The sequence below is a fragment of the Staphylococcus succinus genome (assembly GCF_029024945.1).
Lineage (GTDB): Bacteria > Bacillota > Bacilli > Staphylococcales > Staphylococcaceae > Staphylococcus > Staphylococcus succinus.
Window position 1 is genome coordinate 1,440,345 of the sequence record NZ_CP118976.1, and the last position, 57,671, is coordinate 1,498,015.

General features: G+C 32.2%; 59 protein-coding genes, 1 pseudogene and 1 riboswitch (2 of these 61 cut by a window edge). Of the genes and pseudogenes, 42 read left to right on the plus strand and 18 right to left on the minus strand.

Annotation, left to right across the window (positions count from 1 at the left end; all coding sequences use genetic code 11):
* On the plus strand, positions 1-2,452 hold the 3' portion of the coding sequence (locus PYW31_RS07080; protein ID WP_046837404.1) for a dynamin family protein. Its footprint begins 989 nt before the window's first position; the window shows 2,452 of its 3,441 coding nt (coding positions 990-3,441); its start codon lies off the left edge, out of view; the stop codon is at positions 2,450-2,452.
* A gap of 23 nt (positions 2,453-2,475) precedes the next feature.
* On the plus strand, positions 2,476-3,357 hold the full coding sequence (locus tag PYW31_RS07085) for a 5'-3' exonuclease (protein ID WP_046837405.1): 882 nt from the start codon (positions 2,476-2,478) through the stop codon (positions 3,355-3,357).
* Positions 3,358-3,407: 50 nt separating this feature from the next.
* On the opposite strand, the gene PYW31_RS07090 is transcribed toward PYW31_RS07085, so the two are convergent.
* Complete coding sequence (locus PYW31_RS07090; protein ID WP_046837406.1) at positions 3,408-3,809, minus strand: ribonuclease HI family protein; 402 nt, start codon at positions 3,807-3,809, stop codon at positions 3,408-3,410.
* Between the two features lie 163 nt (positions 3,810-3,972).
* Here PYW31_RS07090 and PYW31_RS07095 point away from each other — a divergent pair, with 163 nt between their 5' ends.
* Positions 3,973-4,554, plus strand: a complete 582-nt coding sequence (locus PYW31_RS07095; protein WP_046837407.1) for an RBBP9/YdeN family alpha/beta hydrolase — start codon at positions 3,973-3,975, stop codon at positions 4,552-4,554.
* 16 nt (positions 4,555-4,570) lie between these two features.
* Here the strand turns inward: PYW31_RS07095 and PYW31_RS07100 are convergent, their stop codons facing one another.
* On the minus strand, positions 4,571-5,275 hold the full coding sequence (locus PYW31_RS07100) for a queuosine precursor transporter (RefSeq protein WP_046837408.1): 705 nt from the start codon (positions 5,273-5,275) through the stop codon (positions 4,571-4,573).
* Positions 5,276-5,528: 253 nt separating this feature from the next.
* Here PYW31_RS07100 and PYW31_RS07105 point away from each other — a divergent pair, with 253 nt between their 5' ends.
* From PYW31_RS07105 to sucB, 19 genes and pseudogenes are all read left to right on the plus strand, one after another.
* Positions 5,529-5,723, plus strand: a complete 195-nt coding sequence (locus PYW31_RS07105; protein ID WP_046837409.1) for a zinc-finger domain-containing protein — start codon at positions 5,529-5,531, stop codon at positions 5,721-5,723.
* A 13-nt stretch (positions 5,724-5,736) separates the two neighbouring features.
* A pseudogene (locus PYW31_RS07110) lies at positions 5,737-5,985 on the plus strand (NifU N-terminal domain-containing protein); the annotation flags it as partial.
* A 25-nt stretch (positions 5,986-6,010) separates the two neighbouring features.
* Positions 6,011-7,126: a conserved virulence factor C family protein gene (locus PYW31_RS07115; protein ID WP_046837411.1), complete on the plus strand. Its 1,116-nt coding sequence runs from the start codon at positions 6,011-6,013 to the stop codon at positions 7,124-7,126.
* Positions 7,127-7,159: 33 nt separating this feature from the next.
* Complete coding sequence (gene brxA / locus PYW31_RS07120; RefSeq protein WP_046837412.1) at positions 7,160-7,594, plus strand: bacilliredoxin BrxA; 435 nt, start codon at positions 7,160-7,162, stop codon at positions 7,592-7,594.
* 264 nt (positions 7,595-7,858) lie between these two features.
* Positions 7,859-8,815: a thymidylate synthase gene (locus tag PYW31_RS07125; protein ID WP_046837413.1), complete on the plus strand. Its 957-nt coding sequence runs from the start codon at positions 7,859-7,861 to the stop codon at positions 8,813-8,815.
* A 41-nt stretch (positions 8,816-8,856) separates the two neighbouring features.
* Positions 8,857-9,342, plus strand: coding sequence for a dihydrofolate reductase (locus PYW31_RS07130; protein WP_046837414.1), 486 nt, complete (start codon positions 8,857-8,859; stop codon positions 9,340-9,342).
* Positions 9,343-9,352: 10 nt separating this feature from the next.
* Positions 9,353-10,192 (plus strand): DegV family protein, encoded by an 840-nt coding sequence (locus PYW31_RS07135; protein WP_046837415.1) that lies wholly within the window; start codon positions 9,353-9,355, stop codon positions 10,190-10,192.
* Between the two features lie 132 nt (positions 10,193-10,324).
* A complete protein-coding gene (gene msrA, locus PYW31_RS07140) occupies positions 10,325-10,852 on the plus strand; it encodes a peptide-methionine (S)-S-oxide reductase MsrA (RefSeq protein WP_046837416.1) in 528 nt (175 codons plus the stop codon).
* Complete coding sequence (gene msrB / locus PYW31_RS07145; protein WP_046837417.1) at positions 10,845-11,273, plus strand: peptide-methionine (R)-S-oxide reductase MsrB; 429 nt, start codon at positions 10,845-10,847, stop codon at positions 11,271-11,273. Before msrA ends, msrB begins: the two co-directional genes overlap by 8 nt.
* A 14-nt stretch (positions 11,274-11,287) precedes the next feature.
* Positions 11,288-11,788 carry a PTS sugar transporter subunit IIA gene (locus PYW31_RS07150; protein WP_046837418.1) on the plus strand — a complete coding sequence of 167 codons (501 nt, stop codon included), beginning with the start codon at positions 11,288-11,290 and terminating at the stop codon, positions 11,786-11,788.
* Positions 11,788-12,009, plus strand: coding sequence for a YozE family protein (locus PYW31_RS07155; RefSeq protein ID WP_046837419.1), 222 nt, complete (start codon positions 11,788-11,790; stop codon positions 12,007-12,009). Before PYW31_RS07150 ends, PYW31_RS07155 begins: the two co-directional genes overlap by 1 nt.
* A gap of 156 nt (positions 12,010-12,165) precedes the next feature.
* Positions 12,166-13,611: a S41 family peptidase gene (locus PYW31_RS07160; protein WP_046837420.1), complete on the plus strand. Its 1,446-nt coding sequence runs from the start codon at positions 12,166-12,168 to the stop codon at positions 13,609-13,611.
* A gap of 22 nt (positions 13,612-13,633) precedes the next feature.
* The gene (locus tag PYW31_RS07165) at positions 13,634-14,143 is read left to right on the plus strand and encodes a GNAT family N-acetyltransferase (protein WP_046837421.1); all 510 of its coding nucleotides are present in this window, start codon (positions 13,634-13,636) and stop codon (positions 14,141-14,143) included.
* A gap of 10 nt (positions 14,144-14,153) precedes the next feature.
* Positions 14,154-15,227, plus strand: coding sequence for an undecaprenyldiphospho-muramoylpentapeptide beta-N-acetylglucosaminyltransferase (locus PYW31_RS07170; protein ID WP_046837422.1), 1,074 nt, complete (start codon positions 14,154-14,156; stop codon positions 15,225-15,227).
* Between the two features lie 15 nt (positions 15,228-15,242).
* Complete coding sequence (locus tag PYW31_RS07175; protein ID WP_046837423.1) at positions 15,243-15,857, plus strand: phosphatase PAP2 family protein; 615 nt, start codon at positions 15,243-15,245, stop codon at positions 15,855-15,857.
* Between the two features lie 489 nt (positions 15,858-16,346).
* Positions 16,347-17,009, plus strand: a complete 663-nt coding sequence (locus PYW31_RS07180) for a response regulator transcription factor (protein ID WP_046837424.1) — start codon at positions 16,347-16,349, stop codon at positions 17,007-17,009.
* Positions 17,006-18,361 carry a HAMP domain-containing sensor histidine kinase gene (locus tag PYW31_RS07185; RefSeq protein ID WP_046837425.1) on the plus strand — a complete coding sequence of 452 codons (1,356 nt, stop codon included), beginning with the start codon at positions 17,006-17,008 and terminating at the stop codon, positions 18,359-18,361. Before PYW31_RS07180 ends, PYW31_RS07185 begins: the two co-directional genes overlap by 4 nt.
* 175 nt (positions 18,362-18,536) lie before the next feature.
* Complete coding sequence (locus tag PYW31_RS07190; protein WP_046837426.1) at positions 18,537-21,338, plus strand: 2-oxoglutarate dehydrogenase E1 component; 2,802 nt, start codon at positions 18,537-18,539, stop codon at positions 21,336-21,338.
* 13 nt (positions 21,339-21,351) lie between these two features.
* Positions 21,352-22,611, plus strand: a complete 1,260-nt coding sequence (gene sucB, locus PYW31_RS07195) for a dihydrolipoyllysine-residue succinyltransferase (RefSeq protein WP_046837427.1) — start codon at positions 21,352-21,354, stop codon at positions 22,609-22,611.
* Positions 22,612-23,106: 495 nt separating this feature from the next.
* On the opposite strand, the gene PYW31_RS07200 is transcribed toward sucB, so the two are convergent.
* Complete coding sequence (locus PYW31_RS07200; protein ID WP_046837428.1) at positions 23,107-23,979, minus strand: AraC family transcriptional regulator; 873 nt, start codon at positions 23,977-23,979, stop codon at positions 23,107-23,109.
* A 112-nt stretch (positions 23,980-24,091) separates the two neighbouring features.
* On the opposite strand from PYW31_RS07200, the gene PYW31_RS07205 reads away from it, so the two are divergent.
* The 7 genes from PYW31_RS07205 (at position 24,092) to PYW31_RS07235 (ending at position 30,394) form a co-directional block, all read left to right on the plus strand.
* The gene (locus PYW31_RS07205; protein ID WP_046837429.1) at positions 24,092-24,958 is read left to right on the plus strand and encodes a sugar phosphate isomerase/epimerase family protein; all 867 of its coding nucleotides are present in this window, start codon (positions 24,092-24,094) and stop codon (positions 24,956-24,958) included.
* Positions 24,959-25,046: 88 nt separating this feature from the next.
* The gene (locus PYW31_RS07210) at positions 25,047-25,937 is read left to right on the plus strand and encodes a sugar phosphate isomerase/epimerase family protein (RefSeq protein WP_046837430.1); all 891 of its coding nucleotides are present in this window, start codon (positions 25,047-25,049) and stop codon (positions 25,935-25,937) included.
* Complete coding sequence (locus PYW31_RS07215; RefSeq protein ID WP_046837431.1) at positions 25,934-27,076, plus strand: Gfo/Idh/MocA family protein; 1,143 nt, start codon at positions 25,934-25,936, stop codon at positions 27,074-27,076. Before PYW31_RS07210 ends, PYW31_RS07215 begins: the two co-directional genes overlap by 4 nt.
* A 36-nt stretch (positions 27,077-27,112) precedes the next feature.
* On the plus strand, positions 27,113-28,117 hold the full coding sequence (locus PYW31_RS07220) for a Gfo/Idh/MocA family protein (protein WP_046837432.1): 1,005 nt from the start codon (positions 27,113-27,115) through the stop codon (positions 28,115-28,117).
* Between the two features lie 170 nt (positions 28,118-28,287).
* Positions 28,288-28,851, plus strand: coding sequence for a dihydrofolate reductase family protein (locus tag PYW31_RS07225; protein ID WP_046837433.1), 564 nt, complete (start codon positions 28,288-28,290; stop codon positions 28,849-28,851).
* A 27-nt stretch (positions 28,852-28,878) separates the two neighbouring features.
* Positions 28,879-29,688: an ATP-binding cassette domain-containing protein gene (locus tag PYW31_RS07230; RefSeq protein ID WP_046837434.1), complete on the plus strand. Its 810-nt coding sequence runs from the start codon at positions 28,879-28,881 to the stop codon at positions 29,686-29,688.
* Positions 29,689-29,947: 259 nt separating this feature from the next.
* A complete protein-coding gene (locus PYW31_RS07235) occupies positions 29,948-30,394 on the plus strand; it encodes a hypothetical protein (RefSeq protein ID WP_169922582.1) in 447 nt (148 codons plus the stop codon).
* 120 nt (positions 30,395-30,514) lie between these two features.
* On the opposite strand, the gene PYW31_RS07240 is transcribed toward PYW31_RS07235, so the two are convergent.
* Complete coding sequence (locus PYW31_RS07240; RefSeq protein ID WP_046837436.1) at positions 30,515-30,715, minus strand: hypothetical protein; 201 nt, start codon at positions 30,713-30,715, stop codon at positions 30,515-30,517.
* 220 nt (positions 30,716-30,935) lie between these two features.
* On the opposite strand from PYW31_RS07240, the gene PYW31_RS07245 reads away from it, so the two are divergent.
* From PYW31_RS07245 to brnQ3, 5 genes are all read left to right on the plus strand, one after another.
* Positions 30,936-31,748 (plus strand): VOC family protein, encoded by an 813-nt coding sequence (locus PYW31_RS07245; protein ID WP_046837437.1) that lies wholly within the window; start codon positions 30,936-30,938, stop codon positions 31,746-31,748.
* Positions 31,749-31,765: 17 nt separating this feature from the next.
* Entirely contained in the window at positions 31,766-31,969 is a 204-nt protein-coding gene (locus PYW31_RS07250; protein WP_046837438.1) for a DUF6501 family protein, read from the plus strand.
* A 124-nt stretch (positions 31,970-32,093) separates the two neighbouring features.
* On the plus strand, positions 32,094-32,885 hold the full coding sequence (locus PYW31_RS07255; RefSeq protein WP_046837439.1) for an ATP-binding protein: 792 nt from the start codon (positions 32,094-32,096) through the stop codon (positions 32,883-32,885).
* 15 nt (positions 32,886-32,900) lie between these two features.
* Positions 32,901-34,790, plus strand: coding sequence for a vWA domain-containing protein (locus PYW31_RS07260; RefSeq protein ID WP_046837440.1), 1,890 nt, complete (start codon positions 32,901-32,903; stop codon positions 34,788-34,790).
* Positions 34,791-34,913: 123 nt separating this feature from the next.
* A complete protein-coding gene (gene brnQ3, locus PYW31_RS07265; RefSeq protein WP_046837441.1) occupies positions 34,914-36,257 on the plus strand; it encodes a branched-chain amino acid-like transporter carrier protein BrnQ3 in 1,344 nt (447 codons plus the stop codon).
* 296 nt (positions 36,258-36,553) lie between these two features.
* Here the strand turns inward: brnQ3 and PYW31_RS07270 are convergent, their stop codons facing one another.
* Genes PYW31_RS07270 through PYW31_RS07280 form a run of 3 tightly spaced genes read right to left on the minus strand, consistent with a single transcriptional unit; the run spans position 36,554 to position 38,620 of the window.
* The gene (locus tag PYW31_RS07270) at positions 36,554-37,684 is read right to left on the minus strand and encodes a toxic anion resistance protein (protein WP_046837442.1); all 1,131 of its coding nucleotides are present in this window, start codon (positions 37,682-37,684) and stop codon (positions 36,554-36,556) included.
* 33 nt (positions 37,685-37,717) lie between these two features.
* Positions 37,718-38,338, minus strand: coding sequence for a 5-bromo-4-chloroindolyl phosphate hydrolysis family protein (locus PYW31_RS07275; RefSeq protein WP_046837443.1), 621 nt, complete (start codon positions 38,336-38,338; stop codon positions 37,718-37,720).
* A gap of 12 nt (positions 38,339-38,350) precedes the next feature.
* Positions 38,351-38,620, minus strand: coding sequence for an acylphosphatase (locus PYW31_RS07280; RefSeq protein ID WP_046837444.1), 270 nt, complete (start codon positions 38,618-38,620; stop codon positions 38,351-38,353).
* Positions 38,621-38,969: 349 nt separating this feature from the next.
* Between PYW31_RS07280 and msaA the strand changes: the two genes are divergently transcribed.
* Both msaA and cspA read left to right on the plus strand, forming a co-directional pair.
* Complete coding sequence (gene msaA, locus PYW31_RS07285) at positions 38,970-39,278, plus strand: regulatory protein MsaA (RefSeq protein WP_046837445.1); 309 nt, start codon at positions 38,970-38,972, stop codon at positions 39,276-39,278.
* A gap of 181 nt (positions 39,279-39,459) precedes the next feature.
* Positions 39,460-39,660 carry a cold shock protein CspA gene (gene cspA / locus PYW31_RS07290; RefSeq protein WP_002507639.1) on the plus strand — a complete coding sequence of 67 codons (201 nt, stop codon included), beginning with the start codon at positions 39,460-39,462 and terminating at the stop codon, positions 39,658-39,660.
* Between the two features lie 227 nt (positions 39,661-39,887).
* On the opposite strand, the gene lysA is transcribed toward cspA, so the two are convergent.
* From lysA to PYW31_RS07340, 10 genes are all read right to left on the minus strand, one after another.
* Positions 39,888-41,153 carry a diaminopimelate decarboxylase gene (gene lysA, locus PYW31_RS07295; RefSeq protein WP_046837446.1) on the minus strand — a complete coding sequence of 422 codons (1,266 nt, stop codon included), beginning with the start codon at positions 41,151-41,153 and terminating at the stop codon, positions 39,888-39,890.
* 3 nt (positions 41,154-41,156) lie between these two features.
* Positions 41,157-42,230, minus strand: coding sequence for an alanine racemase (locus PYW31_RS07300; RefSeq protein ID WP_046837447.1), 1,074 nt, complete (start codon positions 42,228-42,230; stop codon positions 41,157-41,159).
* Complete coding sequence (locus PYW31_RS07305; RefSeq protein WP_046837448.1) at positions 42,227-43,384, minus strand: amidohydrolase; 1,158 nt, start codon at positions 43,382-43,384, stop codon at positions 42,227-42,229. The genes PYW31_RS07300 and PYW31_RS07305 overlap by 4 nt, the downstream gene beginning before the upstream one ends.
* Before the next feature lie 330 nt (positions 43,385-43,714).
* Positions 43,715-44,434, minus strand: coding sequence for a 2,3,4,5-tetrahydropyridine-2,6-dicarboxylate N-acetyltransferase (gene dapD, locus PYW31_RS07310; protein WP_046837449.1), 720 nt, complete (start codon positions 44,432-44,434; stop codon positions 43,715-43,717).
* A 22-nt stretch (positions 44,435-44,456) separates the two neighbouring features.
* Entirely contained in the window at positions 44,457-45,179 is a 723-nt protein-coding gene (gene dapB, locus PYW31_RS07315; RefSeq protein ID WP_046837450.1) for a 4-hydroxy-tetrahydrodipicolinate reductase, read from the minus strand.
* Complete coding sequence (gene dapA, locus PYW31_RS07320; protein WP_046837451.1) at positions 45,176-46,063, minus strand: 4-hydroxy-tetrahydrodipicolinate synthase; 888 nt, start codon at positions 46,061-46,063, stop codon at positions 45,176-45,178. The genes dapB and dapA overlap by 4 nt, the downstream gene beginning before the upstream one ends.
* 1 nt (position 46,064) lies before the next feature.
* Positions 46,065-47,054 (minus strand): aspartate-semialdehyde dehydrogenase, encoded by a 990-nt coding sequence (locus PYW31_RS07325; protein ID WP_046837452.1) that lies wholly within the window; start codon positions 47,052-47,054, stop codon positions 46,065-46,067.
* A gap of 53 nt (positions 47,055-47,107) precedes the next feature.
* Positions 47,108-48,310 (minus strand): aspartate kinase, encoded by a 1,203-nt coding sequence (locus PYW31_RS07330; RefSeq protein WP_046837453.1) that lies wholly within the window; start codon positions 48,308-48,310, stop codon positions 47,108-47,110.
* Between the two features lie 87 nt (positions 48,311-48,397).
* Positions 48,398-48,576, minus strand: a riboswitch (Lysine riboswitch).
* Positions 48,577-48,755: 179 nt separating this feature from the next.
* Positions 48,756-49,586, minus strand: coding sequence for an aldo/keto reductase (locus tag PYW31_RS07335; protein WP_046837454.1), 831 nt, complete (start codon positions 49,584-49,586; stop codon positions 48,756-48,758).
* Between the two features lie 246 nt (positions 49,587-49,832).
* Positions 49,833-51,440: an ABC-F family ATP-binding cassette domain-containing protein gene (locus PYW31_RS07340; RefSeq protein WP_046837455.1), complete on the minus strand. Its 1,608-nt coding sequence runs from the start codon at positions 51,438-51,440 to the stop codon at positions 49,833-49,835.
* Between the two features lie 143 nt (positions 51,441-51,583).
* On the opposite strand from PYW31_RS07340, the gene cvfB reads away from it, so the two are divergent.
* The 6 genes from cvfB (at position 51,584) to phoU (ending at position 57,485) form a co-directional block, all read left to right on the plus strand.
* On the plus strand, positions 51,584-52,483 hold the full coding sequence (gene cvfB, locus PYW31_RS07345; protein ID WP_046837456.1) for an RNA-binding virulence regulatory protein CvfB: 900 nt from the start codon (positions 51,584-51,586) through the stop codon (positions 52,481-52,483).
* A 356-nt stretch (positions 52,484-52,839) separates the two neighbouring features.
* A complete protein-coding gene (locus tag PYW31_RS07350) occupies positions 52,840-53,811 on the plus strand; it encodes a PstS family phosphate ABC transporter substrate-binding protein (RefSeq protein WP_046837457.1) in 972 nt (323 codons plus the stop codon).
* Positions 53,812-54,016: 205 nt separating this feature from the next.
* Positions 54,017-54,946 (plus strand): phosphate ABC transporter permease subunit PstC, encoded by a 930-nt coding sequence (pstC, locus tag PYW31_RS07355; RefSeq protein WP_046837458.1) that lies wholly within the window; start codon positions 54,017-54,019, stop codon positions 54,944-54,946.
* A 2-nt stretch (positions 54,947-54,948) separates the two neighbouring features.
* On the plus strand, positions 54,949-55,860 hold the full coding sequence (gene pstA / locus PYW31_RS07360; protein WP_046837459.1) for a phosphate ABC transporter permease PstA: 912 nt from the start codon (positions 54,949-54,951) through the stop codon (positions 55,858-55,860).
* An 89-nt stretch (positions 55,861-55,949) separates the two neighbouring features.
* Positions 55,950-56,828 (plus strand): phosphate ABC transporter ATP-binding protein PstB, encoded by an 879-nt coding sequence (gene pstB, locus PYW31_RS07365; RefSeq protein WP_046837460.1) that lies wholly within the window; start codon positions 55,950-55,952, stop codon positions 56,826-56,828.
* Between the two features lie 6 nt (positions 56,829-56,834).
* Positions 56,835-57,485: a phosphate signaling complex protein PhoU gene (gene phoU / locus PYW31_RS07370; RefSeq protein ID WP_046837461.1), complete on the plus strand. Its 651-nt coding sequence runs from the start codon at positions 56,835-56,837 to the stop codon at positions 57,483-57,485.
* A 77-nt stretch (positions 57,486-57,562) separates the two neighbouring features.
* On the opposite strand, the gene pepF is transcribed toward phoU, so the two are convergent.
* Positions 57,563-57,671: the 3' portion of an oligoendopeptidase F gene (pepF, locus tag PYW31_RS07375; protein ID WP_046837462.1), read on the minus strand. It continues 1,703 nt past the right edge of the window; the window shows 109 of its 1,812 coding nt (coding positions 1,704-1,812); its start codon lies beyond the right edge, outside the window; it ends in the stop codon at positions 57,563-57,565.

A 57,671-nucleotide genomic window follows, 5' to 3' on the forward strand; every position in this document is an offset into this window, starting at 1 on the left:
TATCTTAGAAAATGCATATATCATGACTCATGATACAAGGGAGAAAATCAGGTTTTACTTAGAAAGCCGTACAAAAGATTTTAAAGTAGGCGGGTTATTCAATAAAAAAAGTAAAACAATCGAAGAACAACAATCTCGTTTAGATGATTTAGTAGGACATATACAAGAAAAAGTGAATCAAGAAATAAGACAACCACTCAGAGGTGATATGTCATTCTTAACTCGCTTTATTAATTCATCTGAAATCAATGATGAAATATTAAACCAACACTACACCATCCATCCAGAGCTTATTACTGATTTATATCAAATGCAAATTAGTATTAGTAATCAATATGTACTTACTTTTGCAGATGATTTAATGAAATCACTGAAACAACACATCGCTAAAGTATCAGATCCACTTTTTAAAAAGGCTATAAAATATTCAAAAGCAAACGATATAGGTACGGAACAAGAAGACGATTATAATGACTATGTTAAATTTATCGAATTACGTAATCTTAGAGAATCACTTGGGACACAAAATTATATGCACTATTACATTCATATAGATGATTCGTTAGATCGATTGATAGACCGTACTGAAATTAATTATGAAGCAAAAACTCAACCAGATTCAATAAAAGCAACTCATCAAGCTACTACTGAAAAACACTACAGTAATCAAGATAATACAAGAACGATAGAGCAAGCGCTCGACTTGATTAAAGATATCCCACTGTTTGCTCAGACAAAGCAGGATATTAACGACACGTTAGAAAGATTAGAACAAAAAGTAGTGAAAATCGGTGTCTTTGGGACATTTAGTGCTGGTAAAAGTAGTTTAATTAACGCTTTACTCGGTGATAATTATTTAGTAAGTTCTCCTAATCCAACAACTGCAGCTATGACAGAATTATCATATGGTAACGAAAGTCAAATTACATTAAAATCAAGTGAACAATTACTAGAAGAATTAAATCAAGTTTTTGAAATCGAAAATCAAAATTTCGACAGTATAGAAGCATTTTTAAATAAAAACACAAGTAAACTTAAAGCGACTTTGGAAAAAAATAAATTGGCTTTTGTCAATGCAATTGAAAATCACTACAACATGTACGAAGACATGATTTCTCAAGGTCTTACGCATACCATAGAACAAGAAGAAATAAAAAAATGGAGTGCAGAAGACGAATTTGCCACATTCGTTAATACTGTACATCTTAAATTACCACTAGATTGGCTAAAAGATAAAATTATAGTTGATTCATTAGGGTTACATTCTAATAATCAACGACACACGAATGAAACCGAAAAAATATTAACTTCTTCTGATTTAATCTTATATGTAAGTTATTTTAATCATTCATTTACTGAAAATGATAAGCGCTTTATTGAACATATGAAAGAAATGAACCAATTAAACGAAAACCAATCGTTTAAAATGATTATCAACGCTACTGATTTAGCAGAAACTGACGAAGACTTAAACGATGTGATTGAATATGTAGGGGATGCATTAACACAAGTCAATATGGATTCGGACATTTTTGCTGTTTCTAGTAGACAAGCCTTGCAATCTCATAATGAAGGCATTGAAAAGCTTAAAGAAAGCATACAATATTTTTCTCAAGTGGAGTCTAAAGACATACTGCAACAACAAATGTTACAACAACTGATGCATATTTCCGAAGCGTTTGATCAAATGATAGAAGACTCAAAGAACAATCAAGCTCAAATCGAGCAACGTAAAAAACAATTGAAGCGGTACGATCAGTCTAACGTACTAGGTTATGATATATTACAGATTGCAGAACAACGTGCGTCAAATGAAGTCGAAGATCAAATATATCATCTGAATGAACGATTAAAATTACAATTGCTTGATGAAGTCAAATCGATTTATAATGGACAGATGACAAAAAACAGTAATTTTTCTGAAGAAAAACGTCAATCTACCAAGATATACTTAGATCAAATACATCAACGTCTTTATTTAGAACAATCTTTGTTAGTTGAACGTGTTAAGAAATACTTCCATGAACAACTTCATATTGAAATCGCGCCTTTAAAACAAAAATTGGAACAAATTCACATATTTTTCGAACCAGAATTTAATAAAAGTGATATCAATTTAGATGAACCCTATTTAAAATTAGATTTAACTACAATGATTGATTCACTACCAAAATCTTTATCTAAGAAAAATATACTACAAGCTAAAACACAAAATGAAATACAAACGCAAATTACCTATTCAACAGTTAACCTTTTAGCGCCTTGCATTGGAGATTTAAGACAAGCGCTCATAGAAATTGTTGTTAAGATGAACCAAAATGCTGAAGCAAGATTCTATGAATTTGAACAAGATATTCATAAGCAAATTAAACAATTATTATCATTTGAAATTGATCATGCGCTTGTTGAACAATTACAACATACAAATGCCCAATTAAAACCATTATTGTAAAAAAGAAAGAGGTACTTCACAAAATGTCTAACAAAATATTACTGATAGATGGTATGGCATTATTATTTCGCCATTATTATGCTACGAGTCTTCACAATCAATTTATGCGCAATTCTTCGGGGACACCGACAAATGGTATACAAGGATTCGTACGTCACGTTTTCACAGCAATAAATGAAATTAGTCCTTCACATGTTGCTGTATGTTGGGATATGGGGAAATCAACCTTCAGAAATGATATGTTTGATGGATACAAACAAAATAGACCAGCACCTCCTGATGAACTCATTCCACAATTTGATTATGTAAAAGAAGTGTCTAATCAATTTGGATTTGTGAATATTGGTGTACAAAATTATGAAGCCGATGACGTGATTGGAACACTAGCACATCAATACTCAGAGGACAATCAAGTTTATGTCATCACTGGAGATAAAGATATTCTCCAATGTATTAATCCTAATGTAGAAATTTGGTTAACTAAAAAAGGCTTCAATATTTATAATCGCTATACACTTGATAGATTTCAAAGCGAATATGGATTAACTCCTCTACAACTTATTGATGTAAAAGCTTTTATGGGAGATAGCGCAGATGGATATCCAGGTGTTAAGGGAATAGGTGAAAAAACTGCTATAAAATTAATACAAAGTCACGGTTCTGTAGAGTCCGTACTTGATGCTTTAAATGAACTTACACCAGGCCAACAAAAGAAAATTGAAGCAGATATGCAAAACCTCAAATTATCTAAGTCGCTTGCTAAAATTCATACTGAGGTTCCTTTGGACACGCATGAATTATTACAAGATATGAAATTTGGAACAGATATTTCTAAGATTTTAAATGTATGTAATGAACATGAGTTGTATGTATCTGGTAAATACTTATCAACACACTTCAGTTAAGATGAATAAAAATATAGCGCATTGATTATTATGTAATCAATGCGCTATATTTATTTTTTGGATTTAGTAATTTTATATAATGCATTTTTAGCATGATGATTTGCTTCTTTATTTTGATTTCTAGGAATCCATTTAACAAAAAACAAATCAAATCGTGGTTCTAAGTTGAGCACCGTATTAAAATAATACTTAAACTTTTCATTCTTAACTTGTCTTTTAGTCAAACTATCTTCAATTAACTTAGAATCTGTGTAAACTAATGCTGTTGTAATATTATGTTCTAACGCACATTCTAATGCAAAAACTAATGAAGCCCATTCAGCACTATGATTATCCATTATTCCTAAATTTGTATCGTATTGTATCCGCTGTTCATCTGTTATTATCACAACTGCACAAGCACTTTCACCCGGATTACCAGCTGTGGCAGCATCAAAATATATTTTCGCCATATTTTCACCCACATCATTAAAGATATTCTCATCTTATCAAATGCTGCATTGATATACTATATATTTCGATAATCAAATCATTTGGCATTTCTAACTGAATCTTTTATGATATATAAATAATGCATACTCTATTAGTCGGATTTAGAAAATGGAAGGTGATACAATGAATAATATGTTTATCATACATGGGTATCAAGCAAATATAAATAGCCATTGGTTCGATTGGTTAGCCAAAGAAATGGCGTATTATCATTATCAAGTAGAAATTATTTATTTGCCTAATACGCATCACCCACAGACCTCAAATTGGTATGCAGCTTTAGATGATCGTTTAAAAGACAAACTAAATGAAAACACACTTATTGTTGCACATAGTCTCGGGGTGATTACCATACTCAATTACTTATCCCATCAACAATTTACCCCAAAAATTAAAGGGTTGTTTTTAATATCTGGTTTTAATGAAACCCTTGATAACTTACCAGAGTTAGATACCTATATTAAACAAACCAATGTACGATGTGATAAAGTTAATTCCCAAAACGTTGTAACTATTGCTGCTAGTGAAGATCCTATAGTGGATGTAGAAGCTACTAAGCGTTTGTCTAATGAATTAGGAGTATCAACTCAAATTATCACTCATAATGGCCATTTCCTTGATACAGAGGGCTATCACACCTTTGAATTTTTAAAAGATCAAATTATTGCTATACTAAATAAAATAAACACAGAGATTGGTATGTAACCAATCTCTGTGTTTATTAATAACCTTCATCTAATTTTTGTATTTTGCCTTTACGGTGCATTGATTTTGCCCAATAACCGAATGGCACATTGAAAACTGTTGAAATTATTTTTAAGAGATACGTAGTAATAAATATTTCAAATACAGCTGCATTTGGCATAGTACCATAAAAAGCAATCGCCACAAATAATGCCGTATCAATAATGTTACTAAAAATTGTACTACCATATGCCCTAATAATAAAAGTCTTATCTGAACTAAATACGTTCTTGATAAGCGAAAAGATTAAGACATCCAAATGTTGCCCAATAATATATGCTATCACTGAACCAAGCGCAATTCTTGGGACCAGATTAAATATTGCATCTAATGCGCCTTGCGAAGTATCCACTGCTGCAGGTGTGAAATGTAGAGACATTTGCATGACAATAATCATAACTAATGTTGAACTAAAACCAATCCACACAGCACGTTTAGCAATTTTACGTCCATAAATATCATTTAATATATCTGTCGCTAAATAAATAGAAGCGAACATGACGTTTCCTAATGTAGCTGAAATCGTAAAAAGATCTACCGTTTTAATCACTTGAATATTTGCAATAATTGTTCCGATTGCTATCCAAGCAATTAAGCCATGTTTACCAAAGAGACGATACATAGCTATTAATAATAAAAATGTTACAAAGAAAGTTAAAACACCGAATATTTCATTAAACAATTTAAGTTCCTCCTAAATTTTGATAGTGCGGGTGTTTAGAAACCGCAAAATTAACAACTGCATCATTTTACCAGAAAACTATAAAATTGCAAGAAAGCATTCAATTCTATAATATTTGATTTGTATAAATGTTATAAACACAAATTTAATATTAAACAATCGTAGCCACAAATGATATAATACGACCAAGTGTCAAATCATATTATTGTACATTTACGATGTACTTTCACTTCATTTTTAGTAATACAGGAGAGTGACTATTATTCTTACTTACTCTGAGAAGGAAGCTATTGGTGCAATAGATCATTTAATGAACACCTACTGCAATCAATGTCTACTTAAACACCACATTCGAAAGAACGAAGGCAAAGCCCAAGCACATCATTTTTGTATAAATGAATGTTCTATTGGTAAGCAAATTAAACAAATAGGAAACGAATTACAATAAGGAGGTCCTTTAGATGGAAATCATAAATGTTGAACCAACACCAAGCCCAAATACAATGAAAATTGTATTAAGTGAACAAAGAGAAGATAATAAATCAAATACCTATACAGTGGTGAAAGAAGGACAACCTAAATTTATTAACGATATTTTAGAAGTAGAAGGCGTTAAATCTATATTTCATGTCATGGATTTTTTAGCTGTTGATAAATCTCCTGAATTTGATTGGGACGAAGTAATACCTAAAGTTACAGCTACTTTAAGCGAAACATAATAAGGAGGTTCCTTTAATGGAAATAATTCGTGTTGAACCAACACCGAGCCCAAACACAATGAAAATTGTATTGAGTGAGAAAAGGGAAGACAATAAATCAAATACGTATACGTCAGTTAAAGATGAACAACCTAAATTTATTAATGACATATTAGCAATCGAAGGCGTCAAATCTATATTTTATGTTATGGATTTTTTAGCTGTTGATAAGCAACCTAAATTTGATTGGGAGGATGTTTTGCCTAGCGTGACTGCTATGCTTAATGCCGAAGAAGAAACTGCTAGCCAGCCAATACCAGATGAACATTTTGGTGAAGTTAAAGCAGAAGTCTTAACATTCAAAGGTATTCCGTATCAAATCAAGCTTACTACAAGTAATGAAGAAAAACGTAAACAATTACCAGAGATTTTTATTGATAGTATGTTAGCAGCACAAAAAGATTCTGATAATATTGTTTTTCTTCGTAAGTGGGAAGACCTAGGCATACGTTATGGGGAGCTAGATGATATCTTAAATGAAGTTTTTGACGAAATCATAGCACTCTATCCTGACGAAAAATTAAAGTCTCTTGTTGATGAAGCACTAAAAACAGACATCGTAGTACCTCAAAAACAATATCAACATGTGACGTTAGAAGAATATCAAGCAGCAGATAACTGGAAAGAACGTCTTAGAATGTTAAAATCATTTCCGACACCCACAGAACAAGATTTCCCTTTACTAGGTGAGGCGTTAAATGAAGAACAAAAAGTACCGTTAAGACGTGAAGCAGTTGTACTACTTGGTATGATTGAAAATGAATCTGTGTTGCCTTATCTATATAAAGGACTGCAAGACAAAAGTCCTGCAGTAAGACGTACAGCAGGAGATTGTTTAAGCGATTTAGGTTTCAAACAAGCCTTACCAGAAATGGAAAAAGCTTTAGAGGATCCTCAAAAAATTGTACGTTGGAGAGCTGCTATGTTTATATTCGATGAAGGTGGACCTGAACAATTAGCGTCTTTAAAAAAACATATAGATGATCCAGCTTACGATGTAAAACTTCAAATAGAAATGGCTATTTCTAGAATTGAAAATGGTGATGAAGCATTAGGCTCTGTTTGGAAACAAATTGCTAACAGAAATAAGTAATGAAATAATCTTAGAAATATAGGAGTGTTATAAATGAATGCATATGAAGCTTATATGAACGAATTAGCTACACAAATGCGTAGTGAACTGACAGGTCGAGATTTTCAAAGTCTAGAAACACCAGACGATGTTATTAACCATATGAATAATGTAGCAGCAGATGACACTACATTTGTTGTAATAAACTCTACATGTGGTTGTGCAGCTGGTTTAGCTAGACCTGCTGCAGTTACAGTGGTTGAACAAAACGATAAAAAACCAACACATAAAGTTACTGTATTTGCAGGACAGGATAAAGCAGCAACTGAAGAGATGAGATCTTATATCCAACAAATCCCTTCAAGTCCATCATACGCATTATTCAAAGGAAAAGAATTGCAACACTTTATCCCACGTGAACATATTGAAGGTAGAGATATACAAGATATTTGCATGGACATAAAAGATGCTTTTGATGAACATTGCTAATTATACAATCAGTTAATCATTGTTTTTCAAGCTCAAATATCTAAATATTTGAATCAGTTCCCAAATCCTGAAACTAGCGCTAAGGCTTTTGGGGGCTGTTTTTTTATGTTATTCTTTATTTTTCAAACGTTTTCATTAAAAATGTTGTATACTCAATTTAACTTAAGTTATTTTTACACAATTAATAGGTATTTCTTTTAATTACCACCAAATTCAAATAAGATAAATATAAATAACTATGGAATGGAAAGGCGCGTGGCTGTTATGCTAAATACGTTTGATCAATCGTATCATGATTTATGCGAAGAAATTTTAGAAATAGGAAAGCAAAAAAATGATCGTACTAATACAGGCACTATTTCTAAATTTGGGCATCAATTACGATTTGATTTAACAAAAGGATTTCCTTTGTTAACTACAAAAAAAGTGTCCTTTAAATTAATCGCAACTGAATTATTATGGTTTATTAAAGGGGATACTAATATTAAATATCTTCTTCACTATAATAATAATATTTGGAATGAATGGGCTTTTGAAAAATATATTCATTCTTCTGATTATAGTGGCCCTGACATGACTGATTTTGGTCACAGAGCTCAATCAGATGAAGCTTTTAATGTACTATATAAAGAAGAAATGCAAAAATTTAAATATAACATCTTAAACGATGATGATTTTGCAAAAAAATATGGAGATTTAGGTAATGTATATGGTAAACAGTGGAGAGATTGGGTAGATAAAGATGGGAACCGTTTTGATCAACTTAAAACTGTCATCGAACAAATCAAGCATAACCCTAATTCTCGTCGTCATATAGTATCAGCATGGAATCCAACAGAAATTGATACAATGGCCTTACCACCTTGTCATACGATGTTTCAATTTTATGTACAAGATGGGAAGGTGAGTTGTCAATTATATCAAAGAAGTGCTGATATATTTTTAGGGGTTCCTTTTAATATTGCGAGTTATAGTTTATTAACACATTTAATTGCGAAGGAATGTGGCTTAGAAGTTGGAGAGTTTATTCATACTTTTGGTGATGCCCATATTTATTCGAATCATATCAATGCGATTGAAACGCAACTATCTCGTGATAGCTTTGATGCACCTCAATTGAAAATTAATACTGACGCATCCATATTTGATATTAATTACGAAGATTTAGAAATCATTAATTACAAATCGCATCCATCAATTAAAGCACCAATTGCAGTATAATTTTATTAAAATATTAAATTCAAACAACAAGGAGGAAAATTATGACACTTTCAATACTTGTAGCACATGATCAACAACGTGTCATAGGGGTGAACAACCAATTACCTTGGCATTTACCTAATGATCTTAAACATGTCAAGTCCTTAACTACAGGCAACACACTTGTTATGGGGCGTGCTACATTTGATTCCATCGGAAAACCACTTCCGAACAGAAAGAATGTAGTGTTAACAAGAAATAAATCTTTTAAACATGAAGGTGTAGATGTCATTCATTCAATGGATGAAATTATGTCTTTACCCGGGCATGTATTCATATTTGGAGGACAATCCTTATTTGAAGAAATGATTGATAAAGTTGATGACATGTACATTACAGTCATTGAAGATAAATATAATGGAGATACTTTTTTCCCACCTTATACATTTAAAAATTGGGAAATTGAATCATCGGTTAAAGGTGAATTAGATGATAAAAATACGATTCCTCACACTTTTTTACATTTAATACGTAAGGAAACTTCATAGGAGGAAAAATATGAATAAAAAGAAAATTGTAACTGATTCTACTTCAGATTTATCTCAATCGTATTTAAGAGAAAATGATATTCACGTAGTACCACTTAATTTAACTATTGATGGAGAAGCGTTCATTGATCAAATTGATATCTCTTCTGAAGAATATATTCAAAAAATCGAAGACAATGCTGATGTAAAGACGAGTCAACCTGCAATTGGAAAATTTATTGAACTATATGATGAACTAGGGAAAGATGGCTCTGAAATTATTAGTATTCACATGACTTCAGGTCTGAGCGGAACTTATCAAACAGCTTTACAAGCGAGCCAAATGACAGAAAGCAATGTTACCGTAATAGATTCTAAATCTATTTCATATGGTTTAGGATATCAAATACAACACATCGTTGATTGGAATAATGAGGGCTTACCAACAGAGACTATCATTTCTGAGTTAGTCGAACTACAGAAGAATATTAAACTTTATGTCGTTATCGGCCAATTAAACCAGTTAATCAAAGGTGGCCGTATCAGTAAAACCAAAGGTCTTATAGGTAACATGATGAAAATTAAACCTGTCGGTACTTTAGTTGATGGTAAGATTGAGTTAGTTCATAATTCACGTACACAGAACGCTAGTATACAATTTCTAAAAAAAGAAATAAGTACGTTTATTGGCAACAAGAATATTAAATCTATTGGAATTGCGCACGCTAACATTATCGAATTTGTAGATAAAGTTAAAAAGCACTTTTCTGAAGAATTCAATTTCACGCAATTTGATACAAATGTTACAACACCGGTCATTACAACACATACTGGTCAAGGTGCTATTGGTTTAGTTGTGTTAAGATCTTAATATACAATTTTGCTATATAAGTTACATTCTTTTTAATACTTTAGTCTTAAATATTATATATACAATCAATTTTATAGCATATCTCTTAAAATAATGGTAACTTTATGACAAAATAAATATAGGAGGACTAATATGGCATATGCAACATTAGCCGGAGGATGTTTCTGGTGTTTAGTTAAACCATTTACTTCTTATCCAGGTATCGAAAGTGTTGTTTCAGGCTATAGTGGTGGACATGTGGATAATCCCACTTATGAAACTGTAAGTACGAACCAAACTGGACATGTAGAAGCTGTCCAAATCACTTACGACTCTGAAATAACTTCATTTGAAAATATATTAGATGTATACTTTAAAACTTTTGATCCAACTGATAATGGAGGTCAGTTTTTTGACCGTGGCGAACATTATGAACCTGCAATTTTTTATCATGACATTGATCAGAAAAAAGCTGCCGAAGCCAAAATACAGCAATTAAATGAGCAAGATGTATTTAATAGCCCTGTAATAACACCCATAAAACCATATAAAAACTTTTACCCTGCGGAGTCTTATCATCAAGACTACTATAAAAAGAATCCACTACATTATGAACAATATCAACGTGGATCAGGTAGAAAAGGTTTTATCGAAAAACATTGGGGGAAACAAAATGATTAAAAAAAACAAAAACGATTTAAATGAAATGGAATATTTAGTAACACAAGAAAATGGTACTGAACCACCATTTAGAAATGAATATTGGAATCACTTTGATAAAGGTATTTATGTAGATAAGCTTTCAGGTAAGCCTTTATTTACTTCAGAAGAAAAATTTGAATCTGATTGTGGTTGGCCAAGTTTTTCGAAAGCATTAGATGACGACGAAATCGTTGAACTTGTAGATAAAACAATGGGTATGGTGCGTACTGAGGTCCGTTCAGAAGATGCTGATAGTCATTTAGGACATGTCTTTAACGATGGTCCAAAAGAAAGTGGCGGATTAAGATATTGTATAAATTCAGCAGCAGTACAATTTATACCGTTTGAAAAGCTTGATGAATTAGGTTATGGCGAATTAAAAAAACACTTTGAAAAATAAGGAGCGAACACATTATGTTTAAAAAATTATTTGGTAAAGGTAAAGAAATTAATAAAGATAGCTCAATTTATGCACCAATTACAGGTGAATATGTAAAAATCGAAGATATTCCGGATCCAGTTTTCGCACAGAAAATGATGGGCGAAGGTTTCGGAGTTAATCCAACAGAAGGAGAAGTTGTTTCTCCAATTGATGGTAAAGTAGATAACGTATTTCCAACGAAACATGCAATTGGTTTGAAAGCTGAAAACGGTTTAGAATTATTGGTTCATATTGGCTTAGACACTGTACAATTAGATGGTGAAGGTTTTGAAATATTAGTTGAAAGTGGCGATACAGTAAATGTAGGCGATCCAATTTTACGTTTTGATTTAGAGTATATTAAAGAAAATGCTAAATCAGTTATTTCACCAATTATTATTACAAACTCTGACAATACTTCATCTATTTCGGTCTCTGAAGTAAGTTCTGTAGTTAAAGGCGACACAAAAATTGTTGATGTGACAATGAACTAATGAAAGATCATTCATTCTATCAATTTGTGTTAACGGTCAGAGGCCGTAAGGATGAAAAAGGCACGCTTGCAGAAGAAATCTTTGACGATTTATCTTTTCCAAGACATGCAAAAGAATTTCATGTTTTATCTGATTATATTGAAACGCAAAGTAACTACACAATTTCTATGTCCGTATTTGACGATTTATACGAAGAATATACAGAATGGCTAAAATTTTAATCATTTCATGTTTGTAGATATATCTTTAAGTATATTACAATATTAAAGTGTCATATATGGAGCAGGGATTAATCGAATAAGGATCAATCCCTGCTCTTTTATTTTAATTTTAATGCGCCAGCAACTATTTTTACATAAGTATTAGGAAGTGATGAAATGTCCGAAAAAAATGACATAAATGAAGAACCACCAGTTACAAAAAAAGTGAAATTTAAGCGTAGTCATTTTATATTCTTATTATTGGCAACGATTATGATTACTGTGTTAGTAACTATTTTCGCCACTATTGCATTTAGTAATTGGAGTAGTGGTTTAAATAGCCAGCAACGCACTGAAGTTAAGAAAATAGAAAAAGTATATAAAACCCTTAATAACGAATATTATAAAAAAACAGACTCTGAAAAATTGTCTGAAGCTGCAATAAAAGGAATGGTTAAAGATTTAGATGATCCTTATTCTGAGTTTATGACTAAAAAAGAAACGACATCATTTAATGAAGATGTTTCTGGGGATTTTGTTGGTATAGGTGCAGAAATGCAAAAGAAAAATAATAAAATTGAAATCACTAGTCCAATGAAGCATTCTCCAGCTGAAAAAGCAGGACTTCAACCTAAAGATATCGTTACGAAAGTGAATGGAACATCCGTCAAAGGTCAACCCTTAGAAGCTATCGTTAAGAAAGTACGTGGCAAACAAGGTTCAAAAGTAACCTTAACAATAGAACGTTCCAACCAATCTCATGATATTACTATTAAAAGAGATAAAATCCATGTAAAAAGTGTAGAGTATAAAAAACAAAACAACATCGGTGTATTTACAATAAATAAATTTCAAAATAGCACCTCTGGAGAATTAAAATCTGCAATAATTAAAGCCCATAAAGATGGCGTACGTAAAATTGTTCTAGATTTACGAAATAATCCAGGTGGGTTGTTAGATGAAGCCGTTAAAATGGCTAATATATTCATAGAAAAAGGCGATACTGTTGTCCAGCTCGAAAAAGGAAACAGTAAAGAAAAAGTTCAAGCGTCAAATGATGCTTTAAAAGAAGCTAAAGATATGAAAGTATCTATACTTGTAAATAAAGGATCTGCAAGTGCCTCTGAAGTATTTACTGGAGCCATGATGGACTATGATAAAGCAAAAGTATACGGTACTAAGACATTTGGTAAAGGTATCGTACAAACTACCCAAGAATTCGATGATGGTTCATTATTAAAATTCACCAATATGAAGTGGCTTACACCGAAAGCGCACTATATTCACGGTAAAGGTATCGAACCAGATACTAAGATAAGTGAACCTGCTTATCAATCTTTAAATGTTATCCCAAATAACAAAACTTATAAGTTGGGTGATAACAACAAAAATGTTAAAACGATGAAAGTAGGGTTATCTGCACTAGGGTATAACATAGATAATCATTCTAAGACATTTGATAGCAATTTAGAATCTACAATTGAGGCTTTTCAAAAGAAAAACAACTTAGATATTAATGGTACATTTGATAAAAAGACAAATGAACAATTCACGAAACAACTCATTAATAAGGCAAATAAAGAAGATACAGTTCTACAAAAACTTTTAAAAAAACTACAATAATTACCAAGAGGTGCTACCCCTAATGATAAGAATTGGAACAACTAACGATTTACCTAGCATTATGAAAATTGTGGAAGAAGCTAAAGCTATTATGAAACAAGATAATAATAATCAATGGGACGATCATTATCCTTTAGAGGAACATTTTGAAGAAGATATAGCTGCTGAAACTTTATTTATACTAGAAAAAAATTCTCACATAATTGCTTTTATAGTTGTCGACCAACAGCAATCAGCGTGGTATGATAAATTAGAATGGCCAATAGATAGAACTGACGCCTATGTTATACATAGGCTAGCAGTTGCATCAGGATATAAAGGTGCTGCCTCTGAGTTGTTTGATTTTGCAGTAAATCTAGCATTAGATGATCAAATTCATGTTATGTTGACAGATACGTTTGCAATCAACAAACGTGCTCAGGGCCTGTTTAAAAAATTTGGTTTTAATAAGATAGGCGAAGCAGAAATAGATTATCACCCATATAATAAAGGCGAACCTTTTTATGCCTATTATAAAAAATTAGAAGAATAGAGGTTTTAATATGACGAAAACCGCATTTACCGGTGGAGGGACAGTTGGACATGTCTCAGTCAATTTAAGCTTAATACCAACAGCTTTAGAAGAAGGTCACGAAGCTTTCTATATCGGTTCAAAAAAGGGCATAGAGCGTGAAATGATTGAATCTCAATTGCCAAATATTCATTACCATGCAATTTCTAGTGGGAAATTAAGACGGTATATCTCATGGGAGAATATCAAAGATATCTTTAAAGTTCTAAAAGGCATTTTTGATGCTCGAAAGGCACTTAAAAAAGAGAAACCTGATTTATTATTTTCCAAAGGTGGCTTTGTATCAGTTCCAGTTGTAATTGCTGCAAAAACTTTAAAAATACCCACTATCATACATGAATCCGATCTTACGCCTGGATTGGCCAATAAAATATCTCTAAAATTTGCTAAAAAAATATATACAACTTTTGAAGATACTTTACAATATTTACCTAGTGATAAAGCAGATTTTGTGGGTGCGACTGTGCGAGAAGACTTAAAAACAGGTAATAAAAATAGAGGCTACCAACTAACCAAATTTAATGATAATAAAAAAATATTATTAGTTATGGGCGGAAGTCTAGGTAGCAAAAAATTAAATGATATTATTCGTCAAAATTTAGATGCATTATTAGAATCTTACCAAGTAATCCATCTTACAGGTAAAGGTTTATTAGATGAAAAATTGATTGATAAAGAAGGGTATACGCAATTTGAATTTGTTAAAGATGATTTAACAGATTTATTAGCGATTACAGATACTGTCATTAGCCGTGCAGGTTCTAACGCTATATATGAATTTTTAGCACTTAGAATTCCGATGCTATTAATCCCATTAGGTCTTGATCAATCACGTGGAGATCAAATTGACAACGCTAAGAATTTTGAGAGCAAAGGATTTGGCAGAACAATCCCTGAAGATACATTAACTGAACAACAATTAATGGAACAATTAAATGATATTGAGATGAATCGTGATGCAATTGTTGAGCAAATGCAAACATATAAAGAAAGTTATACGCGTCAAGACTTATTTCATAAAATCATTAAAGATTCACAACAATAGTTGGAGGTGTGTGCAATGAGTCGTTGGAAAAGAATATCTTTACTTATCATTTTCACTTTAATATTTGGCATCATTGCATTCTTCCATGAATCGAGATTAGGTAAATGGATAGACAATGAAGTATATGAATTTATATATTCTTCAGAAAGTTTTATTACTACTTCCTTTTTCCTTGGTGTCACAAAGATTGGCGAGGTATGGGCTATGATATGCTTATCTTTATTGCTAATTGCTTATTTAATGTTGAAAAGGCTAAATATAGAAGCTTTATTTTTTGCAATTGCAATGAGTTTATCGAGTACTTTAAACCCTCTATTAAAAAATGTTTTTGATAGAGAAAGGCCAACGCTTTTAAGGTTAATTGATATTTCTGGTTTCAGTTTTCCAAGTGGCCATGCAATGGGATCGGCTGCTTTCTTCGGAAGTACAATGTTTATTGCAAACCGAGTATTGCAAGGTAAATCAAAGGCCTTTATGATAGGTATTTCAGCACTGTTTATAGTCATGATTTCTTCATCTCGTGTCTATTTAGGTGTACATTACCCAACTGATATTATTGCTGGAATTGTTGGGGGCGCTTTTTGCGTAATTTTATCGTCTCTAATATTAAGGCATAAATTGCAAAGTTAAACGCCTATTGAATCATTGATAATATTCATATTAAAAAAGCAGTTGGATGAATTAATCATCTAACTGCTTTTTCGTGTCAAAATTTATTATAAAAGCCGATTTTACAATGTAAAACCGGCTTTTATATTTCACGTTGTCTCGCAACGTTAGTCTTTTACGGGCATATAAAAGGGGATATTTATGAAAATGATCATTCCAATTAAGAACAAAATATGTGTGGGGGGGAATGTCTTAGTTTGGAATTGAGAATCACTTTCAATTACATTATACATCATTGAGAATCATTGTCAATTAGAAAGAGAAAATTTATTTATTTCGTCTTTCTTACCATATAAACACTGGTCTCAAATGATATGTTCTAATCATAAATGATATTCATTCTCATTTCAAGTGATTACAAAATTATAAATCAACAAAATATTTACATTTTCGTCAGATGACTTTCTACATTATACATTTTCCTTTAATATAGAAATTGAGGTGCAGCTAATGACTAAAATATTAATAGTAGAAGATGAGCAAAATCTTGCTCGTTTTATAGAACTTGAATTAGAACATGAAAATTATTCTGTAGATATCGAATATGATGGACGCCCTGGTTTAGAAAAAGCATTATCAAATACTTATGATCTTATACTTTTAGATTTAATGCTTCCCAATATAAATGGCTTAGAAATATGTAGGCAAATCAGGCAAAAGCAAACCACACCCATAATAATTATCACTGCCAAAAGTGACACTTATGATAAAGTAGCAGGATTAGATTATGGAGCTGATGATTATATTGTTAAACCATTTGATATTGAAGAACTATTGGCAAGAATCAGAGCAATGTTACGTCGACAACCGAAAAAAAATGTCATTGATATTAGAGGTATCATTATAGATAAAGATGCATTTAAGGTTACTGTTGATAGTGAATCACTAGATCTAACTAAAACCGAATATGACTTACTATATCTACTAGCTGAGAACAAAAACCATGTCTTGCAAAGAGAACAAATTATTGCAGATGTCTGGGGCTATGATAGTGAGGTAGAGACAAATGTTGTTGATGTATATATCCGTTATTTAAGAAATAAACTAAGACCCTATGGTAAAGAAAAATATATTGAAACAGTTCGTGGGGTTGGGTATGTGATTAGAGAGTGAAACAAAGAAAATTAAGAACTAAATGGATGATGATTACTACAACAATTACGTTTTTAACCATTTTTTTCTTTAGTTTAATCATCATATTTTTTCTAAGTAATTCTTTACGTCACAATGAATTAAACGAAGCAGAACGGACTTCTCAGGATATTGCTAAACTTATAGAAACAAAACGTTTTGAAGAAATCACACCACTAGACTTAAATGCTTCACTTGGTACTTTTCAGAAAGTTATTATATATAATGATCAAGGCAGCAAAATAACTGAAACATCTAATGATCATTCTATTAATTTTTCGCCGGATTTATCCACAAAAGATACAGATCATATTGCCGTAAAAAAGAACCATAATACTAATTATTTGGTATTAACTAGACATATAGATACACCAAAGTTCCAAGGGTATAGTGTAATCATTCATTCTTTAGAAGATTACAACATGCTTGTAAACTCTTTATACTTTATCGCACTCATTTTTGGAATCATTGCAACATTTATTACTGCTATTATTAGTTACTTTTTTTCATCACAAATTACAAAACCGTTATTGTTGATGTCGAATAAAATGCAACAAATTCGTAGAGATGGTTTCCAAGAAAAAGTAGAACTCACTACGAATTATGAAGAAACGGATAATTTAATTGTTACTTTTAATGCAATGATGTTCCAATTAGAAGAATCATTTAACCAACAACGCCAATTTGTAGAAGATGCTTCACATGAATTACGTACACCACTTCAAATCATTCAAGGGCATTTGAATTTGATTCAAAGATGGGGCAAAAAAGATGCTGCTATATTAGAAGAATCATTAGATATTTCTTTAGAGGAAATGGAAAGAATAACTAAATTGGTTGAGGAATTGCTCTTGCTAACTAAAGACAACACAAATAGTACAGCAAGTGAACAGGAAAATGTTGAAATTAATCAAGAAATTGCTTCGCGTATAAAATCGTTAGAACAACTTCACTATGATTACACATTTGACTTTAATGCTTATCCTAAAGCACTTAATATAAATATTGATCGTTACCAATTAGAACAAGTACTGATTATTTTTATAGACAATGCAATGAAGTATGACCAAATCAATAAACACATAGAAATTCAAACCAACCTTAGAAATAAACAAATATCTATTGAAATCACTGATCACGGCGTAGGTATTCCCAAAGAAGACATTGATTTTATATTTGATCGCTTTTATAGGGTGGATAAATCACGTTCTCGTAAACTAGGTGGTAACGGACTAGGTTTATCTATAGCAAAAAAAATCATTGAACTTAACAATGGTACAATCCACGTAGAAAGTGAACTAGGAAAGTATACAACGTTTAAAATTACATTTTAATGCTTATTTTTAAATATTATATCCTACACTATTATATAAAAGATAAAAAAAGCAGTCCTATTTTAAATTAGGGGCTGCTTTTTTCTTATATCTAGGCTATTGGCACTTTAATTTGAGGATATTTAATGATATTATTGATTTGTAAGCGTTTCAACTATTTTGTGGAGGGTGTAATATGAGCAACGAAAAACAGGTTTCCGAGGCACCTGTAAATTTCGGGGCAAATCTTGGATATGTTTTAGATTTATATGATATATATCTAAATGATCCAGCTTCAGTCCCTGAAGATTTACAAGTCCTATTTAGTACAATTAAAAACGGTGAAGCTAACATCGCACCAAAAGCTGATGGTCAAACTACTGTGACTAAAGGTGATAGCACTATCAAACGTGTTATGAGATTGATAGATAATATTCGTCAATACGGGCATTTATTGGCAGATATTTATCCAGTCAATAGACCATCAAGAGAACACGTTCCAAAATTAAATATTGAAGACTTCAATTTAGACCAAGAGACGCTTGAGTCTATCTCAGCTGGCATAGTGTCTGAGCATTTTAAAGATATCTATGACAACGCTTATGAAGCCATTGTTCGTATGGAAAAACGTTATAAAGGGCCAATTGCTTTTGAGTATACACATATCAATAACAACAAAGAACGTGTATGGTTAAAACGTCGAATTGAAACTCCATACAAAGCAATATTAAATGACAAACAAAAAATTGAACTATTTAAAAATTTAGCTCATGTTGAAGGATTTGAAAAATATTTACACAAAAACTTCGTAGGAGCAAAACGTTTCTCTATCGAGGGTGTAGATACATTAGTACCTATGCTACAACAAACATTAAAGCTAGCAAGTGATGAAGGTATACAAAATATTCAAATCGGTATGGCTCACCGTGGTAGATTAAATGTCTTAACACATGTATTAGAGAAGCCATATGAAATGATGATTTCTGAATTTATGCATACTGATCCAATGAAATTCTTACCACAAGATGGAAGTTTAAAATTAACTTCTGGTTGGTCTGGCGATGTTAAATATCATCTTGGCGGCGTGAAAACGACTCAGTCTTACGGCATAGAACAACAGATATCTCTAGCTAATAATCCGAGTCATTTAGAAATTGTTGCACCTGTAGTACTTGGTAAAACACGTGCAACACAAGATAATACGGAGCAGTCTGGTGAGGTTTCTACGGAATTCCAGAAATCTATGCCTATATTAATTCATGGTGATGCTGCTTATCCTGGACAAGGTATTAACTTTGAAGCAATGAATTTAGGTAATCTAGATGGTTATTCTACTGGTGGTTCATTGCATATTATTACAAATAATAGAATTGGTTTTACTACTGAACCCAATGATGGTCGCTCTACAACATACTCATCAGATGTTGCTAAAGGGTATGATGTACCTATCATGCATGTCAATGCAGATAATGTTGAAGCAACTATAGAGGCTATAGAAATTGCAATGGCATTTAGAAAAGAATTCCACAAGGATGTTGTCATTGACCTAGTTGGTTATCGTCGCTATGGACACAATGAAATGGATGAACCATCCATAACAAACCCATTGCAATATCATGAAATACGTGAACATGAATCTGTAGATATTTTATATGGCAAACAACTTGTAAGTGAAAATATTATATCTGAAGACCAAATGAATACTATATTTGATGACGTTCAAAAAACATTACGTACTGCTCATGATAAAATTGATAAAAACGATAAGATGGATAACCCAGACATGCAAAAACCAGAAAGTCTAGCTGAACCTATACAAACTAAAGATACAAACTTAAGTTTTGATAACCTTAAGAAAATAAATGATGCGATGCTTTCATATCCATCAGATTTTAAAGTGTTGAAAAAACTTAACAAAGTATTAGAAAAACGTAATGAACCATTTGAAAGCGAAGAAGGTTTAGTTGATTGGGCACAAGCAGAACAGTTAGCATTTGCTACTATCACACAAAATGGCACACCTATTCGTTTAACTGGTCAAGATAGTGAACGTGGTACTTTCAGTCACCGTCATGCAGTATTACACGATCCTGATACAGGTGATAAATATGTACCTCTCCATCATGTACCAAACCAAAAGGCGACTTTTGAAGTACGCAATTCACCATTATCAGAAGCTGCAGTAGTTGGTTTTGAGTATGGTTATAACGTTCAAAATAAATCCTGTATGACTATATGGGAAGCCCAGTATGGCGATTTTTCAAATATGGCTCAAATGATTTTTGATAACTTCTTATTTAGTTCTAGAGCTAAATGGGGCGAACGCTCAGGTCTTACTTTATTCCTACCACATTCATTTGAAGGACAAGGTCCAGAACATTCATCTGCGCGTTTAGAAAGATTTTTACAACTTGCAGGCGAAAATAATGCGACGATTGTTAATTTATCTAGTTCTAGTAATTATTATCATTTATTACGTGCGCAAGCAGCGAATTTAGGTACTGAGTCAATGAGACCTTTAGTTGTAATGTCACCAAAGAGTTTATTACGTAATAAAACAGTTGCAGATCCAATCAGCAAATTTACTACTGGTAAATTCGAAGCGATTTTACCAGAAAATCATGAAAAAGACACTGTGAAAAAAGTTATTTTAGCTTCCGGTAAAATGTTTATCGATTTAAAAGAATATCTAGCTAAACATCCAAATGATTCTATTCTCATAGTAGCAGTTGAAAGATTGTATCCATTCCCTGTTGCTGAAGTCGAAGCATTATTAAATGAACTGCCTAATGTCGAAAATGTAGCTTGGGTTCAAGAAGAACCTAAAAATCAGGGCGCATGGTCATTCGTTTATCCGTATCTAAAAGAATTAACTACTGACAAATATGACTTAAGTTATCATGGTCGTATTCAACGTTCCGCTCCAGCCGAAGGAGACGGCGAAATTCACAAACTCGTTCAAAATATGATACTAGAGCAAAGTACAAATATTAAATAGGGGGAAGTCAAGCATGCCAGAGGTAAAAGTTCCAGAATTAGCAGAATCTATAACAGAAGGTACCATTGCAGAATGGTTAAAACAAAAAGGTGACAGTGTAGAAAAAGGGGAAGCTATTTTAGAGTTAGAAACTGACAAAGTCAATGTTGAAGTAGTTTCTGAAGAAGCAGGTGTTCTACAAGAATTGCTAGCTAATGAAGGCGATACTGTTGAAGTTGGACAAGCAATCGCAGTAGTTGGCGAAGGTAATGGAAGTAATAGTTCAGAATCATCAGCTAATGATGATTCACAGAAAAATGATTCGTCTTCAAATGATGCCCAATCACAACAAGTAGAAGAGCAAAATCAAAGCAATGATGATGCTAAGCAAGACAATAATCAGCGTATTAATGCTACTCCATCTGCACGTAAATATGCACGTGAGAAAGGCATTGATTTATCAGAAGTTGCTTCTCAATCAAATGATGTAGTTAGAAAAGAACATATTGCTCAAAGCCAACAACAACCTGCTTCACAGCAAGCGCCAGCTAAAGAAGAAGCTAAAAAACCAGCACAACAAAATCCAACTAAACCTGTAATACGTGAGAAAATGTCTCGTCGTAAAAAAACAGCTGCTAAAAAGTTATTAGAAGTATCAAATAACACAGCGATGTTAACGACATTTAATGAAATAGACATGACTAACGTAATGAATTTACGTAAACGTAAAAAAGAACAGTTCATCAAAGATCATGATGGTACTAAACTTGGCTTCATGTCATTCTTTACAAAAGCAGCAGTAGCAGCATTGAAAAAATATCCTGAAGTAAATGCTGAAATTGACGGTGACGACATGATTACAAAACAATATTATGATATTGGTGTCGCTGTTTCTACAGAGGATGGTCTTCTCGTACCTTTCGTTAGAGATTGTGACAAGAAAAACTTTGCTGAAATTGAAAACGAAATTGCTAATTTAGCTAAGAAAGCACGTGATAAAAAACTTGGTTTAGATGACATGGTCAATGGCTCATTTACTATTACTAATGGTGGTATTTTTGGCTCAATGATGTCAACCCCAATTATCAACGGCAGCCAAGCTGCTATACTTGGCATGCATTCAATTATTACACGACCAATTGCAGTAGATGCTGATACAATTGAAAATCGTCCAATGATGTATATTGCATTAAGCTATGATCACAGAATAATTGATGGAAAAGAAGCAGTTGGATTCTTGAAAACAATTAAAGAATTAATTGAAAACCCTGAAGATTTATTATTAGAATCTTAATCCACAACACAAAATAGTTTATTAATCCTAATACAACGGCGTTCAGCGTCGTTGTATTTTTCAATTCAATTACATACACATAATAAGACATGATTTAATAAAAAGTCTTATTAATTAATGCTTTATCACTTGCGTGTATACCTTCAACTAACTTAATATTATATTACTTTTAATAACTAAATCCGTAATAGCTAATAAAAAGCCTTCACTCTACCAGAAGTGAGGGCTTTTTTGATATTGATCATCATCGACTTCCATTGTCTATTGACGCTAATTTATGACATGACTGCTTGAGTAAATAATAGACTGTGTACATTTAACAAATAACAGCTTATTTAGCTCTTAAGACTGCTAAATATATGTCGTGAAATACTATAAATTCCAATAACGCACTTAAAAATTTAAGCAAAACTTTAGCATACGTTTAAAAATCTGAGTTAGAAAAATCAAAACGTTCCTATGTACTGCCTTTAAATTTTATAATGCGCAACAACATTAAATTAAATGTTGTTTATAATAGTCCCGAGGACTGCATCCATATGTTGTTTTAAAGCGTCTATAAAAATTAGAATAATCACTAAAACCACATAGAACTGCAACTTGTTGAGGACTTTCTCCATTTTTCAACATACACTGTGCACTTTGTAACCTCTTCTGTATTAAATAACGATAAGGTGGATATCCTACTAATTTTGAAAAATGCTGGGTGATTTTATGTCTGCTCACATAAAATTTCTTTTCCAGTTCTTCTAACGATATTGGTTCAGCGTAATGTAACTCCATATAATCTAATACTTGTCTCACTAGTTGTGATTCTGGATCATCTATGACAGTTATAGAAGTATTTTCAAGAAACACTCGGTTTAAAATAATAAAAAACTGGGTGAGTAAGGATTGCTCGGCTAATTTTTTCCCGAAACGTTGATGATCTTGTTCATCAATTAATCCTTGTAATAAATAGTATAATTCTCGTTTCTCTGATTCTTTAAATTGTAATTTGCTTTTAAAATCATTATTTTGTGTATTAAAACATGCAGCTAGCTGACAATTTGAATTAGATAAAGACGCTAATAATTTCCTATCAAACCTTAAACCAATACGTTCAGCGTGTCCATCCATTTGTTCATTTAATTGATGAAACTCATAGGGTGCAATTATCAACATTGAACCGACATCTAATTGGTATTGTCTTCCTTCTATTGTGTAAAGCATATTTCCAGATAATGAAAAGAATATTTCATAATGATCATGATAATGTAATTCATTACCAAAATGACCATCACTAATCTTATGCCACGCAATATATTCATTTTCATTAGGTAAAGAAATAGAATCTAATTTAACATTAAAATCCCCTGTGAATGACAATTTAGTTCCTCCTACTCAAAAAACAATCTTTTTCCCCTTAATTACAATGTTCATAATTTTCTAATAATTTATAATGTATATTATATCATTTATTTAGGGAAAGGTGAGTTATATGATGCGACCACAAATAGGTGTACAAATGATGATGCTCAAACAAGAAGTAGCAGAAAAAGGTATTTATAACGTTTTGAGAAGTATTGATACATTAGGTTATCATGCCGTAGAAGTTTCACAAATAGAAATGACAGAACACAATATATCTGAAATGCAAAGAGCAATTAATGACTTTAACATTAATATTGCGGCGATGTCCTGTGGTGTTGAAGATATATCAACAACTCAAAAATACCCAGGCGATACTTTACAACATAACTTTAATAAGATTGTTGCAGATTGTCATGCTGTTGATTGTACAATATTAAGAATAGGCATGTTACCTATTAATTATATGGGATCAAGAGAAAAAACATTACAATTTGCTAGCATTTGCGAAAAGTATGCTAAAAAGTTAAAAAAAGAAGGCATTGATTTATATTATCATGCCCATAACTTAGAATTTGTACGCTACGATGATAAATTTATGCTTGATATTATGCGTGATCATACAGAACAACTTGGTTTTGAATTAGATATTCATTGGCTATGGAGAGCTGGATTAAATCCAATAGATATTATTCCTCATTATAAGAACCGTATTCGCGCGATTCATTTAAAAGATTATCGCATCGGTGAAATTGACATGACGCAATATCCAGGAGAAGGGCAAGAAAAAATATATTATATGTTACATATGATTACACAATTTGCAGAATTGGGCCAAGGCACTTTACCCTTAAAAGATATTATCACATCAGCGTTAAACAACGGAAGCGAATATTTCTTTGTAGAACAAGATGAGCTATACGGATCTGACCCTTATAACTGTTTAACAGTTAGTCGCGATTATTTAATAACATCAGGCTATAAATCATGGTTTTAGCAATATATGCTATACAAGGTATTTATCAGCAATATCATATCTATGCTTAGTTTATGATTATATAAATGCAAAGAAGGGAAAATTATTTATGTTAAAAAATATCGAAATATCTGGATTTTCAGATGAAATATCATCTGATTTTGACGTACAACTAGCTACAGTTCATAAATTAGGGATGCGTTATATCTCTCTTAGAGGTATAGACGGTTACAATATCAGTCAATTTTCGGTAACTAACATTAAAAGCAATGTATTACCCAAATTAAAAAAATTCAATATTGGCGTATCCTCCATTGGATCGCCAATTGGTAAAATTTACATTGATGATGAAGAAGCATTTAAATCTCAATTACACAGCTTAAAAAACTTATGTGAAATAGCAAAAGTATTAGAATGTAACTATATACGCATCTTTAGTTTCTATATTCCAGAGACTGCTAATTTTGATGATTATCAAGCCGAGGTAATTGCCAAACTCAAACAATTTTCAAACATTGCAAAAATGTACGATATTACGCTACTTCACGAAAATGAAAAAGAAATATATGGTGATATCGCAAGGCGTTGCAATACGATACTTACTGAAGTCGGATCGCCACATTTCAAAGCTATTTTTGATTTTGCAAACTTTGTACAATGTGGTGAAAATACTCAAGCTTGTTATGATTTGTTGGCTGACCATATTAAATATATTCATATTAAAGACGCTGTATACGAGAATAATGCCAATGTTGTTTGTGGGAAAGGCAACGGGCAAATTAAATCAATATTACAACAGGCAATAGACCAAGGATATACCGGCTTCTTAACACTTGAGCCACATCTTGTTGTATTTGATTCCATTAAAGATTTAGAAATTAAGCATTCCACTGACACAATACAAAATGTTGTTAACGATGGGGCTGAAGGTTACAAGATGCAATATGATGCACTATTGGAAATTTTAGCTGATATTGAAACAAAGGAGAATGCGGAATGAATAATGTACGGATTGGAATTATAGGCTTTGGCGCACAAGGTAGTACTTATGCTGGGTTTATTAGTGAAGGTAAAGTGAAAAATTTAACTATTGGTGCTATCTGTGATACTGATCCAGAGAAGAAATTAATTTGTAAAGCATCATATCCTGATATACCATTTTATGATGATTATCTAGAGATGTTGGAGAGTGGCAATGTCGATGCTATTGTAACAACTGTACCGCATCTATTGCATACAGAAATAGGTAAAGTTGCGTTATCAAAAAATATTCATACTTTATTGGAAAAACCGGCAGATATCTACGCAAGTAAAGTGAGAGAAATTAATACAATCGCTGATACCAAACCAGATGTAACATTTGCAATTTTCTTTAACCAAAGGACAAACCCTTTATATCAAAAACTTAAATCACTCATTGACTCAGGTGAAATAGGTGAGATAAGACGTACAAACTGGATTATAACAACTTGGTGGCGCCCTCAAGCTTATTATAACCAAAGTTCTTGGCGTGCAACTTGGACAGAAGAAGCAGGTGGCGTATTAGTAAATCAAGCACCTCATCAAATTGACCTTTTACAATGGATATGTGGATTGCCTAAAAAAGTATTTGCTAATATTAAATACGGTTATCAAAGAGATATAGCAGTCGATGACGATGTTACAACAATTTTAGATTATGGTAATGGGGCTACTGGTGTGTTTATTACTTGCACACACGATATTATTGGTACCGATCGCTTAGAAATAACTGGAGATAAAGGGAAAATTTTAGTTGAAGACAGTAAAAAAATGACAATTACACGCTTAAAACAATCTGAAACTTCTATAAATCATACAATGACGTGGGCTGAAGCTTCTGAAATTTTTAAAGGCAATGAACTTCAAGATATTTATGATCAAGAAGTCATCGAATTTGAAAGTGTTTGGGGTGAACAACATATCAATGTGTTAGAAAATTTTGCTGCCAACATCATAGATGGCACTCCTCTAATCGCCTCTGGTAGGGATGGTATTAATGGAGTTAGCCTTGTAAATGCAATCTATCTATCCAGTTGGCTGGGGGAAGAAGTATCATTACCTGTCGACTCAAATTTATTTTATAAATTATTACAAGATAAAATGAATTTAGAAGAATAATATGATTGGTCACTATTTAGCAATGGAGATGATAAAATGTTGAACATTGGTATCATTGGATTAGGAGATATATCCTCGATTCATATTCAAGCGATTAACCAAAATCCTAAAGCACAATTAGTTGCAATATGCGATAACAATCCGTTATTAAATCATTCAGTTAAACATTCTCGTTTTTACACAAATATTGACGATATGCTTGAAGCTGAATCACTAGATTGCGTACATGTTTGCTTACCACATTACCTACACGCTTACGCTACTAAGAAGTGCGTAGAAAAAGGGGTACATGTACTTCAAGAAAAACCACTCGCTCTAAATACCCAAGAAGGACGTGAATTAGTAGCATTGGAACAACGATACCCCAATGTAAAAATTGGTGTTTGTTTTCAAAATCGCTATAATGATACATTGATTGAATTAAAGAAAATAGTTGAAAGTGGTATATATGGACGTCCCATAGGTATAAAGGGCGTAGTAACTTGGTATAGACCTGAATCTTACTATATTAGCAAACCATGGAGAGGCGTTATGAAAACAGCTGGTGGAGGCGTTATGATAAACCAATCTATCCATACACTCGACTTGATGCAGTATCTTTGCGGCGATATCATTTCGATTAAAGGAAGTATTACTCAGCTATTAGATTACAATGTTGAAGTTGAAGACACAGCTTCTGCACAAATCAAATTTGAAAATGGGACCCATGGTTTATATTTTGCAACGAATGCAGGTATTGGTAATTCAAGTGTCGAACTGCAAGTTATATTTAAAAATGAAAAATTTACTATTAAAGATAATATACTTACACGTTTAAATAATCAGGGAGATAAAATACCTATCTTAGAAGATATTAAAGCAACTGGAACTAAATCCTATTATGGTCCAAGCCATGCCAAACTCATAAATCATTTTTACCATTGCATACTGACTGATTCTAGTCATTATATTCATGCAAAGGATGCATTAACTTCTATAGCAATGGTTGATACTATTGCGCAATCATCCCAGTTAGAACAGTCTCTTCCATTTGTTATTTAATAAAAACACTGCATTTAAATTAAATTTTGCAACACACTTCAGTCAATGGTATTGAAGTGTGCTTTTTATTTTTAAATTGATAAAAAACAATGTTATGTTTTATATTTATTGTATTTTTAATTAAGCTTCAATACAATAAATGTAAAGTGATTTAAATAAGGGGGATTTACATGAACTCTACTAACAAAGTAATTTTGGATCTTGCTGTAACGTTAGATGGCTATATTGAAGGACCAAACGGTGAAGTAGATTGGTGTATCATGGAACCAGAGATGGATTTTATAGGTTTTTTAAATCAAGTTGATGCAATTATATATGGCAGAAAAAGCTATGACTTGTGGGGGACATATACACCTGATACTCACGATATTTCAAATGGAGATAGTGTAATGTGGAAACACATTCATAGTAAAGATAAATATGTATTTACACATCAGTCTTTAGCAAATGACAAAAACACACAATTTTTAAATGGAGACATCATCAAGTCAGTAAATAAAATCAAACAGTCTCACGATAAAGATATTTGGTTATATGGTGGATCAAGTATTATTACTGCTTTTATTAATCATAATCTTATTGATGAATATCGCTTATCTATACACCCAACAATCTTAGGTGACGGAAAACCTTTATTCGAAAATATAGATCATCGTTTTAATATCGCTTTACACCATACACATACTTATAAAAGTGGTGTGGTTCAACTCATTTATCGAAAAATGACAGAATAAATCAATGAATAAAAGGAATGATACATTGTGAATGTTGCTGTAGAAACTGAAAATATTTCAAAAAGCCTAGGTACTAACTTAATAATTAATAAACTTTCATTTAACATACCTGAGCATTCAATTACTTTAATAAAGGGAAAAAATGGTGTAGGGAAAAGTTTAACATTGAAAATGATCGCAAACTTAATGGCACCAAATAATGGTAAGATTTCTGTTCATCATTCACTGAGTTATGCCCCTGATATGTTTCCCCAAAACATTAAGCTAACAGTTCAAGCATTTCTCAGTTATATGAATAAATTAAACGCCAATAATAATAATAATAATAATATTGATAAAATGAGTTTTTATTTAGACTTATTAAATTTAACGCATTTCCAAAACAAACCATTACACCAGCTGTCAAAAGGATCATTACAAAAAGTGAATATTATACAATGCTTGTTAACAGATGCTAAGATCATCATTTTAGACGAACCATTTTCTGGGTTAGATTACGATTCTGAAAAACGCTTGATAGATCATTTGAAAGTGTTGTCAAAGACTAAAACAATTATTTTAACAGCACATGATCATAATATTGAAAATTCAACTGTTACACATACACTAAATTTAGATGATCATTCATTTAATAGGATTACAACGACGGAAGCCTTAAAGTTAATAACTATTCCTAATCATAAATCATTGCATCCAGACATACAGAATTTAATACAGAGTGTTAATAGTGATGAAAATAATAGATTAATGATTAAAGTTTATCAATCTCAAAGTAACACTGTAATTCAAAAATTAATAAACGATAATTTTGATATTATCGAAGTAAAGGACATATAATATGCTATATTCTTTCTTAAAATATGAAAATTCAAAGTTTCTAAAATCATATGCTTTTATAGCTCCTGTATTCATATATATTTTATGCCTGGTAGGTATTTATATATATAAAAATATCACTGTTTTATCCAGTTTTGGCTCTACCGCTATTCTTTTATTTTTAGCAATGACTTGGATTTCTATTATCAATTTCAATAGAGATACACTAAATGAGCGACATATATTGTACGTTCACCTGAAAACCAAAACACGATACTTAATGATTAAAATGATTTATCAATTTTTATTTAGTTTCATCTTAATCTGTTTAACATTGTTATATCCCATCATCGTTGGTGTTTTTGATAAACATGTAACAGTTAACTTATTGTTCATTGGTATCGTCATACATATTATATTAAGTGCATTGGGTATTCTATTGGGTGCCTTTGTTACTAACACATCTATTGCTAACAAAAAATATACTTGGTTATTTACAATTTTTATTATTATTATTATTTTAACAAAAGAAATGATTATTGATAAAGTGCCAGTCGCTCAATGGCTATTATGGATATTTCCACCTATTAATAATATAATGAACCTCTTGAACTCAGACACACTATACATGCTCAACGTAAACTTTATATTGTCCTGTTCCTATACAGTCATCTATATTGTTATTGCATTTATAATCATTAACTACTTATTTAAAAAAAGTAGTTAATGATTATAGTTTAGTAATGGCTTTGATATATTATTTATAATAAAAACAAGCGCTATCTACAATGATATTAGTCGTAGACAGCGCTTGTTTTTTAATATTTAAAACTGATGAACCTTAATACTAAGCAATAAATACAAACAGCTCAATAATAGCGATGATTAAAAACACGAGAAAAATAATACCATATATATTATTTTTCTTTTTACTCGCTGAACTCGCTTCATTCTGTTTAGTTTTGCTATTCAGATTTGAAAAAAATGTAATGCCTGAATATACCGTTATTAATACAGTTAGTCCAAATAAGACCCAAGTACTAGACATCATCAAAACCTCCTTCAAAAATTTAAATAAATCTATTTTTATATGTGTATTAAAAATAATAACTTCTCATATATCTTTATTTTAATACATTTGTTTACCATATCCAATGCATATTAGTCATAATTTTGTGAAACTATTATCTATAATAAACTTCATCATACAAATAACTGGGCAAATACGTTATAATAGGTTGAAAAGACAAGATAGAGGGGTTAATATAATGAATGGTCTAAGAAGTGTTACCACAGGGACAAATGATTTAGAAAAAACTAAAAATTTATTTAAAGATGTATTAGGACTCAATGTAGCAAACAAGGGACAAGCGCTACGTTTTGGAGATGCTGACTTAAGCTCTGGTACACGTTTACATTTTGTAGAAATTCCTAACTATACAAATACTAATAACCACATTGAAAATATTGGCTTACGCGTACCAAGTGATGAAGGATTGGATGAGTACAAGTCTATTTTAGATCAACATCAAATTGAGCATGGATCTATAACAGATTTAAATGGCCATAAATATTTTGATTTTACCGATCAAAATGATCAATATTTCAACATTTATTCTAATGAGCATAATATTGGAGCCCCATTAGGTATGCCTTCGCTGGAAAGTACTGTTAACCCACTTCACCAAATTCAAGGTTTAGGTCCAGTTTTACTTAAAGTAAACGAGCTTTTATTAACTCAATCCATATTAAGTAAAGTTTTTGATCTCACACTTTTTGCAGAATATTCGCCAAATGCAGATGCAAACTATAAAGTTCAAGTATTTCGTATAGGCGAGGGTGGACTTGGTGGAGAATTGCATATTTATGCCACTGAAGAACCCATAAAAATGCCGGAACATGGTATTGTTGAACAAATTGAGTTTGCTACTGAATCTAAAGCGCAATTCCAAAACGCAATACAACAACTTGAAGTTATCGGGATTGCTTATCAAACTTTAGACCAAGATGGTGAAAAATCATTACGTATCACTGAACATAGTGGTCTTACATTTATATTAACCTTAGAAAACAATGAGTAAAGAGAGGATTTTCATATATGTTACATGAAACATGGAAGACAAATACACCCGTAAAGAAAGTAGAAGTAGTACACACAGATGCTAAAAAATTCAAAGTATCTGATATGCTAACGGTTGGAAAACAATATGATGTGATTAATGAGACAGAAGAATATTATCAGATTATCGATAATTCTGGCCTTGTTGGTGGCTATTACAAAGAATATTTTAAAGAAGTATAATTTAAATACATCTCTATATAAATAAGACTAGGACATAATATGATATTGTATCGTTGTCCCAGTCTATTTTTAATGGCATCAAAAATAATATACACTATTTAAATTGACTAAGGAGCGAATTATAATGACGCATGCACAATATATTAATAAAGATGAAACTGTTTTTAATGATGCTCGATCACTAATGCAGTTAAATAAGAATATTTTACTCAAAGGACCAACTGGATCCGGAAAAACAAAATTAGCTGAAACGCTAAGCGAAACATTAAAACGTCCAATGCATCAAGTCAATTGTTCAGTTGATTTAGATGCAGAAAGCTTACTTGGTTTTAAAACAATACAAACAAATGCAAATGGTTCGCAAGAAATCGTATTTATTGATGGGCCTGTTATACAAGCAATGAAGGAAGGGCATATTTTGTATATTGATGAAATAAATATGGCTAAACCTGAAACATTGCCAATTTTAAATGGAGTGTTAGATTACCGTAGAAAATTAACAAATCCTTTTACTGGAGAAGTTGTCAATGCAGCGCCAGGATTTAATGTTATCGCAGCAATTAACGAAGGATACATTGGTACATTACCTATGAACGAAGCTTTAAAAAACCGTTTCGTAGTTATTCAAGTTGATTATATCGATGGTGATATTTTAAGTGAAGTTATCAAAAATCAAAGTCAATTACAAGATGAATCACTCATCAAAACAATTATAAAATTCAACGAAGATTTACGTACGATGACTAAGCAAGGTCAAATTTCAGAAGAAGCAGCAAGTATTCGTGCATTAATAGATTTAAGTGATCTAGCAACAATTATGCCGATTGAACGTGCAATTAAGCGTACAATTATTGATAAATTAGAAGATGAACGCGAACAACAAGCCATTTTAAATGCGGTTGAATTAAATTTTTAGTGAGGGATAATTATTATGAGTGATCGTTTTATAAAATTTAATGATGAGCAGTTAGACGCTAAACAGGTAATGATGCTACAAGATCTTGCTCGTCTATTACTAAAAAATGAACAAACACAAGTGAAAATACAAAAATTCCCTTATTACGATCCTATCAATAATACGTTGGTGACAAGTGCATTTTGGTCTCATAGAAACAAATCATTAGAAACTATAGGGTTGAAATCCGATGTGATGCTCGCTGCTTATGGCTACCATATGATGGATGAAAAAGTGGTGAATAAGGTCATCCATAATAATGAATTTAAGCATCCTAAATTCTTCCAACAATTATTTAAATTACTAGAAGATAAACGTGTTTTGAATGCTATTATGACATCTCGACCTTCTACAGCAAATGCTCTAAAATTGAGGAATGAAACTAGGCTTAACTTTACTCAAACTCAGATTAATGTGTATAAAACAAAGGCCACATTTACAGACTTATTATTTTTATACCTTGAAAAATCTTTTCTAAAAGAAGATTTCTATGATGTTCCTCAAATACATCATCAAATTGATGATGTGCTTATTCATATGTATCAATATCTTCCAAACTTTTTCTACAACGAATCTTCTGAAGATAATATGTATTTAGCTGAGCGTATAATGTTCCAAATCGATGACATTTTAAAAGAAGATATGTTGAATGAATATTATCATTTACCGAAGAAAGTTTATGAAGCAATACAGGAACTTAGTTTTGAAGATATCACGAGAACAGATGCAAGTAATTCAGATGGACAATCTGAAGAACAAAAAGATGAAGCAGTGGTAAGCGAAGAAATAGAGTCTAATAATCAAGATAGCGCATCAGAAGGTGGTGCTTACCTAGAAATGGAATTGCATGAAGGAGAAAATAGTGATGTCATGAGTGATAATGACACTGCGCGTGATGGTGATGCGAGTGATGACATGACTGATATGCAAACCAAAAAGGGGAAAGGGTCTACTGATAATGTAGAGAATGATGAAGGTGGTTCTGTCGGTCTTAATCAAGCTTTCGCGCTAAAAGGGATTAACCAAAATGTTGAAATCAAATGGAATATACCAGATATTCAACCAAACTATATCATCGACTACCATAAGGTAGAATCTGAAGTACAATTTGAAATTAAAGATTTAATACAAATCATAAAAAAAACAATAGATAGAGAATACCAAGATGAACGTCGTAACCTTACTAAAGGTAGATTGCAGAAAAACTTACTCAATTGGTTTATTGATGATCAATATAAATTGTTTTATAAAAAACAAGACTTGAGTCAGACCTTTGATGCTACATTTACGTTATTAGTAGATGCTTCAGCAAGTATGCAAGATAAGATGGAAGAAACAATCAAAGGCGTTGTACTTTTCCACGAAACCTTAAAATCATTAAATGTAAAACATGAAATATTAGCTTTCAATGAAGATGCCTTTGATGCCGATGACACCAAGCAGCCTAATGTTATTGATGAAATCATTGCTTATGATCATTCAACATTTGATAAAGATGGACCGCGTATTATGGCATTAGAGCCCCAAGATGATAATCGGGATGGTGTAGCAATTAGAATTGGCAGTGATCGGTTAATGCGTCGTTCACATAACCAACGCTTTTTAATCGTCTTTTCAGATGGAGAACCTTCTGCTTATAACTATAGTCAAGATGGTATCTTAGACACTTATGAAGCTGTAGAAACAGCCAGAAAAATGGGTATAGAAGTATTTAATGTGTTTCTAAGCCAAGAAGCAATCACTGAAGATATTGAACAAACCATTCATAATATTTATGGACAATACTCTATTTTTGTAGAAGGTGTAGAAAATCTCCCGAATCTATTATCTCCTTTATTAAAAAAACTTTTATTAAAATCATTTTAAATAGGCTGTTTTTTATAAACAAACCACCATATATTTAAATATTCTGAAATTTATATAGACTAAATCTAATAAAGCGTGATAGAATAGATGATACTATTTTATAGGTTAGAAGGAGAAAGACAAATGAATAAAAATACATGGATTATAGGTTTTACATTATTCGCGATGTTCTTTGGCGCTGGAAACCTTATATTCCCACCAAATTTAGGTTTAGAGAGTGGTCAATATTTCTGGCCGTCTATCTTAGCTTTTGCACTTACTGGTATAGGATTACCATTATTAGGTGTAGTCGTAGGCGCATTAGATAAACAAGGTTATATTGGGTCGTTAAATAAAATATCACCGAAATTCTCAGTAATATTTTTAATAATTATATATCTTACAATTGGCCCATTGTTTGCAATTCCACGTACTGCTTCAACGTCTTTTGAAATGACAGTCACACCAATTGCACACACTAATAGTAATTTAGCATTATTTATATTTACAGTTATTTACTTTTTGATTGTATTATATTTATGTATCAATCCTAACAAAATGGTTGATCGCATTGGTTCGCTTTTAACACCGTTATTACTTATAACAATATTAGCAATGATTGTTAAAGGATTTGTTGATTTTGGTGGTAATGATCATAGTCAAGCTACTGATGCATTTACTTCTGGGTTTACAGGCTTTTCACAAGGCTTTACAAATGGTTACTTAACAATGGATGCAATTGCAGCTATTGCATTCTCAATGATTGTTGTAAATGCGGTGAAAGCTACTGGAATTACACATGCGAACCAAATTTTCAAACAAACGTTTATTGCAGGAATTATTGCAGCTGTTGCTTTATTATTTATATATGTTTCACTAGGCTATATTGGAAATCATATGGCAGTATCTCAAGACAAGATAGATAGTTTAACAGCAAATGATCAAAATATCGGCACTTACTTATTAACGACTGTAGCAAGTGTAGGATTTGGTACCTTGGGCAAGTATCTACTAGGTATTATTGTTGCGCTTGCATGTTTAACAACTGCATGTGGCTTAGTCGTTTCTGTCGCAGAATACTTCCATAGAATTTTCCCGAAAATCTCTTATAAAGTATATGTAGTCATTTTCACTTTAATCAGCTTTATATTAGCTAACCAAGGATTAAATTCAGTAATTACAATGTCAGTACCAGTACTAAGCATTGTTTATCCTATAGCGATTACTTCGGTATTATTGATATTAATTGCACGTTTTGTACCTACAAAACCAATCGCACAGCAAATACCGGTAGCCGTAGTAACTATCGTATCAATCTTAAGTGTCATTCATACTCAAGGTTGGATTAAAATGAGCTTTATTGATAGCTTGCCTTTAAAACAATATTCTCTTGAATGGTTCCCAATTGCAGTCGTATTCACTATAGTAGGTTATATTGTTGCTGTACTTGTGAAACATCAATCTCCAATTGTGTATGAAAAAGATTAAAAAGAAGTAGTTTATTATTTTATTTGCTGCGGTTCAGTAATATAGGCACATCACTGAAAATAAAAGTACATCTTCATTTAAAATGAGGATGTACTTTTTTCATGTGAATTATTATGAATTTGTGCATATCTGATGATAAATATGAAGGGAAACTTGTAGTTTATTAATTATAAACAAACCTATCTTGAGCCGAGAGTACTTTTATAAAAGCAGTTCAATAAATACAAAGAAAAGGATGCGTCTACTAATAAAAGTAGATGCATCCTTTTCTTTTACTGTTAAACAGTGAGTGTTCCTTATTTTTCTTTCATTTCTAGTAATTGTTGTTGTAATTCAGTTTCTAAATTATTAAGTTCTGATTCAGCTTGTTTACGTTTATTTCTACCTTGCTCTTGTATTCTAAGTGTTTGCTCAATTGTTTCAATAATATCATTTTGCGTTGTTTTTAATGTCTCAATATCTACGACACCACGCTCGTTTTCAGTTGCTGTTTCCAGTGCATTTTGTTTTAATAGCTCTGAGTTTTTTAACAATAAATCATTTGTTGTATCAGTAACTGCTTTTTGAGCTGAAACAGCACTTCTTTGTCTCATTAATGTTAATGCGATAGACATTTGATTTTTCCACAAAGGAATACTCGTTAGTATAGAACTTTGAATTTTTTCGGCTAAGGCTTGATTAACATTCTGTATCATACGAATTTGAGGCGCTGTTTGAATTGCAATTTGTCTTGAAAGTTGTAAATCATATATTCGCTTATCTAAACGATCTATGAATTGTTCCATATCTGAAGCAGCTTGGACATCCATTTGATTTCCAGAAGCTTTAGCTTTTTCTCTTAACTTTGGAATTTCTTCTTTTTGTAACTCAAATTGTTTCTTTTTAGCTGCTTCAATGTATATTGATAATTCATCAAAGTAGTCTTTATTCTTATCATAAAGTTCATCAAGCATTTCAACGTCTTTTGTTAAGTTGTTTTTGTGCTTATCTAATTCAATCGAGATCCGATCGATTTGTGAACCGACAGATTGCATTTTAGAGAACACCTCATTGACAGAAGCTTTTGTTCGTCTAAATATGCGTTTTAATTTTGATTGATTTTCCGGATTAAGTTCTTCTGGATTCACTGATTTTAATTTACTCATTAAACCATTAAGTGATTCCCCGACAGGTCCCACGTCTGTCGTTTTCACTTCGTTTAAAATACGATGTGAGAATTGAGACATACTCGATTGTGCTTGAGTACCATAATTCAATAAACTATCATTATCCATTGGTTTTATCTCTCCACTAATCTGATCAATTTTCTTTTGATCTTCTTGTGAAAATTGTTTTGTCTTGTTGATGATATCAGTTTTGTCGGCTGATGCTTCATCAATATATTTGTCCAATGGGTGAGAATTTATAATGTCTTGTTCTCTACTCATTCAATTCCACTCCATTCCATTCATAATACTTAATTACTTACGTCTTTTTTGCTCCATTTTGTTTAATTCCATCTCAATGTCTAACTTGCTATAATCTTCAGCGTTTATCCTTTTCAAATCAGCAACTAAAGTTCTCTTAACCTCATCTAAAGTAATGCGTGTTTGCTCAAGTTTTTGCTTCTCTTCTTTAGACTTTTTAGGTGATTTAGATAACCTCGTATATGATTCAATTAAATTTAGTGCATTATCAATATGGGAATAGAAGAAACTTTCAACTTTAAAAAACGAAGAAGGGTGTTGTTTTACGGCAAAGTATATTGCACGTGAAATACGGTATATATCATTCACTTGTCTAAAATCTTTAATCGATCTCACCTTAACAAATGACTTCATAATTCTTCTGTTCTTATCTTGGGCACTATTCAATTGATTATTTACAAAATGATAATCTCGGCGCGATAAACCAATTTCATTCAAGTATTTTCTAGAAGTTAGACGTTGGGTAGGGAAGTAAAACACTAAAAATGTTCCTGCCGAAATAGCTAGGTCAAAAAGCATATATATATCTAAAGCATATACACTTACAAACCAAGCAATAACAGCTGCTGGAAAAGCAGTGATTGTCCCAAATATACGAGAAATATTATATCTCAATTTCATCTTCCTTTATATTGTTTTGAATTTTTTCCATGAATGATCAACGTTAATTTCTTCTATTGCATAATCTTCAACGTGTGATGCAGGAGATGCGCCATCAGTAACTGCTGTAATAAATTGTCCTAGTGACGCTTCATCACCTTGAGCGTAAATGTCAACATAATTATCAATATTTTCAACAGTACCTACTATATTATACTTTCGAGCAATTTTTTCCGTATAATATCTAAATCCAACTCCCTGTACCATCCCAAATATTTTAATGTGTTTACATTGCATATAATCACCTCTTAATTAACATTATACGAAATTTCACGCTACAAAACTAATATTTGAGTTTAAAGATGAATTGTCTATAGGCCAAAAGTATGAGACGGATAACTTGATTTTGTATATTATCTAGTTAAAATATTACACATAGGCAAATTGTGCGACTCTAATAAAATTATAGGAAATCTATAAATCGTTTTTATTTATCTCTAATTAAAACATGGGGGAATTAATTAGATGATTTTGTATGTATTGCATACATAGGTATGATCGACTTGTTCTATTTACTTAAAATATAAGACACTACCGCTATGTCTTAAAATTCATTTTGAGTTAACTATGAAAGGGTGAAACAAACATGTGGACAGTTGCAAAAATTCGAGCTGACTACGAGGGCTGGTGGTTATTTAGTGATTGGACAGATCATATTGTCGAACAGTATGATTTTGAAACTTATGAAGAAATGTTAAATCAATATCAATCGCTAATTTCAAAAAGTAAGAATCAATATGATAATTTCTTAATAGGTAAACACAATATTCATGCATTTTATAACAATTGTGAACTAGGTTTTTGTGAAGACTGCGATGAAGATTTGCAAATATTCTATAGTTTTATTGTTTTAAATAATAATGAAGTATATTATGATTTACCAAATATTAAATAAATTGTTTTTTCAGATTTATATTGCAATTTCCATTAAAATGTAGTATACTTCTAATTAAGCAATTGTTTTATTCCATATTGCAAAGGATATTGTAATTCAAGATTCGTATGAATAATTGTATTTTTTGTAATATGCGAATAACGCATATTGAATGAATTTTAGTCTTGGAGGTTTCACACTTATGAAACAAGGTACAGTAAAATGGTTTAACGCTGAAAAAGGTTTTGGTTTTATCGAAGTTGAAGGAGAAAACGATGTATTCGTACACTTCTCAGCAATTAACCAAGAAGGTTACAAATCATTAGAAGAAGGTCAATCAGTTGAATTTGAAGTAGTTGAAGGCGACCGCGGTCCTCAAGCTGCAAACGTTGCTAAACTATAATTATAAATTGAAATATTGACTATTTAAAGAACCTTGTTAAAGGTTCTTTTTTGTAAAGCGATTTACTTTTTAAGTAAGTCGCTTTACTTATGGGTATGCTTTCAATACTGTAACAGAAGCTCCAATAATAGCCATAGATGTACTATATAAAATAATCCAATTAAATATATACATATAATAAAACCCGATTAACTTTTATAGTTAATCGGGTTTTAATTTATATTCACTTATTTTGTATCATTAATAATGAGTTGTCGTAAAGATTGACGTTTAATAACTTCACGTGCTTTACCATCTTTCAAGAAAAATACAGAAGGTTTCTGCATTTGATTGTAATTTGAAGCCATAGAATAATGATAAGCGCCTGTAGATAATATTGCTAAATAATCTCCACGTTTAACAGTGCTTGGTAACTTAGCATCTTTAATAATAATATCTCCAGATTCGCACAATTTACCAGCAATTGTAACTGTTTCATCCGCTTGATCATTTCTATTAACGAGTAGCGCTTCATATTTCGCATCATAAAGCGAAGTACGAATATGATCACTCATACCACCATCAATCGAAACATATTTGTTCACGTTCGGTATGGTTTTAATCGTTCCAACCTCATACAAAGTAATACCAGCTTCACCAACTATTGAGCGTCCGGGTTCAATACCTATTTCAGGAATAGGGAAACCTGTTTCTTTAGCAATCGATATTATAGCTTCTGTAATTTCAGCAATACCATCTTCGATAGGGAAGCTGACATCACCTTCAACATATTTTATACTAAAGCCACCACCTAAATTAATAAGTTCAACTTCAATATCATTTTCTTTGAGCCATTGAATAACTAATCTCGCTGTTTCAATCATAGCTTCTGTACCTTCAATTTGAGAACCTACATGGAAATGAACACCTTTTAAGTTCAAACGTTTAGAGTTCTTAACTTTACGAACACCTTCAATTGCTAAGCCATGTTTAATTGATAATCCAAATTTGCTATCTTCTTGGCCAGTTTGTATGAATTCATGTGTATGTGCTTCAACGCCAGGGTTTAACCTAATAACAACATTCACAACGTCACTAGCATAACGATCAATAAGGTCTATTTCTTCAAGAGAATCAATAACGATATAACCCACTTTGCTTTCCAAAGCATATTGAATTTCGTGTTTCGTCTTATTATTACCATGAAAATGTATATGTTGAGGATCAAATCCAGCTTCCAGTGCTGTATACAACTCACCCTCTGAGACCACATCTAATTCTAAGCCTTCTTCTTGGACCAATTTGACCATTTGCAAACAAGTAAATGCTTTAGAAGCATACGAAATATTATAGTTCAAACCACTCTTCTTAAAAGCCTCATGAAAACGTCTCATTTGCGTACGAATCTGCGTTTCATCGTATACAATAGTAGGGGTACCAAAACTTTGTGCTACAGTTTTTAGGCTCGTACCTCCCATAGTGAGCTCGCCATTATTATTATATTCAATTACCATAATTTATCTATACTCCTTTATTAGTGAGTCGTGGTTCATCGCACTTAATTGTTCTGAATTTGCACCCACGCCTTTAAATGTAAACTCATCAACACGTATATCATCATTATATAGTATTACTTCATCTTGTGCATGTACTTGTTCATCTACTTCAACAAACATATGGCTCATCATTAATGCACGAATAGGATAACGTTTACCATGAATTAATGCCTCGAATTGCGCCCTTGATTTAAGTATACCATCACCATAGCCAACATCAACTACTGCTAATTTTGTATGATTATGTGTTGCTTCAAATGCAAAACTGTAACCACAATAATCTCCTTCATTTACTTCTCGTATTTGAATGATATTACCTTTAACTGTTAAAGCTTGCTTAATCATAGAATGATCTATAGTACTATAAGGTCTTGAGCCGTATAACGCTATGCCAATACGTGCGTGTGTATGATTAGGCAACACACCACCTTCACGATAATAACTTGCACTATTTTGTGCATGTATCATTGGAAATTGGTAACCTTCATCTAGCAATGTATTTACAATTTCTAACCATGCTGTGCGTTCAATATGATAATCAGGTACGTCAAATTCATCCGCATAACCAAAGTGCGTCCATAATCCGGCAATAATCATTTTATTAGGATTTTCATTATGTCTATGATGTAAAAGTACTTGTCTCATTTCATCAGCAGATTTCAATCCAGAACGATGTAATAAATTCTCGAATTCTAAATGTATATGAATATCATATAATGCTTCATAATGTTCATAATAAAAATCGAGCGAGGGCAAAGTCATATGAATGTGATTGTCTCTAACTACATCGAAATCATATACGGCATTCATCAAAAATATTGTTGCTGTTGGAGCAATTTCTCGAACTCTTACGGCTTCTCTTAATGAAGTTGTGCTAAACGTTTGTATACCAGCACGTAGAAATTGAGTGACTGCAAACTCTAATCCATAGTGATAAGCATTATTTTTTACCACTGCCATAATTGAGTTGTCTTGCGCGACATTCACTGCATTTTTATAAAATTCTTCTGTGTCAACAGACCAAGTGGCCGTCATTGTTCACGCACCTCACTATACGATGTTAAAATTTGTTCATAATAATCAGCAACTTTAATTAGCATATGTTCGTTAAAATTTAAATGAGACGTATGTAATCCTGTAACATAGCCTTTCGATTCATCTCGTATACCGACAAACACAAAATAACTAGGTGCAAGCTGACTATAAAAACTAAAATCTTCTCCAAATAGGTAAGGGGTAGGTTTATCAATAATTTCAAACCCAGCATCTTTCAAACCATGTTCTACATGCTTTCTTAGTTTTACATCATTATAGGTAGGAGGATATCCTTCTTCAAATTTCACTTCACAGTCCACATTGAACAATAATTTTACACTTTCTGCGATTTTCAGCATTTGCGCTTTTACAATTTCTAAATCCTTAACATCATAGGTTCTGATGGTTCCTTCTAAATAACCGTTACTAGGAACTGTATTAATCGCTTCTCCCGCTTTAAAATGTCCCATATGTACAATATTTCGTTTCAAACCACTTAAATGGTACTGTTGAATTTGTCCTACTTGACTCAATACATGCTGTAAGGCTTCTCCGCAAGAATGTCCTTGTTCTTTATCCGCCACATGACTAGAAAGACCATTCAAAAAGAATCTGTATTCTGTAGCGCTCGCAGTAATCTCTTCATCTCTTATAACAACTTGACCTTCATTTTCAAATGGCATAACGTGAATACCAAATATAGCATCAATAGGATATTTTTCAAATGCTCCAGCACGAATTAAACGATTTGCACCTCCACCTGTTTCTTCAGCAGGTTGGAAAATAAATACAGTATTTTGTGGTAATGTGCCGGCATCTGCCAAATCTTTACAACGTTGCACAAATAACATGAGCGCCGTTGTATGACCATCGTGGCCACAAGCATGCATCACATTATCTACCAAACTTTTATATTCAACTTCATTTTCTTCATTGATAGGTAGGGCATCGATATCTGCTCTATACGCAATTGTATGTTCACCATTTCCAGGAAGATAAGCAATTAAACCAGTATCAAGAGGGCGTTCATAACTCACTCCTATTTCATCTAAAAATGCAGCGATATATGTTGTTGTTTCATATTCGTGTAAACTTAATTCTGGATGTTGGTGTAAATGACGTCTATGTTTCGTTACGAATTCAAGTTCATTCATTAAAATCAAATCCTTCTAATTTTATTCATTTATCTTTGTTAGTCTATGATATGAAAGTCATATGTATATAACTATAGTTTCAAATGTATAATATTATAAATTTGGGAGGTAAAGACAACTTATGCAAGTATATGAAATGAATTTCATATATCTTCTTAAGCAGAGACATAAGTAATTGATCATCATAAATGACACTTAAATTATCAATTACTGCCTGATAAAAAGGCTTTGTCGCGTCTTTAACCTCCCATATTAATGTTTATATGTGTTAATCATTAATTGCTTTACAATGTTTTTACATGCATGGCACGAAAACATTGTAAATGATATCTAGTCGTTTAATTTTCTTAAAGCAGAAACGATTTCACGTTTTGAATCATCTACTTCACTCGTTTGTTTTATTACTTTAGCAGGTGTGCCTGCAACAACTGCACCAGCAGGTACATCTTGAGTTACAATAGCTCCTGCAGCTACAACTGCACCTTCACCAACACGAACGCCTTCAAGGATGACTGCATTAGCACCAATCAAGACATTATCTTCAATAATTACTGGAGATGCACTTGGTGGTTCAATAACACCTGCTAACACAGATCCAGCACCAACATGTACATTTTTACCAGTTGTTGCACGTCCGCCTAGTGTAGCATTCATATCTACCATAGTCCCTTCGCCTACCACAGCACCAATATTAATCGTTGCACCCATCATCACAACAGCGCCGTCTTCAATAACTGCTTCTTCACGAATAAAAGCACCTGGCTCAATACGTGCATTGGTATTTGTTAAATCTTTTAATGGAATCGCAGAATTACGACGATCCATCTCAATCTCTAATTCTTCAATACTTGTTTGATTCGCTTCATAAAATGTCTTCCACTCATCCGCTTCACAAAAGATTACTTTTGAATCTATTGAACCAAATACTTTGAAAGTTTCAGGGAAGGTTACATTTTCAAAATTCCCGTTTGCATATACCTTAAGTGGTGTTGATTTTTTTGCATCACTTATAAATTGAATAATCTCTTCTGCCGTTAAATGTTGTTCCATAATTAAATACGCTCCTTAGATTTTATAGGTTATCAAATGTATAATAATTGTTTGTCTTTTGAATTAACTTTTCTGCTGCACCAATCGCGCCGTTAGCAAAGATATCTTTTGACTGAGCACGATGTGTAATTTCAATTGTTTCATCAGTTCCTGCAAATAGTACATCGTGTTGTCCAACGATTGTACCACCTCTAACTGAATGAATACCAATTTCTTCTTGTGTTCTCTTGTCATTATTTTCATGTCTATCATATATTGGTACAGATTGTTCACGTAATGATTCAATAACATCATATAGTTTAACCAGTGTACCACTTGGAGCATCTACTTTTTTATTATGATGCGCTTCCGTAAGTTCAATATCAAAATCTTGTAATAGGGGAACAGCTGCTTCTAATATTTTAGTAAGCGCATGCACTCCATAACTCATATTTGCACTGAAAAATACTGGCATTTGTGTACTTAACGTTTTAAGTTTATTAATGATTTCTTCCTTTTCTCCTGTAGTAGCAATAACTAAAGGTAATTTGAAATCGTCATCTAATAACGGTAATAATAATTCTGGGTTTGAAAAATCTATAGCTACATCTGCTGATTGGATATCTGAGATACGTTCAAATGTAGGGTAGGGGTAAGATTTATTTACATCTCTTACAATGACGCCCACAATTTCATGTCCTTTTGCTTCAGCTAATCTTGCCACACGTTGGTTCATCGCGCCATAACCAATAAGTACTATCTTCATGCTTTGTCACCTGCTTTAAATTGTTCATATACACTTTCTAATACTTTACGATCATCGTCTTCTAACGGTACTAGTGGCAAACGCACTTCATAACCACCAAAACCTTCAACAGCTGTTAAAGCTTTAATAGGAATAGGGTTTACATCTACAGATAAAGCATCTAACACTGTTTGAATCGATTTGAATTGTGATTCAACATCTTTTCCACTTTGTTTATTATCATAAAGAGCTTGAAAAGCCTTTGGTATAACGTTTGCAACGACTGAAATGACACCATGTCCACCTTTATCGAAATAATCAATTACATTATCATCATTACCACTGTAGAGTGCAAAATTGTCTAAATCAAGACGTTGTTTCAACTCTTTTAAATAGTCGAAATCATTTGTTGCATCTTTAATAGCGATAATATATTCATTGCGACTTAAAGTCTCAACTGTTTCAGCTTCAATGGTCATATTTGTACGCGATGGCACATTATATAACACTACAGGTAATTTAACTGCATTGGCTATTGTAGTAAAGTGTTCAATCAAACCACGTTGATTGGTTTTATTATAATAAGGAGTAATCAGCATTATTGCATCTGCTCCAAGTTCTCGTGCGCGAACAGAAGCTTGAATAGATTTCTGAGTATTATTTGTACCAGTCCCTGCAATGACTGGGATGCGTCCATCAATATAATTCACAACTACTTCTAAAATATGCTCTTTTTCATCTTCTGTTAAAGTTGGGTTTTCTGCAGTTGTACCATTAACTACAATCGATTTTGCATTATTTTCAACTAAATATTTTAAATGTCTTCTTAGTGCATCATAATCTACTTCATTGTGGGTAAATGGTGTTGTTAAAGCAACACCTACACCTTCAAAAATATGACTCATATTATTTTACTCCTTTCAGACTCATAACTTGTTCAAGTATTTGTACTGCATTTAATGCTGCACCTTTCAATAAGTTGTCTGAAGTACACCATACATGGAAAGTATTATCTAAAGTTTCATCACGACGAATACGTCCTACAAATATTTCATCTTTACCAGTAGAATAAATTGCTAAAGGATATTCATTGTTTTGAGGGTCATCTATTAATACTACACGCTCATCTTTACTAAATAATTCTTGAATTGATTCTACAGTGGCATCTTTTTCTAAAGTAACACTCATGTGTACACTATGACTATCTTGTACTGGTACACGAACGCAAGTCGCTGTTACTTTTAAATCATCATCTTTTAAAATTTTGCGTGTTTCATCAATCATTTTTTGTTCTTCTTTTGTATAACCATCTTCGAGAAATACATCAATATGAGGTAATACATTATTATAAATAGGGTGTGGATATGCTTCAGGCGCCTTACCACTTGGACCATCTGCTAAGTCTTGTTTACCTTTAACACCAGAACCAGAAACAGCTTGATAAGTAGTATAAGCAACACGTTTCAAACCATATTGTTCTTGTAATAATTTAAGTGGCACTACTGATTGAATTGTAGAACAGTTTGGGTTAGCAATAATTTTGCGATCTAATATAGGTTCATTAACCTCTGGAACAATTAAATCAATGCCTTCTGTCATTCTCCATTGACTAGAATTATCAATTACTATTGCACCTGCTTGTTCAAAAATAGGGGAGAAGTGCTCACTTGTACTTCCACCGGCACTCATTAATACAAAATCAAAAGCCTCATTTGCTGCATCTTCTGTTAATTCTCTTACTGTGTATGTCTCACCTTGAAATTCAACTTCTTGACCAGCTGAACGTGCTGAAGAAAATAATACCAATTCGTCAAATTGAACTTCTTTACGATCTATAGTTTCTAACATTTTTCTTCCTACTAATCCTGTTGCACCTGCTACTGCTAATTTTGTCATATCCACTACACTCCAATTATTATTTTTATTAAATTTGATTATATTTCGAAAATTCAGATATCGAAAGCTTGATAAAGGCTACGAACTGCACGTTCACCATTGTCTGCATCGATCACACATGAAATGCTAATTTCAGAGGTGGTTGTCTGATAAAATGAAATATCATTTTCAATTAATGTAATAAATGCTTTTGATGCTACACCTGACATATCACGCATTCCTGAGCCAATTAATGAAATTTTAACGTATGCTTCATTAATTTTAAAATCTAAAGCACTAAAGTCTTCAGTTAATGATTCTAAGATAGTTGTAATTTGTACAGCATCAGTATCTTTAATAGTAAAGGATAATTGCAATCCTTCCAAGTTAATTATCTGAGAAATCATATCAACATTCACGGAACCTGCGTCCAATTTGTTGAATAATGCAGTTAGTAATTTGTTATCAGGCAGGGGATAACTGATTGTAACATGCATCATATGTGTGTCTAATGCGACACCAGTAACTGCTTTTTTTTCTAATAATTCTGTTTGTGACATAATCCATGTTCCTCTCACATTTGATAGTGTTCTTCCTAAATACAGCGAAATATTATAATTATTTGCCAATTCGACGCTTCTAGTTTCTAGTACACCTGCACCTAACGCACTCATTTCCATCATTTCTTCATATGAAACATATTCGAGTCGTTTGGCATCTTTATATAACCTCGGATCCGTAGCATAAACACCGTCTACATCCGTGTATATTTCACAAGCAGTACCATTACTAGCTGCTAATGCAACCGCTGTAGTATCTGAACCACCACGCCCCAACGTAGTAAGTTCAAAATCATCATTTATACCTTGAAATCCTGCAATAACTAAGATGTCATTATCTATAAAAGCATGATCAAATGTTTCAGGATTTATTTCTGCAATACGACTTTTCAAATGATGTCCAACTGTTTTTATTCCTGCTTGGTAACCAGTCATCGCTTTTGCATTAACACCAATATCATTAAGTACCATAGACAAATATGATACTGTCTGTTGTTCACCCGTGGTCAATAGTAATGCCAGTTCTTGATCTTTAGGTTGTGAAGTCAACGACGACACGTTAGCCATAAGTTGATCAGTTGTTTTACCCATCGCACTTACGACGACTATAAGTTGTTCACCTTGCTCAACTCTACGACTTAACATTTCAGCTATATTTTTAATTTTAGTAAAATCACTTACAGAAGAACCTCCAAATTTCAAAACACTTCTTTCCAATTCTATATCCTCCTCAATGAATAGGGGAGAATCACAGTAATATAAAAAAGAACAAGTCCGGAATGCGAACCTGTTCTATAATATATATACAAGTGATGCACTCCATTATTTTAAAATAATGACAGACTCTTAGCTCTTAACCATAAAGTCCAACTTGTTATAAGCTGCTATTATAACTGTTTCGGCATCTCACCCTTTCAAAATTAGCTGCTAGCAGGCAGGTTCTTCTAATATTTACTAATGATTGATGCGCCTCATCAAAAACTTATTTAATTTTTTTGTTTATGCTACATATTATACATACGTAGTTATATACTGTAAACTGCTTTTTGCAAAGTTTTTTAAATTTACTGAAAATATAACAAATCAACCACCTTTTTCACTATTAAAGTGCAAATTACCACTATATCCTCACACAAAAAAGGCTTTCACTATTGTTTTGTCATTAATACTCCTCGTATGTTGCAGGATCTTGTCCTTTTAGGCGACCATCTTGTTGTGTTAAAGCGTCTATTTTATCTAAATCTTCACTTTCTAAGTAAAAATCAAAAATATCTTTATTTTGAATTTGTCTTGAAATAGAAGTGGATTTTGGAATAGGTACTACGCCATTTTGCACATGCCATTTCAAAATAATTTGCGGTATTGTTTTATTGTATTTTTCAGCAATTGTTGCAATATCTTTATCATTGATTACTTCTGAAGCACGACCTAAAGGACTCCAAGCTTGTGTAATGATACCTTTCTCATTATGATATTGTATCATTGCTTTTTGGTTGAAGTAAGGATGTAATTCAATTTGATTCACTGCTGGTAGTATACCCGTTTCTTTTTCTAATCTTTCAATGTGTTCTGGTAAGAAATTACAAACACCTATAGATTTTATTAATCCCGCTTTTTGAGCAGCAATTAATGCTTTCCATGCTTCAATGTACTTCTCTTGCTTAGGATTTGGCCAATGGATTAAATATAAATCAATATATTCCACATTCAGACGATAAATAGATTCCTGAATTGCAGTTAATGCTGCGTCATAATCTTGATAACGACCTGGTAGTTTAGAGGTAACTATGATTTGATCTCTCGAAATATGGCTATTAGCTATTGCACGTCCAACAGTGCCTTCATTCTCATAGTTATAAGCAGTGTCTAATAAATAGTAACCTTGTTTCAATGCATTTATAATAGCATGAACCCCATGCGTACCATTGAGTTTATATGTACCGAACCCAATTTGAGGCATAACTTGACCATCTAACATATTTAAATTTTCCATTACATCATTCCTCCTATTACTTTGTTAATAATAATTATATAATTCTAAAATATAATATCAAAATAATTAGCCTAGGTAATCATATAGACTATATATTATAAGCTTTATTTTATAAATAGGGGTTAATATGAACGGGGAAGAATACATTCTATTAAGAGAGGACAGGGGACCTCGTTATTCTAACTAAAAAAGGTCTAATACCTTTTTTAAAAGATATTAGACCTTTATTAATATATGACTTACATATTATTTTTTACTTAAAAGACCAGATTCTTCTAAATAAGCTTCATATGAAATTTCTTTTGATACACTGCCTTCAGGATTTAAATCAATTACACGGTTAGCAATTGTATTGATAAACTCAAAGTCATACGATGTGAATATAATAGAACCTTTAAATGATTTTAAGCCATCGTTAACAGCTGTAATACTTTCTAAATCTAAATGGTTTGTCGGTTCGTCTAATAATAATACGTTAGCACTTGATAACATCATTTTACTTAACATACAACGAACTTTCTCTCCACCTGATAATACGCTCGCTTTTTTCTTAACTTCTTCACCGCTAAATAGCATACGTCCTAAGAATCCACGTAAGAAAGTTTCTGTTTGTTCATCTTCAGGTGCATATTGACGTAACCAATCTACAAGATTCGTATCCATACCTTCAAAGTAGTCTGAATTATCTTTTGGTAAATAACTACGTGACGTCGTAACACCCCATCTAACAGAACCTTCATCTGGTTCCATTTCACCAGCTAAGATTTTTAATAGTGTTGATTTTGAGAATTCGCTATCTCCAATTAACACTGCTTTATCATTAGGATCCATAGTAAATGAAATATTATCCAATACTTTTACACCATCAATTGTTTTTGATACATTCTCAACATATAATAGGTCATTACCGATTTCACGTTCAGGTGTAAATTTAACAAATGGATAACGGCGAGAAGAAGGTTGAATATCATCAAGTTCTATTTTTTCTAATTGTTTTTTACGACTTGTTGCTTGTTTAGATTTCGATGCATTTGCTGAGAAACGCGCAACGAATTCTTCTAATTCTTTAATTTTTTCTTCTTTTTTCTTGTTTTGATCTTGAGCCATTTTCATAGCTAATTCACTAGATTGGTACCAGAAATCATAGTTACCAACATAAACTTTAATTTTTCCATAATCTAAGTCAGCGATATGCGTACATACATTATTTAAAAAGTGTCTATCATGTGATACAACAATTACTGTATTTTCAAAGTTAATTAAGAAATCTTCTAACCAGCTCATTGCTGGAATATCTAATCCATTGGTAGGCTCATCTAATAGTAAAACGTCTGGTTCACCAAATAGACTTTGCGCTAATAACACCTTGATTTTTTGGTTATTTTCTAATTCGGACATACTTTTATCTTGTAAATCTGCACTTATGCCTAAACCTGATAGTAGGGAACCCGCATCTGCTTCAGCATTCCAACCATCCATTTCAGCAAATTCGCCTTCTAACTCTGCAGCTCTGATACCATCTTCATCACTGAAATCAGCTTTCATATAGATTGCATCTTTTTCTTTCATTACTTCATATAAACGCTCATGCCCTTTAATAACAACATCTATAACTTTCTCATCTTCATAAGCAAAGTGATCTTGTTTTAAAACCGCTAATCTTTCATTTTTACCCATGGAAACATGACCAGTTTGAGCATCTAACTCACCAGACAAAATCTTCAAGAATGTTGATTTTCCAGCGCCATTAGCTCCAATTAAGCCATAACAGTTGCCATCTGTAAATTTAATATTTACATCTTCAAATAGCTTACGATCGCCAAATCGTAAACTTACATCAGTAACTTGTAACATGAATTTACTCCTTTTCGTTAATCTACCGGACAAATTATAACACATATATGCATGAGTTTCGACCATTCTCGATGGAGTGATGCTTGTTTCTTCTATGCATGTTATAATAAGTAAGAATAAATACATGTGCGAAGGAGAAAAGTATGGCCCAAGAAGAAAAAGATATTGTAGGTTCTATAGAATTTCTTGAAGTTGTTGGATTAGAAGGATCCACATACAAGTTAAAAGGACCTAACGGAGAAGACGTTAAACTCAATCAATCCGAAATAAAAGATGAAGATGAATTAGAAATAGGAGAAGAATATAGTTTCTTTATTTACCCAAATAGATCAGGTGATTTATTTGCAACACAAAATATGCCTGATATAACTACTGATAAATACGCCTTTGTAAAAGTTTTGAAAACTGATCGCGACGGTGCACATGTCGATGTAGGCTTGCCAAGAGAAGTATTAATACCTTGGGAAGATTTACCAAAAGTAAAAGATGTATGGCCAATACAAGGCGACGAATTATTCGTAACGTTACGTATTGATAGAGATAAGAATATGTTTGCAAGACTAGCAACAGAAACCATCGTTGAGCAGAAGTTCTCACCGGTACATGATGAAGAAAAACAAAATAAAATCATCGAAGCACGACCATATCGATTATTAAGAATTGGTACATTTTTATTATCTAAAGATGGATATAAAATTTTCGTTCATGAATCTGAGCGTAAAGAAGAACCACGTCTCGGCGAAAATGTAAAAGTTCGTATCATTGGGCATAATGAAAAAGGTGAATTAAACGGTTCATTTTTACCACTTGCTCATGAAAGACTGGATGAAGACGGACAGCATATCTTTGACCTACTCGTAGAATATGAAGGTGAACTTCCGTTTTGGGATAAATCTAGTCCAGATGCGATTAAAGAAGTCTTTAACATGAGTAAAGGTTCATTCAAGAGAGCTATTGGACACCTTTATAAAAATAAAATTATTAATATAGAAACTGGTAAAATCGCCTTAACTAAAAAAGGTTGGGACAGATTAAACAGCTAATTCTTTCTATTATAAAAGCAATATATGTTAAATTTACTAATAAACGAAATCTCATTAATTTAATAAGGTAATTGAACATAAAAACCTGAAAAATTCTACTTACATTATAGTAGCAATTTTTCAGGTTTTTTATTTTTTACATATATTAGTTTATACAAAATAGTTCTTTTCAAGCTCTTTAACACTTTTATTTACAATAAAAATATTATTATTTCTCTCTTTGCAAGCGTTGTCAATAGTAAATTAACAAAACATTTACATTAATTACATTATCAATTAATAAAAGGAATGTAAGATAGGAACTGTAAGAAATACATATAACTTATGGGTTATTTATCTATTAGGAGGATGTTTCAATGAAAAAATGGCAATTATTTGGTACTACAGTAGTTGGTGCTTCACTTTTACTAGGCGCTTGTGGTGGCGGTAACGCTGGATCAGGTTCTGGAGACAATGCAAAAGGGGAAGTCAAAGGCGATGGTTCATCAACAGTAGGTCCAATCATTGAAAAACTAAATGAAAAATTTGCAAAAGATAATCAAGATGTAACTGTCTCAAATGGTACTTCTGGTACTGGTGGCGGTTTTGAAAAATTCCTTTCTGGAAGCACTGATTTTTCAAATGCATCTCGACCAATAAAAGATGAAGAAAAGAAAAAATTAGATGATAAAGGTATTAAATATGATGAATTTAAAGTCGCACAAGATGGTGTAACAATTACCGTTAATAAAGAAAATGACTTTGTTAAAGAATTAACAAAAGAACAATTGAAAGAAATTTACTCAGGAGAAGCAAAATCATGGAAAGATGTAAATCCAAAATGGCCTGACAAAGAAATTAAAGCATATTCTCCCGACCAATCACACGGAACATATGACTTCTTCACTGAAGAAATTATGGATAAAGGTGATATTAAAGCAGAAAAAAATGCTGATACAAACGTAATTGTGCAATCAGTACAAAAAAATGAACAAGGTATTGGTTACTTCGGTTATAACTTCTATGAACAAAACAAAGATAAATTAAAAGAAGTTAAAATCAAAGATGATAAAGGCAAACTGACAGAACCAACTAAGAAAACAATCCAAGATGGTTCATACGCATTAAGCAGACCATTATATATTTATACTAATGAGAAGAAATTAAAAGAGAATAAAGGATTCCAAGAATTCATGAAATTTATCCTAGATGATAAAGGTAAAGCCGCAGAAGATGCAGGGTTTGTTGCATTACCTAAGAAAGACTACTCTGAACAACAAGATAAGTTAAAAGATATCATCGGTAAAGAAAGTGACAATAAGGATAGCGACAAAAAAGAAGACAAATAAACATAACATTATATCTTAAAGGTTGGGATTCTGGAATAGGGAAGTCAAAATGACAGTTTATCTATCACTTTGCTTTTCTGTTCCATGTTCAATTCATCTAATTATTAGACTCAAGTATTTCATTGAAACTTGACTACAACATAGATGTCGAACATTCCCAACCTTTTTTAAATAATTGGGAGTCTATGAGAAAGAAGGTAATTATATGTCGAGTAAGAAACTCTCTGTAAGCGAAATGATTGCAAAAAATAACGCTAAGAAAAATGGGATGAGCGATAAAATTGTTCCTATTATTTTAGGAATCATTGCAATTTTTTCTATATTAACGACAGTTGGGATTATAGTCACTTTATTAACAGAAACTATCACGTTCTTCACACGTGTTTCAATTGCAGATTTTCTATTTACTACAGAATGGAATCCATTTTCATCAACACCTAAATTTGGTATTTGGGCATTGATACTAGGAACTTTAAAAATAACACTTATTGCAACAATCGTTGCAGTGCCATTGGGTCTTGCCGCAGCATTATATTTAAGTGAATACGCATCTAAACGTGCAAAAAGTATTATAAAACCAATCTTAGAAATATTATCTGGTATACCAACAATTGTATTTGGTTTCTTTGCATTAACTTTTGTAACGCCAATCTTACGTTCTATATTTCCTGACTTAGGTAGTTTTAATTCGATTAGTCCTGGTATCGTAGTTGGCATAATGATAATTCCATTAATTTCAAGTATGAGTGAAGATGCCATGTCTTCTGTTCCAAACAAAATGCGTGAAGGTGCATTAGGTTTGGGAGCAACAAAGTTTGAAGTTGCTACAAAAGTGATATTACCTGCTGCTACTTCAGGAATTATGGCTTCAATTGTATTAGCGATTTCTCGTGCAATTGGTGAAACGATGATTGTTTCACTTGCTGCTGGTAGTACGCCAACTGCATCTTTAGACTTAACAGGTTCTATACAAACGATGACTGGCTATATTGTTCAAGTTGCAACAGGGGATGCAACATTCGGATCAGACATTTACTATAGTATTTATGCAGTAGGTTTCACATTATTCTTATTTACATTAGCGATGAATTTAATCTCTCAATGGATTACGAAACGCTTTAGAGAGGAGTATTAATTATGGCTGAAGCAAATAACAAAACACTTGTTGATCAAAAAACTGTAGAAAAGAAACTCTCAGGAAGGTTAACGACGAATAAGGTAAATAAATGGGCATTTTTTGCTTGTACAATGATTGGCTTGCTCGTATTAGCAGCACTCATCATAGATACACTCATCAAAGGGGCAGGACATTTAACACCAGCATTTTTCACAAGCTTTTCTTCATCAACACCATCCATGGCCGGTATCAAAGGGGCTTTAATAGGTACAATTTGGTTGATGATTACTATTATTCCAATATCTATTATTTTAGGTGTAGGAACAGCAATCTACTTAGAAGAATATGCTAAAGACAATGCTTTAACACACTTTATCAAAGTCAGCATTTCTAATTTAGCTGGCGTCCCTTCAGTAGTATTTGGGCTACTTGGTTTGACAATCTTTGTACGCGGTATGGGAATCGAATCGTTGGCACTCAGTAATTCAGTTCTAGCTGCCGCTTTAACAATGTCATTACTTATTTTACCGGTTATTATCGTAGCCAGCCAAGAAGCGATTAGAGCAGTTCCTAATTCTGTTAGAGAAGCTTCTTATGGTTTAGGAGGTAATAAATGGCAAACAATACGCAGAGTTGTATTACCTGCTGCTATTCCAGGTATTTTAACAGGATTTATATTAGCATTATCACGTGCATTAGGTGAGACAGCACCATTAATTTTAATCGGTATACCGACTGTTTTATTACAATTACCATCAAGTGTATTTGATCAATTTCAAGCTTTACCGATGGCAATTTATAACTGGGCTAAATTACCACAAGAAGAGTTCCAAAACGTTGCTTCAGCAGGAATCATTGTATTACTGATCATTTTATTATTAATGAATGCCGTAGCAATTTTCTTAAGAAATAAATACAGCAAAAAATTCTAAATATATCTATATTAAATCAAAGCTAGTTATTGGGAATTACAAAGTTACTGCACACTTTGTAACTAGTATTTAAAAAAGGAGTTTTAATTATGACTGATAAAATAAACGTAGACGATAAATCAGAATTAGACACACATACGAATCGTGAAACATCACCCATCGCAACAATTGATACTGAGAATCTAGAACAAAATACAAATAAAGATAGCAATAAGAAAATTGTTTATTCAACAAAAAACTTAGACTTATGGTATGGTGATAACCATGCTTTAAAGAATATCAACTTAGACATTTTAGAGAATAATGTGACGGCCATCATCGGACCATCAGGTTGCGGAAAGTCCACATATATCAAAGCACTCAACCGCATGGTAGAACTTGTACCTTCTGTTAAAACTGCAGGAAAAATTTTATATCGTGATGAAAATATTTTTGATGATAAAAATTCAGTCGAAAAATTAAGAACAAATGTAGGTATGGTGTTCCAGCAACCTAATCCGTTTCCAAAATCAATTTATGATAATATTACGTATGGTCCAAAAATTCATGGTATTAAAAACAAAAAAGTTTTAGATGAAATTGTTGAGAAATCACTTCGTGGCGCAGCAATTTGGGATGAATTAAAAGATCGCTTAGACACAAATGCTTACAGTTTATCTGGCGGACAGCAGCAGCGTGTATGTATCGCGCGTACTTTAGCAATTGAGCCTGACGTTATTTTAATGGATGAACCAACATCTGCTTTAGATCCTATCTCAACTTTAAAAGTTGAAGAACTTGTTCAAGACTTAAAAGAGAAATATTCAATTATAATCGTTACACATAATATGCAACAAGCTGCACGTGTTTCTGACAAAACAGCTTTCTTCCTTAACGGGTATGTAAATGAATATGATGATACAGATAAAATTTTCTCTAATCCATCTGATAAACAAACTGAAGATTATATTTCAGGTAGATTTGGATAAATTCTAATGACAATTATTAGACAAAAATACGAAGGCCAACTAGACGGACTGATTAAAGATTTACGTCGACTTGGTCTTCAAGTATATTATCATATTGAATATGCTTTAACCTCGTTAAGTGAAGAAGATCGTAATTATGCACGTGAAACAATTGCTAAAGATAAAGAAATCAATGAAATGGAAACTCAAATCAATGAAAAAGTGATTATGCTCATTACTAAACAACAGCCTATCGCTACTGACTTACGTTTAATGATGGCTGCATTGAAAATAGCTTCAGATTTAGAACGTATTGGTGATAATGCAGCTAATTTAGCTGAGATTAGATTGCGCGCTAAAATCATTGATCAATACGTACTTACTAGACTTAATACGATGGGGAAACTTGCACTTTTAATGCTTAAAGATTTAAATGATGCCATAAATGATAACGATATAACATTAATAAAAGAAATCATTGCACGAGATCGAGATATTGATGATTTATATAAAAACATTGTCAATACTACTTACCTTATTGATAACGATCCTTTTGTGGCAGGACAAGCACATTTGGCTGCTAGACAATTGGAACGAATAGGCGATCATATCACTAACGTGGCTGAAAATATTTATTACTTTATTACAGGTAATCGTTATGAATCCTATGATAAATAAAACAACCCTAAACATAAATAAAGCATCATGACTTAGAGAACTATAAGCTCTCAATAGTCATGATGCTTTATTTTCATTTAATATTTAGTTTCAATTTCATCTGTTAGTTGTTCTAATTCATCCACAAGCTTACCAATATAACCAATTGTTGCTTTGAGTGGCTGATCCGTGCGAATATCTATGCCT

Excerpts from the sequence above, each read along its gene's own strand:
- PYW31_RS07335 (WP_046837454.1), bottom strand. The coding sequence starts at position 49,586 with ATGGAAAATTTAAATATGTTAGATGGTCAAGTTATGCCTCAAATTGGG.
- PYW31_RS07280 (WP_046837444.1), bottom strand. The coding sequence starts at position 38,620 with ATGCAATGTAAACACATTAAAATATTTGGGATGGTACAGGGAGTTGGA.
- lysA (WP_046837446.1), bottom strand. The coding sequence starts at position 41,153 with ATGGTAATTGAATATAATAATAATGGCGAGCTCACTATGGGAGGTACG.
- PYW31_RS07260 (WP_046837440.1), top strand. The coding sequence starts at position 32,901 with ATGAGTGATCGTTTTATAAAATTTAATGATGAGCAGTTAGACGCTAAA.
- PYW31_RS07225 (WP_046837433.1), top strand. The coding sequence starts at position 28,288 with ATGAACTCTACTAACAAAGTAATTTTGGATCTTGCTGTAACGTTAGAT.
- brnQ3 (WP_046837441.1), top strand. The coding sequence starts at position 34,914 with ATGAATAAAAATACATGGATTATAGGTTTTACATTATTCGCGATGTTC.
- PYW31_RS07135 (WP_046837415.1), top strand. The coding sequence starts at position 9,353 with ATGAATAAAAAGAAAATTGTAACTGATTCTACTTCAGATTTATCTCAA.
- PYW31_RS07245 (WP_046837437.1), top strand. The coding sequence starts at position 30,936 with ATGAATGGTCTAAGAAGTGTTACCACAGGGACAAATGATTTAGAAAAA.
- PYW31_RS07180 (WP_046837424.1), top strand. The coding sequence starts at position 16,347 with ATGACTAAAATATTAATAGTAGAAGATGAGCAAAATCTTGCTCGTTTT.
- PYW31_RS07175 (WP_046837423.1), top strand. The coding sequence starts at position 15,243 with ATGAGTCGTTGGAAAAGAATATCTTTACTTATCATTTTCACTTTAATA.
- PYW31_RS07085 (WP_046837405.1), top strand. The coding sequence starts at position 2,476 with ATGTCTAACAAAATATTACTGATAGATGGTATGGCATTATTATTTCGC.
- PYW31_RS07220 (WP_046837432.1), top strand. The coding sequence starts at position 27,113 with ATGTTGAACATTGGTATCATTGGATTAGGAGATATATCCTCGATTCAT.
- PYW31_RS07205 (WP_046837429.1), top strand. The coding sequence starts at position 24,092 with ATGATGCGACCACAAATAGGTGTACAAATGATGATGCTCAAACAAGAA.
- msrA (WP_046837416.1), top strand. The coding sequence starts at position 10,325 with ATGGCATATGCAACATTAGCCGGAGGATGTTTCTGGTGTTTAGTTAAA.
- PYW31_RS07165 (WP_046837421.1), top strand. The coding sequence starts at position 13,634 with ATGATAAGAATTGGAACAACTAACGATTTACCTAGCATTATGAAAATT.
- dapD (WP_046837449.1), bottom strand. The coding sequence starts at position 44,434 with ATGGAACAACATTTAACGGCAGAAGAGATTATTCAATTTATAAGTGAT.
- PYW31_RS07250 (WP_046837438.1), top strand. The coding sequence starts at position 31,766 with ATGTTACATGAAACATGGAAGACAAATACACCCGTAAAGAAAGTAGAA.
- dapB (WP_046837450.1), bottom strand. The coding sequence starts at position 45,179 with ATGAAGATAGTACTTATTGGTTATGGCGCGATGAACCAACGTGTGGCA.
- PYW31_RS07170 (WP_046837422.1), top strand. The coding sequence starts at position 14,154 with ATGACGAAAACCGCATTTACCGGTGGAGGGACAGTTGGACATGTCTCA.
- dapA (WP_046837451.1), bottom strand. The coding sequence starts at position 46,063 with ATGAGTCATATTTTTGAAGGTGTAGGTGTTGCTTTAACAACACCATTT.
- PYW31_RS07090 (WP_046837406.1), bottom strand. The coding sequence starts at position 3,809 with ATGGCGAAAATATATTTTGATGCTGCCACAGCTGGTAATCCGGGTGAA.
- PYW31_RS07300 (WP_046837447.1), bottom strand. The coding sequence starts at position 42,230 with ATGACGGCCACTTGGTCTGTTGACACAGAAGAATTTTATAAAAATGCA.
- brxA (WP_046837412.1), top strand. The coding sequence starts at position 7,160 with ATGAATGCATATGAAGCTTATATGAACGAATTAGCTACACAAATGCGT.
- PYW31_RS07305 (WP_046837448.1), bottom strand. The coding sequence starts at position 43,384 with ATGAATGAACTTGAATTCGTAACGAAACATAGACGTCATTTACACCAA.
- PYW31_RS07190 (WP_046837426.1), top strand. The coding sequence starts at position 18,537 with ATGAGCAACGAAAAACAGGTTTCCGAGGCACCTGTAAATTTCGGGGCA.
- cspA (WP_002507639.1), top strand. The coding sequence starts at position 39,460 with ATGAAACAAGGTACAGTAAAATGGTTTAACGCTGAAAAAGGTTTTGGT.
- PYW31_RS07255 (WP_046837439.1), top strand. The coding sequence starts at position 32,094 with ATGACGCATGCACAATATATTAATAAAGATGAAACTGTTTTTAATGAT.
- sucB (WP_046837427.1), top strand. The coding sequence starts at position 21,352 with ATGCCAGAGGTAAAAGTTCCAGAATTAGCAGAATCTATAACAGAAGGT.
- PYW31_RS07150 (WP_046837418.1), top strand. The coding sequence starts at position 11,288 with ATGTTTAAAAAATTATTTGGTAAAGGTAAAGAAATTAATAAAGATAGC.
- PYW31_RS07215 (WP_046837431.1), top strand. The coding sequence starts at position 25,934 with ATGAATAATGTACGGATTGGAATTATAGGCTTTGGCGCACAAGGTAGT.
- PYW31_RS07325 (WP_046837452.1), bottom strand. The coding sequence starts at position 47,054 with ATGACAAAATTAGCAGTAGCAGGTGCAACAGGATTAGTAGGAAGAAAA.
- PYW31_RS07270 (WP_046837442.1), bottom strand. The coding sequence starts at position 37,684 with ATGAGTAGAGAACAAGACATTATAAATTCTCACCCATTGGACAAATAT.
- cvfB (WP_046837456.1), top strand. The coding sequence starts at position 51,584 with ATGGCCCAAGAAGAAAAAGATATTGTAGGTTCTATAGAATTTCTTGAA.
- phoU (WP_046837461.1), top strand. The coding sequence starts at position 56,835 with ATGACAATTATTAGACAAAAATACGAAGGCCAACTAGACGGACTGATT.
- pstB (WP_046837460.1), top strand. The coding sequence starts at position 55,950 with ATGACTGATAAAATAAACGTAGACGATAAATCAGAATTAGACACACAT.
- msrB (WP_046837417.1), top strand. The coding sequence starts at position 10,845 with ATGATTAAAAAAAACAAAAACGATTTAAATGAAATGGAATATTTAGTA.
- PYW31_RS07350 (WP_046837457.1), top strand. The coding sequence starts at position 52,840 with ATGAAAAAATGGCAATTATTTGGTACTACAGTAGTTGGTGCTTCACTT.
- PYW31_RS07235 (WP_169922582.1), top strand. The coding sequence starts at position 29,948 with ATGATTAAAATGATTTATCAATTTTTATTTAGTTTCATCTTAATCTGT.
- PYW31_RS07340 (WP_046837455.1), bottom strand. The coding sequence starts at position 51,440 with ATGTTACAAGTTACTGATGTAAGTTTACGATTTGGCGATCGTAAGCTA.
- PYW31_RS07160 (WP_046837420.1), top strand. The coding sequence starts at position 12,166 with ATGTCCGAAAAAAATGACATAAATGAAGAACCACCAGTTACAAAAAAA.
- PYW31_RS07125 (WP_046837413.1), top strand. The coding sequence starts at position 7,859 with ATGCTAAATACGTTTGATCAATCGTATCATGATTTATGCGAAGAAATT.
- PYW31_RS07240 (WP_046837436.1), bottom strand. The coding sequence starts at position 30,715 with ATGTCTAGTACTTGGGTCTTATTTGGACTAACTGTATTAATAACGGTA.
- pstC (WP_046837458.1), top strand. The coding sequence starts at position 54,017 with ATGTCGAGTAAGAAACTCTCTGTAAGCGAAATGATTGCAAAAAATAAC.
- pstA (WP_046837459.1), top strand. The coding sequence starts at position 54,949 with ATGGCTGAAGCAAATAACAAAACACTTGTTGATCAAAAAACTGTAGAA.
- PYW31_RS07095 (WP_046837407.1), top strand. The coding sequence starts at position 3,973 with ATGAATAATATGTTTATCATACATGGGTATCAAGCAAATATAAATAGC.
- msaA (WP_046837445.1), top strand. The coding sequence starts at position 38,970 with ATGTGGACAGTTGCAAAAATTCGAGCTGACTACGAGGGCTGGTGGTTA.
- PYW31_RS07130 (WP_046837414.1), top strand. The coding sequence starts at position 8,857 with ATGACACTTTCAATACTTGTAGCACATGATCAACAACGTGTCATAGGG.
- PYW31_RS07115 (WP_046837411.1), top strand. The coding sequence starts at position 6,011 with ATGGAAATAATTCGTGTTGAACCAACACCGAGCCCAAACACAATGAAA.
- PYW31_RS07210 (WP_046837430.1), top strand. The coding sequence starts at position 25,047 with ATGTTAAAAAATATCGAAATATCTGGATTTTCAGATGAAATATCATCT.
- PYW31_RS07155 (WP_046837419.1), top strand. The coding sequence starts at position 11,788 with ATGAAAGATCATTCATTCTATCAATTTGTGTTAACGGTCAGAGGCCGT.